This is a genomic window from Actinomadura formosensis (genome assembly GCF_050948385.1).
GTDB classification, from domain to species: Bacteria; Actinomycetota; Actinomycetes; order Streptosporangiales; family Streptosporangiaceae; genus Spirillospora; species Spirillospora formosensis.
The window spans coordinates 3774549-3832219 of record NZ_CP192011.1; the positions used below are offsets into that span (position 1 = coordinate 3774549).

Annotated in this window: 50 protein-coding genes (2 of these 50 cut by a window edge); 12 read left to right on the top strand and 38 right to left on the bottom strand. The window is 71.5% G+C overall.

All coding sequences use genetic code 11. The features are described 5' to 3' along the window. Nucleotides 1–523, bottom strand: partial view of a LacI family DNA-binding transcriptional regulator gene (locus ACQP1N_RS17915; protein WP_067802022.1) — the 5' portion only. 500 nt of this gene lie to the left of the window's left edge; only the first 523 of its 1023 coding nucleotides appear in the window; the start codon lies at nucleotides 521–523; its stop codon lies beyond the left edge, outside the window. Between the two features lie 137 nt (nucleotides 524–660). Here ACQP1N_RS17915 and ACQP1N_RS17920 point away from each other — a divergent pair, with 137 nt between their 5' ends. Further along, nucleotides 661–1851 (top strand): ABC transporter ATP-binding protein, encoded by a 1191-nt coding sequence (locus ACQP1N_RS17920; RefSeq protein ID WP_433225355.1) that lies wholly within the window; start codon nucleotides 661–663, stop codon nucleotides 1849–1851. 91 nt (nucleotides 1852–1942) lie between these two features. Here the strand turns inward: ACQP1N_RS17920 and ACQP1N_RS17925 are convergent, their stop codons facing one another. From ACQP1N_RS17925 to ACQP1N_RS17945, 5 genes are all read right to left on the bottom strand, one after another. Beyond that, a complete protein-coding gene (locus ACQP1N_RS17925) occupies nucleotides 1943–2881 on the bottom strand; it encodes a carbohydrate ABC transporter permease (protein WP_433225357.1) in 939 nt (312 codons plus the stop codon). Next, entirely contained in the window at nucleotides 2878–4263 is a 1386-nt protein-coding gene (locus ACQP1N_RS17930; RefSeq protein ID WP_433225359.1) for an ABC transporter permease subunit, read from the bottom strand. Before ACQP1N_RS17930 ends, ACQP1N_RS17925 begins: the two co-directional genes overlap by 4 nt. 24 nt (nucleotides 4264–4287) lie before the next feature. After that, a complete protein-coding gene (locus tag ACQP1N_RS17935) occupies nucleotides 4288–5586 on the bottom strand; it encodes an ABC transporter substrate-binding protein (protein ID WP_067800647.1) in 1299 nt (432 codons plus the stop codon). A 71-nt stretch (nucleotides 5587–5657) separates the two neighbouring features. Next, nucleotides 5658–6887, bottom strand: a complete 1230-nt coding sequence (locus ACQP1N_RS17940; RefSeq protein WP_433225362.1) for an ABC transporter ATP-binding protein — start codon at nucleotides 6885–6887, stop codon at nucleotides 5658–5660. A gap of 305 nt (nucleotides 6888–7192) precedes the next feature. Further along, nucleotides 7193–8302 (bottom strand): M24 family metallopeptidase, encoded by a 1110-nt coding sequence (locus ACQP1N_RS17945; protein ID WP_242608779.1) that lies wholly within the window; start codon nucleotides 8300–8302, stop codon nucleotides 7193–7195. A gap of 97 nt (nucleotides 8303–8399) precedes the next feature. Here ACQP1N_RS17945 and ACQP1N_RS17950 point away from each other — a divergent pair, with 97 nt between their 5' ends. Together ACQP1N_RS17950 and ACQP1N_RS17955 are read left to right on the top strand one after the other, a co-directional pair. Beyond that, nucleotides 8400–9320, top strand: a complete 921-nt coding sequence (locus ACQP1N_RS17950) for a 5'-3' exonuclease (RefSeq protein ID WP_067800636.1) — start codon at nucleotides 8400–8402, stop codon at nucleotides 9318–9320. A gap of 203 nt (nucleotides 9321–9523) precedes the next feature. Continuing rightward, a complete protein-coding gene (locus ACQP1N_RS17955; RefSeq protein WP_433225365.1) occupies nucleotides 9524–10249 on the top strand; it encodes a Crp/Fnr family transcriptional regulator in 726 nt (241 codons plus the stop codon). Nucleotides 10250–10330: 81 nt separating this feature from the next. Here ACQP1N_RS17955 and ACQP1N_RS17960 read toward each other — a convergent pair whose 3' ends face one another. The 4 genes from ACQP1N_RS17960 to nirB all read right to left on the bottom strand — a co-directional run bounded on the left by ACQP1N_RS17960 (nucleotide 10331) and on the right by nirB (nucleotide 15977). Continuing rightward, complete coding sequence (locus ACQP1N_RS17960; RefSeq protein WP_067800625.1) at nucleotides 10331–10516, bottom strand: hypothetical protein; 186 nt, start codon at nucleotides 10514–10516, stop codon at nucleotides 10331–10333. A gap of 129 nt (nucleotides 10517–10645) precedes the next feature. Continuing rightward, complete coding sequence (locus ACQP1N_RS17965) at nucleotides 10646–11824, bottom strand: amidohydrolase family protein (RefSeq protein ID WP_207394022.1); 1179 nt, start codon at nucleotides 11822–11824, stop codon at nucleotides 10646–10648. Nucleotides 11825–12018: 194 nt separating this feature from the next. Next, nucleotides 12019–13473, bottom strand: a complete 1455-nt coding sequence (locus ACQP1N_RS17970; RefSeq protein ID WP_433225367.1) for an FAD-dependent oxidoreductase — start codon at nucleotides 13471–13473, stop codon at nucleotides 12019–12021. Then, on the bottom strand, nucleotides 13470–15977 hold the full coding sequence (gene nirB / locus ACQP1N_RS17975; protein WP_433225369.1) for a nitrite reductase large subunit NirB: 2508 nt from the start codon (nucleotides 15975–15977) through the stop codon (nucleotides 13470–13472). Before nirB ends, ACQP1N_RS17970 begins: the two co-directional genes overlap by 4 nt. A gap of 319 nt (nucleotides 15978–16296) precedes the next feature. On the opposite strand from nirB, the gene ACQP1N_RS17980 reads away from it, so the two are divergent. Further along, nucleotides 16297–17160: an NAD-dependent protein deacetylase gene (locus tag ACQP1N_RS17980; protein ID WP_242608778.1), complete on the top strand. Its 864-nt coding sequence runs from the start codon at nucleotides 16297–16299 to the stop codon at nucleotides 17158–17160. Nucleotides 17161–17236: 76 nt separating this feature from the next. On the opposite strand, the gene ACQP1N_RS17985 is transcribed toward ACQP1N_RS17980, so the two are convergent. Together ACQP1N_RS17985 and ACQP1N_RS17990 are read right to left on the bottom strand one after the other, a co-directional pair. Then, the gene (locus ACQP1N_RS17985; RefSeq protein ID WP_067800615.1) at nucleotides 17237–17716 is read right to left on the bottom strand and encodes a MarR family winged helix-turn-helix transcriptional regulator; all 480 of its coding nucleotides are present in this window, start codon (nucleotides 17714–17716) and stop codon (nucleotides 17237–17239) included. 134 nt (nucleotides 17717–17850) lie between these two features. Further along, entirely contained in the window at nucleotides 17851–19620 is a 1770-nt protein-coding gene (locus tag ACQP1N_RS17990) for a glycoside hydrolase family 15 protein (protein WP_433225372.1), read from the bottom strand. Between the two features lie 122 nt (nucleotides 19621–19742). Between ACQP1N_RS17990 and ACQP1N_RS17995 the strand changes: the two genes are divergently transcribed. Both ACQP1N_RS17995 and ACQP1N_RS18000 read left to right on the top strand, forming a co-directional pair. Then, nucleotides 19743–20408: an ArsR/SmtB family transcription factor gene (locus ACQP1N_RS17995; protein ID WP_067800612.1), complete on the top strand. Its 666-nt coding sequence runs from the start codon at nucleotides 19743–19745 to the stop codon at nucleotides 20406–20408. Between the two features lie 17 nt (nucleotides 20409–20425). Then, nucleotides 20426–21163, top strand: a complete 738-nt coding sequence (locus ACQP1N_RS18000) for an SRPBCC family protein (protein WP_433225375.1) — start codon at nucleotides 20426–20428, stop codon at nucleotides 21161–21163. Nucleotides 21164–21171: 8 nt separating this feature from the next. Here ACQP1N_RS18000 and ACQP1N_RS18005 read toward each other — a convergent pair whose 3' ends face one another. From ACQP1N_RS18005 to ACQP1N_RS18045, 9 genes are all read right to left on the bottom strand, one after another. Continuing rightward, nucleotides 21172–22005, bottom strand: coding sequence for an ABC transporter permease (locus ACQP1N_RS18005; RefSeq protein WP_067800608.1), 834 nt, complete (start codon nucleotides 22003–22005; stop codon nucleotides 21172–21174). Beyond that, complete coding sequence (locus ACQP1N_RS18010) at nucleotides 22002–22982, bottom strand: ABC transporter ATP-binding protein (protein ID WP_067800605.1); 981 nt, start codon at nucleotides 22980–22982, stop codon at nucleotides 22002–22004. The genes ACQP1N_RS18005 and ACQP1N_RS18010 overlap by 4 nt, the downstream gene beginning before the upstream one ends. Before the next feature lie 182 nt (nucleotides 22983–23164). After that, on the bottom strand, nucleotides 23165–23524 hold the full coding sequence (locus ACQP1N_RS18015; RefSeq protein WP_433225378.1) for a hypothetical protein: 360 nt from the start codon (nucleotides 23522–23524) through the stop codon (nucleotides 23165–23167). A gap of 154 nt (nucleotides 23525–23678) precedes the next feature. After that, nucleotides 23679–26420: a DEAD/DEAH box helicase gene (locus tag ACQP1N_RS18020; protein WP_433225380.1), complete on the bottom strand. Its 2742-nt coding sequence runs from the start codon at nucleotides 26418–26420 to the stop codon at nucleotides 23679–23681. 69 nt (nucleotides 26421–26489) lie between these two features. Further along, nucleotides 26490–27314, bottom strand: a complete 825-nt coding sequence (gene tatC, locus ACQP1N_RS18025; RefSeq protein WP_242608777.1) for a twin-arginine translocase subunit TatC — start codon at nucleotides 27312–27314, stop codon at nucleotides 26490–26492. A 94-nt stretch (nucleotides 27315–27408) separates the two neighbouring features. Further along, complete coding sequence (gene tatA / locus ACQP1N_RS18030; RefSeq protein ID WP_067800595.1) at nucleotides 27409–27771, bottom strand: Sec-independent protein translocase subunit TatA; 363 nt, start codon at nucleotides 27769–27771, stop codon at nucleotides 27409–27411. A 25-nt stretch (nucleotides 27772–27796) separates the two neighbouring features. After that, entirely contained in the window at nucleotides 27797–28015 is a 219-nt protein-coding gene (locus ACQP1N_RS18035; protein WP_433232747.1) for a hypothetical protein, read from the bottom strand. Between the two features lie 25 nt (nucleotides 28016–28040). Next, nucleotides 28041–29033: a helix-turn-helix transcriptional regulator gene (locus ACQP1N_RS18040; protein ID WP_067800583.1), complete on the bottom strand. Its 993-nt coding sequence runs from the start codon at nucleotides 29031–29033 to the stop codon at nucleotides 28041–28043. After that, nucleotides 29030–30028, bottom strand: coding sequence for a helix-turn-helix transcriptional regulator (locus tag ACQP1N_RS18045; RefSeq protein WP_433225383.1), 999 nt, complete (start codon nucleotides 30026–30028; stop codon nucleotides 29030–29032). Before ACQP1N_RS18045 ends, ACQP1N_RS18040 begins: the two co-directional genes overlap by 4 nt. A gap of 90 nt (nucleotides 30029–30118) precedes the next feature. Between ACQP1N_RS18045 and ACQP1N_RS18050 the strand changes: the two genes are divergently transcribed. Further along, nucleotides 30119–31198 (top strand): DUF3866 family protein, encoded by a 1080-nt coding sequence (locus tag ACQP1N_RS18050; RefSeq protein WP_084263089.1) that lies wholly within the window; start codon nucleotides 30119–30121, stop codon nucleotides 31196–31198. Between the two features lie 271 nt (nucleotides 31199–31469). Here ACQP1N_RS18050 and ACQP1N_RS18055 read toward each other — a convergent pair whose 3' ends face one another. From ACQP1N_RS18055 to ACQP1N_RS18100, 10 genes are all read right to left on the bottom strand, one after another. After that, nucleotides 31470–32405 carry an FKBP-type peptidyl-prolyl cis-trans isomerase gene (locus ACQP1N_RS18055; protein WP_067800574.1) on the bottom strand — a complete coding sequence of 312 codons (936 nt, stop codon included), beginning with the start codon at nucleotides 32403–32405 and terminating at the stop codon, nucleotides 31470–31472. 99 nt (nucleotides 32406–32504) lie between these two features. After that, nucleotides 32505–33863, bottom strand: coding sequence for a Pup--protein ligase (pafA, locus tag ACQP1N_RS18060; protein WP_067800572.1), 1359 nt, complete (start codon nucleotides 33861–33863; stop codon nucleotides 32505–32507). A 165-nt stretch (nucleotides 33864–34028) separates the two neighbouring features. Then, nucleotides 34029–34784 carry a proteasome subunit alpha gene (gene prcA / locus ACQP1N_RS18065; protein ID WP_433232749.1) on the bottom strand — a complete coding sequence of 252 codons (756 nt, stop codon included), beginning with the start codon at nucleotides 34782–34784 and terminating at the stop codon, nucleotides 34029–34031. A 21-nt stretch (nucleotides 34785–34805) separates the two neighbouring features. After that, a complete protein-coding gene (gene prcB / locus ACQP1N_RS18070) occupies nucleotides 34806–35651 on the bottom strand; it encodes a proteasome subunit beta (RefSeq protein WP_067800565.1) in 846 nt (281 codons plus the stop codon). Between the two features lie 154 nt (nucleotides 35652–35805). Next, the gene (locus tag ACQP1N_RS18075) at nucleotides 35806–36951 is read right to left on the bottom strand and encodes an endonuclease VII domain-containing protein (RefSeq protein WP_433225387.1); all 1146 of its coding nucleotides are present in this window, start codon (nucleotides 36949–36951) and stop codon (nucleotides 35806–35808) included. Between the two features lie 107 nt (nucleotides 36952–37058). Beyond that, nucleotides 37059–37268 carry a ubiquitin-like protein Pup gene (locus ACQP1N_RS18080; RefSeq protein ID WP_067800560.1) on the bottom strand — a complete coding sequence of 70 codons (210 nt, stop codon included), beginning with the start codon at nucleotides 37266–37268 and terminating at the stop codon, nucleotides 37059–37061. 280 nt (nucleotides 37269–37548) lie between these two features. Then, nucleotides 37549–39066: a depupylase/deamidase Dop gene (gene dop, locus ACQP1N_RS18085; protein ID WP_084263088.1), complete on the bottom strand. Its 1518-nt coding sequence runs from the start codon at nucleotides 39064–39066 to the stop codon at nucleotides 37549–37551. A gap of 147 nt (nucleotides 39067–39213) precedes the next feature. Then, entirely contained in the window at nucleotides 39214–40977 is a 1764-nt protein-coding gene (arc, locus tag ACQP1N_RS18090; RefSeq protein WP_067800556.1) for a proteasome ATPase, read from the bottom strand. A gap of 319 nt (nucleotides 40978–41296) precedes the next feature. Next, nucleotides 41297–42238, bottom strand: a complete 942-nt coding sequence (locus ACQP1N_RS18095) for a tRNA (adenine-N1)-methyltransferase (RefSeq protein ID WP_067804997.1) — start codon at nucleotides 42236–42238, stop codon at nucleotides 41297–41299. Nucleotides 42239–42303: 65 nt separating this feature from the next. Continuing rightward, entirely contained in the window at nucleotides 42304–43482 is a 1179-nt protein-coding gene (locus tag ACQP1N_RS18100) for a site-2 protease family protein (RefSeq protein WP_067805000.1), read from the bottom strand. A gap of 107 nt (nucleotides 43483–43589) precedes the next feature. Between ACQP1N_RS18100 and ACQP1N_RS18105 the strand changes: the two genes are divergently transcribed. From ACQP1N_RS18105 to ACQP1N_RS18125, 5 genes are all read left to right on the top strand, one after another. Next, on the top strand, nucleotides 43590–44567 hold the full coding sequence (locus tag ACQP1N_RS18105; RefSeq protein ID WP_433225391.1) for a RecB family exonuclease: 978 nt from the start codon (nucleotides 43590–43592) through the stop codon (nucleotides 44565–44567). 114 nt (nucleotides 44568–44681) lie between these two features. Continuing rightward, the gene (locus ACQP1N_RS18110; protein ID WP_067805039.1) at nucleotides 44682–45905 is read left to right on the top strand and encodes a sensor histidine kinase; all 1224 of its coding nucleotides are present in this window, start codon (nucleotides 44682–44684) and stop codon (nucleotides 45903–45905) included. A 99-nt stretch (nucleotides 45906–46004) separates the two neighbouring features. Then, entirely contained in the window at nucleotides 46005–46685 is a 681-nt protein-coding gene (locus ACQP1N_RS18115; RefSeq protein ID WP_067805042.1) for a response regulator, read from the top strand. Nucleotides 46686–46926: 241 nt separating this feature from the next. Then, a complete protein-coding gene (locus ACQP1N_RS18120; RefSeq protein WP_433225393.1) occupies nucleotides 46927–47745 on the top strand; it encodes an ABC transporter ATP-binding protein in 819 nt (272 codons plus the stop codon). After that, complete coding sequence (locus ACQP1N_RS18125) at nucleotides 47742–50246, top strand: ABC transporter permease (protein WP_242608776.1); 2505 nt, start codon at nucleotides 47742–47744, stop codon at nucleotides 50244–50246. The genes ACQP1N_RS18120 and ACQP1N_RS18125 overlap by 4 nt, the downstream gene beginning before the upstream one ends. A 142-nt stretch (nucleotides 50247–50388) precedes the next feature. Here the strand turns inward: ACQP1N_RS18125 and ACQP1N_RS18130 are convergent, their stop codons facing one another. The 7 genes from ACQP1N_RS18130 to ACQP1N_RS18160 form a co-directional block, all read right to left on the bottom strand. After that, nucleotides 50389–51534, bottom strand: a complete 1146-nt coding sequence (locus ACQP1N_RS18130; protein ID WP_067805012.1) for an ABC transporter ATP-binding protein — start codon at nucleotides 51532–51534, stop codon at nucleotides 50389–50391. A 23-nt stretch (nucleotides 51535–51557) separates the two neighbouring features. Further along, nucleotides 51558–52625, bottom strand: a complete 1068-nt coding sequence (locus ACQP1N_RS18135; protein WP_067805015.1) for an ABC transporter ATP-binding protein — start codon at nucleotides 52623–52625, stop codon at nucleotides 51558–51560. Then, entirely contained in the window at nucleotides 52625–53638 is a 1014-nt protein-coding gene (locus ACQP1N_RS18140; RefSeq protein WP_131732583.1) for an ABC transporter permease, read from the bottom strand. The genes ACQP1N_RS18135 and ACQP1N_RS18140 overlap by 1 nt, the downstream gene beginning before the upstream one ends. A gap of 104 nt (nucleotides 53639–53742) precedes the next feature. Further along, entirely contained in the window at nucleotides 53743–55506 is a 1764-nt protein-coding gene (locus ACQP1N_RS18145; protein ID WP_207394021.1) for an ABC transporter substrate-binding protein, read from the bottom strand. A gap of 44 nt (nucleotides 55507–55550) precedes the next feature. After that, the gene (locus ACQP1N_RS18150; protein ID WP_067805018.1) at nucleotides 55551–56543 is read right to left on the bottom strand and encodes an ABC transporter permease; all 993 of its coding nucleotides are present in this window, start codon (nucleotides 56541–56543) and stop codon (nucleotides 55551–55553) included. Nucleotides 56544–56997: 454 nt separating this feature from the next. Further along, nucleotides 56998–57420 carry a hypothetical protein gene (locus tag ACQP1N_RS18155; RefSeq protein ID WP_067805051.1) on the bottom strand — a complete coding sequence of 141 codons (423 nt, stop codon included), beginning with the start codon at nucleotides 57418–57420 and terminating at the stop codon, nucleotides 56998–57000. A 170-nt stretch (nucleotides 57421–57590) separates the two neighbouring features. Further along, nucleotides 57591–57671, bottom strand: partial view of an HAD family hydrolase gene (locus tag ACQP1N_RS18160; protein WP_433225398.1) — the end only. Its footprint extends 624 nt past the window's final position; the window shows 81 of its 705 coding nt (coding positions 625–705); its start codon lies beyond the right edge, outside the window; the stop codon is at nucleotides 57591–57593.

The window sequence follows — 57671 nt, forward strand, 5'->3', positions numbered from 1 at the left end:
ACTCGGTGAGGGACCGGACGCCGCCGGTGTCGTCGGCGAGGACGGCCGGGATCTCCGGCAGCCCCGGCAGCACCCGGTCGGCGAAAACGACGCTGGAGCACACCCGGGCGGCGGCCCGCCAGTCGGCCCGGTCACCGGCCGGCACCGCGATGATCCCGTCCACCCGCTGCTCGACCAGCCGCTCGACGATCTCGGCCTCGCGGGCGGGGTCGCCGTGCGCGGCGTCGACGATGACGTGCTCGCCGAGGCTGCGGGCGCAGGCGAGCACGCCCGCGACCAGTTCGGCGCGGAACGGGTCGGTGACGTCCGGGACGACCAGCCCGATGCCGCCGCTGCGGCGCAGCTTCAGCCCGCGGCCGAGGGCGCTCGGCCGGTAGTCCAGCTCGCGGGCCGCGGCCAGCACCCGCTCGCGGGTGGCGGCGCCGACCGACCCGGTTCCGGAGAACACCCGGGACACGGTGGCGATGCCGACGCCCGCCGACGCGGCCACATCCTTGATCGTCGCCGGCCGTCCGCGCGTCATCCCGCCCCCCCGGGGTTTTCGATCACCTTATCCGCGTCCGGCCTCCCATGGAAACGATTCCATGATGTTTACTCCCCTCAATACCGTAAAGCCCCTGCTCGGCAGGGGGCAGTGAAAACGTTTCCATAGGGGGGCCGATGGCCAAGATCGTGCTGGACCGGGTCGACAAGGTGTACGGCGGCGGCGTCAAAGCCGTGGACGGGCTCGACCTGGAGATCCGGGACGGCGAGTTCATGGTGCTGGTCGGCCCGTCCGGCTGCGGCAAGTCCACCGCGCTGCGGATGATCGCCGGGCTGGAGGAGATCAGCGGCGGGAAGATCCTCATCGGCGACCAGGTCGTCAACGACCTCGCGCCCAAGGACCGCGACATCGCGATGGTCTTCCAGAACTACGCCCTCTACCCGCACATGACCGTCGAGCAGAACCTCGCGTTCGGCCTCAAGCTGCGCGGCACCCCGAAGTCGGAGATCAGGGCGAAGGTCCACGAGGCCGCCAAGATGCTCGGCCTCGAGCAGTTCCTGTCCCGCAAGCCCGCCGCGCTGTCGGGCGGGCAGCGCCAGCGCGTCGCGATGGGCCGCGCGATCGTCCGCGAGCCGCAGGCGTTCCTGATGGACGAGCCGCTGTCCAACCTCGACGCCAAGCTCCGCGTGTCCATGCGCGCCTCGCTCAGCCAGCTGCACGAGCGGCTCGGCGTCACCACCGTGTACGTGACGCACGACCAGGTCGAGGCCATGACGCTCGGGTCGCGGGTGTGCGTGCTGCGCGAGGGCGTCCTGCAGCAGGTCGACACCCCGCAGCGGCTGTTCGACAACCCCGTCAACCTGTTCGTCGCCGGGTTCATCGGATCGCCCGCGATGAACTTCGTCCTCGCCGACCTCGCCTCCGGCGACGACGGCGCGCAGGTCCGCTTCGCCGGGTACACGCTGCCGGTGCCGGCCGCGACCCTCCACGACAAGCCGGGCCTGCGGGACCACATCGGCCGCAAGGTCATCCTCGGCATCCGCCCCTCGGACTTCGAGGACGCCGCGCACGCCGGCCCCGGCTGGGCGCCGATGGAGGTGCGCAGCAGCGTCACCGAGGAGCTGGGCAGCGAGATCAACGTCATCTTCACCATCGACGCCCCGCCGGTCGAGCACAAGGACACCGCCGACCTCGCCGAGGACGCCGAGGACGGCGGCGACATGGCACTCCCGCTCGCCGACAACAAGGCGCTGTGGACGGCCCGTGTCAACTCCCGCTCGCACGTGCGGCCGGGGCAGGACGTCCAGCTCGCCGTGGACACCCGCCGGCTGCACTTCTTCGACCCCTCCAGCGGCCTCGCCGTGTGACCCCAGGGGCGCGCCCCCCGGAACCGCTCGGGCCGGGCGGCCGCAGACCGCCCGGCCCGTGACCCGGTGGCCGAGATTCGAACCGGGAGGGTTACTTCACCGAACCCGCCAGCACGCCCTGGACGAAGTAGCGCTGGAAGGCGAAGAACACGACCAGCGGGACGATCAGCGACAGGAACGCGCCGGGCGCGAGGATGTCGATGTTGCCGGTGAACTGCCGCATCTGGGACTGCAGCCACTTGGTCATCGGCTGCGACCCGGTGTCGGCGAACACCAGCGCGACCAGCAGGTCGTTCCACACCCACAGGAACTGGAAGATGCCGAGTGAGGCGATCGCCGGGCCGCCCAGCGGGAAGATCACCCGGCGGAAGATCGTCCACTCCGAGCCGCCGTCCATCCGCGCCGCCTCCAGCAGGTCCCGCGGGATCGCCGCGAAGAAGTTGCGGAGCAGGAAGACGGCGAACGGCAGGCCGAACGCGACGTGGAACAGCACCACGCCGGTGACCGACCCGAACATGTGGAACCCGCCGAACTCGATGTGGCCGTACAGCTTGGCGACCGGGATCAGCGCGACCTGGACCGGCACCACCAGCAGCGCCACGACGAGCAGGAACAGCCAGTCGCGCCCGGGGAACTCCATCCACGCGAACGCGTAGGCGGCCAGCGAGGCGATCACCACCACCAGCAGGGTCGCCGGGACGGTGATCAGCACGGTGTTCCAGAACGAGTCGACGAAGTCGCCCTTGTCCAGCAGCGAGCCATAGGACTCCAGGGTCAGCTGCGCCGGCTTGGTGAACACCTCCCACCAGCCGCCGGCGTTGTTGTCCTCGTTGGAGCGCAGCGACGCGACCAGCAGCCCGAGCGTCGGCACGAGCCAGAACAGCGCGATCAGCACCAGCAGCGCCTGCGCGGCGCCGCCACCGGCCCGGCCGACGATCCGGGCGGCCAGGCCGCGGCGCGGCGCGCCCGCCGCGCCGCCCGCGCCCTCGGCACCGGAGGGAGCCGGGGCGGTCTTCTCCGCGATGCTCATTTGCGCTCCTGCCGGATTCGCCGGATGTTGAACAGCATGGCGGGCAGCACGAGCACGAACAGCAGCACGGCGATGGCGCTGCCCGCGCCCTGGTCGTTGCCGCCGCCGAACGACACCGTCCACATCTGCAGCGCCAGCACGTTGGCGTTCGGGTCACCGCCGCCGATGATGTAGACGAGGTCGAAGACCTTCAGGACGTTGATGACCAGCGTCACCAGCACCACCATGAGGACGGGCGCGAGCAGCGGGATCGTCACCCGGCGGAACACCTGCCACTCGGTGGCGCCGTCCACCCGGGCCGCCTCCAGCGCGTCGCGCGGGATGGCGGCGAGGCCGGCGGCGATCAGCACCATCGCGAACCCGGACCACACCCACAGGTACGACCCGATGATCGCGGGCGTGATCAGCGTGCCGCCGAGCCACTCCGCGCCCCGGTAGGCGGCGGTGAAGTTGTCCTCGGGCAGCCGGATCGTGTACGTCCCGTCCGGGACCTTCCTCATCGTGAACGTGCCGTCGGCCCCGGTGGTGGCCTTGGCGACCACCTTGCCGTCCTTCACCGCCTCGACCCTGACGCCGGGCAGCCCGGTCTCTCCCGCGTTCGGGACGTTCCGCTGCCCGCCGCCGCCCCTGGTGAAGTCGAACCAGACCGTCCCGGCCAGTTGCCCCGGCTCGGCGGCCGGCGGCTGCGCGGCCGGCGCGGCGTCCTTCGGCAGGTACTGCTGCTGGATCTTCAGCAGCGGGACGAACGCGCTCTGCCCGGCCCGGAAGGACCCGGAGGTGACCACGGCGCCGCCGTCCGCGCGCACGAGCGCGTCCCCGCCGGTGCGGGGCCCGGCGCCCGGGTAGGTCGTGTCCTGCGCGAACGTGTCGTGCAGCGCGACCAGCGCCGCGTTCGCGACGCCCTTGTCGGGGTCCTGCTGGTACACCAGCCGGAAGATCACGCCGGAGGCGAGGAACGAGATCGCCATCGGCATGAACACCACGAGCTTGAACACCGTCGCCCACCGGATCCGCTCGGTCAGGACGGCGAACACCAGCCCGATGATGGTGACCACGGTCGGGGCCACCACCACCCAGATCGCGGTGTTGCGCACCGCGACGAGGTTGTCGTGCCCCTTGAAGACCCCCGTGTAGTTGTCGACGCCGACGAACGAGCCGCCCGAGGCGTCGAAGAAGCTGCGGATCACCGAGTACACGATCGGATAGACCACGAGGAAGCCGAGCAGCAGCAGCGCCGGCAGCAGAAACGTCATGGCGAGCCACGACGGCGGGGCCGGCCGCTCGCGCCCGCGGCGGGCGCCGGAGCGGGCGGCCGGTACGTCGACGGCGGCGGCGCCGCCGGCCGTCGCGGCCGGCGGCACCTCCTCTTGCGGAGCCTTCATCCAGGGATCCCCTACTCGTACGCCCTACTTGTAGGCAGCGGCGGCCTCGGCCTCAAGCTTGGCCTGCGTGCCCTTGACGTCGGTCGGGTGCATCACGAACTGGCGCAGCGCCTCCCACTCGCCCTTGCCGGGCGTCGCACCGAACGCGGCGGGCGTCAGGTCCGACAGGTCGTAGCGGGCCGCGTCACCGGACTGCTGCAGCTGGCCGATCAGCTGCTTGGCGATCGGGTCGGAGTAGGCGTCCGGCGGGACGCTCTTGTTCGGTGTCAGGTAGCCGCCGAGCCCGGCCCAGACCTTGCCGGCCTCCGGGGAGGCGAGGAACTTCATCAGCTCCTGGGTGCCCTTGCCGTCCTTCAGGGCGACCGCGATGTCGCCGCCGAGGATCGCCGGGGCGGTGTCGCCGGCCTTCGGGAACGCGAACACCTTGGCGTCGGTGCCGACCTTGGCCTTGGTGGTGGCGATGTTCGCGGCGGCGAAGTCTCCGCCGTACACCATGGCGGCCTTCTGCTGGCCGAACGCCTGGGTGACCGACTCGTCGAACTTGGTCTTGGTCGCGGTCGCGACGCCGCCGTTCAGGAAGTCGCCCTTGCCCCAGATCTGGGCGAGGGTCTCCAGCGCCTTGCCGACCGTCGGGTCGGTCCACTTGATCTCGTGCTTGGCGAGCTTGTCGTAGCTCTCCGGGCCCGCCTGCGACAGGTAGACGTTCTCGAACCAGTCGGTCAGCGTCCAGGAGTCCTGCGGGCCGGCGGCGAGGGTGAGCGGGGTGGTGCCCGCGTCCTGCAGCGTGCCCGACGCCTTCACCAGGTCGGCCCACGTCGCGGGCGGCTGCACGCCCGCCTCGTCGAACGCCTGCGGCCGGTACCACAGGATCGACTTGTAGGCGGCCTTGACGATCACGCCGTAGGTCTTGCCGCCGGAGGAGCCGAGCTCCTTCCAGTACGGCGAGAAGTTCTGGCCGACCTGCGCGACGACGTCGTCACCGAGCGGCTTCAGCGAGCCCTTCTTCGCGTACTGCTCCATCAGGCCCGGCTGCGGCAGGATCGCCACGTCCGGCGGGTTGCCCGCCTCGATGCGCGGGCCGAGGTAGGCGTCGGTGTTCTCACCGGTGGAGGCGTAGTTGACCTTCGCCCCGGTCTTCTTCTCGAACGCCTGCAGCACCTTGCGGAAGTTGGTCTCCTCCGGGCCGGTCCACTTGGCCGCGACCTCGATCGTGGTGCCCTTCAGCGCTCCCCCGCCGGCGGACGCCGAGTCGTCGCCGTCATCGCCGCCGCCGCACGCGGCGGCCGAGGACAGAAGCAGTCCCGCCGCGACGGCGGCTCCCATCGCGCGTCTGCCATGGCCGGCGGAGCCGGGCGGGGGGGTGTGGGGGGTCCCCCCACGGGCAAAGCTGATCCTCATCCTTCATCCTCCCTGAGCGGGCCGGCGGCGTCCGAGCCCCAGATCGCCGCGCCGGACTCGATATCGAAGAAGTGCAGGCGGCCGGTGTCGACGCGGATCGTCACCGGGTCGCCCACCTTCACGCGGGTGCGCGGGCTGAACCGCGCGACCATGTCCGTGCGGGGGCTCTCCAGGCTCCCCAGCACGTCGGTCCCCGCGTCGCGTGCGAGTTCCCTGGTGTCCTCGGTGACGACCTGGGAGGCCTCGATCGCGAAGTGGACCAGCACGTCCGAGCCCATCGCCTCCACGAGGTCGGCGGTGGAGGTCAGCCCGGATCCCTCGGGCGTCTCCACGAGCTCGGAGTCCTCCATGTCCTCGGGGCGGATGCCGACGACGACGTCGCTTCCAAGGCGGGACGCCAGGGCCGGGCGCTCGGTCAGCACCTCGGCCGGCAGCGCCAGGGTCTGGCCGCCGATCTCCAGCCGCGGGTTCTCCGCGTCCCCGGACAGCGTGCCGTGGATCAGGTTCATGGCCGGCGAGCCGATGAAGCCGGCGACGAACAGGTTCGCCGGCCGGTCGTAGAGTTCCTGCGGCGGAGCGACCTGCTGCAGTTCGCCCTTCTTCATCACCGCGACCCGGTCGCCGAGCGTCATCGCCTCGGTCTGGTCGTGGGTGACGTAGATCGTGGTGACGCCGAGGTCGCGCTGGATGCGGGCGATCTCGGCGCGCATCTGGACGCGGAGCTTGGCGTCGAGGTTGGACAGCGGCTCGTCCATCAGGAACGCCTGCGGCTCGCGGACGATCGCGCGGCCCATCGCGACACGCTGGCGCTGCCCGCCCGACAGGTTGCGGGGCTTGCGGGACAGGTGGTCGGTGAGGCCGAGGATCTCCGCGGCCCGGTCGACCTTCTTGCGGATCTCGGCCTTCGGCATCTTGCGCAGCGACAGCCCGAAACCGATGTTGTCGCGCACCGACAGGTGCGGGTAGAGGGCGTAGCTCTGGAACACCATCGCGACGTCGCGGTCACGGGCGGGGACGCGGTTGACGACCCGGCCGCCGATCGTGACCTCGCCCTCGGAGATGTCCTCCAGCCCGGCGACCATGCGCAGCGCGGTCGTCTTGCCGCAGCCCGAGGGGCCGACCAGGACGAGGAACTCCCCGTCGGCGATGTGGAGGGTCAGGTCGGTCACGGCCCGTGTGCCGTCGGGATAGACCTTCCCGACGCTGGTCAGGTCGACCTCTGCCACGGCATCTCCTCTTCTTCACGGCACGTCTCCGCCGGGGTACGGGCTCCCTCCGGGCATGGTCGGACCCTCCGTCATGCGGAAGAAACCGGCCTACCCCCGCGTAACTATGCATCTAGGTGGTACATGGCCGTCCGCACGCTTGCAATACGCACCGTGCGCGCTGACACATTTAGTGCAGAGATCGTTACAGAGCCGTTTCTCCCCTAATTTGTGCTGTCCGAAATGACGTGAGGGCGTGGACGGAAATCCGTCCACGCCCTGCGCGCCGCCATTCCCGGCGGCCGATCCATATAGTCGGTCCGGGGTTACTCCACGATCACCAGGCCGCGCTCGGTGACGTTCATCGGCTCGTAGCCGTCCTCGGTGCACACGACGATGTCCTCGATGCGGGCGCCGTGCGGACCGGGATAGATGCCCGGCTCGATGGAGAAGGCCATCCCCGGCTCCAGCGGCTCGAGGTTGCCCTCGACGATGTAGGGCTCCTCGTGGGACTCCAGCCCGATGCCGTGGCCGGTGCGGTGGAAGAAGTGCTCACCGTACCCGGCGGCGGCGATGACGCCGCGTCCGGCCGCGTCCACCGCCTCGGGCGTCACTCCCGGCCGGATGGCTTCGCAGGACGCCCGGTGCGCCTCCTCCAGCACCGTGTAGTAGGCGCGGTACTCGGCGGGCGGCTCGCCCACGCAGTAGTTGCGGGTCGAGTCCGAGCAGTAGCCGCTCTGCATCGTCCCGCCGATGTCGACCACCACCGGCTCCCCGGGCCTGATCACGCGGTCGGACAGCTCGGCGTGCGGGTTCGCGCCGTTCGGGCCGGACCCGACGATGACGAAGTCGACCCGGACGTGGCCCTCGGCGAGGATCGCCTCGGCGATGTCGCGGCCGACCTCCCGCTCGGTGCGTCCCGCCTTGAGGAAGTCCGGGACGCGGCGGTGCACCCGGTCGATCGCCGCGCCGGCCTCGCGCAGCGCGGCGACCTCGGCGGCGGACTTGCGCATCCGCAGCTCGCGCAGCACCGCCCCGGCCGCGACCTGCTCGGCGCCCGGCAGCGCGGCACGGAACCGCAGCGCCATCACCGCCCACATCTGGTCCGCGACGCCCACCTTCGCGATGCCGCCCGGCAGCCGGGCGGCGGTCAGCGCGAACGGGTCGTCGGTCTCGTCCCACGGCACCAGCTCCACGCCGAGCGACCCGGCCGGCGACTCCTGCGCGGCGGGCAGCTCCAGCCGCGGGACGACCAGGAACGGCTCCCCGTCCGCCGGCACCGCCAGGCAGGTGAGCCGCTCCAGCTGCTTCGCGTCGTAGCCGGTGACGTAGCGCAGGTCCGGGCCCGGCGTCAGCAGCACCGCCCCGAGCCCCGCCTTGGCCGCCGCCTCCCGAACACGTCCGACGCGCTCCCGCGGATACAACTCCGTTGTCACACCCGTCTCCATTCTTCGGTCCTGTCTGATGACCGCTACCAGCATCGCAGGAGCGGCACGGCCCCGCGACGTCGGACCCGCGTGGGAGCATGTGCGCATGAGCGGGTTGATGCTGCTGGACACGCCGTCGCTGTACTTCCGCGCCTTCTACGGGGTGCCCGAGTCGGTGACCGCCCCCGGCGGGACGCCGGTGAACGCCGTGCGCGGGCTCATCGACATGATCGCCCGGCTCGTCCAGGACCGGGCGCCGGAGCGGCTGGTCTGCTGTATGGACGCCGACTGGCGGCCCGCGTTCCGGGTGGCGGCGCTGCCGTCCTACAAGGCGCACCGGGTGGCCGAGGACGGCGGCGACCAGACCCCGGACGCGCTGGAGGCGCAGCTCCCGGTCATCGACGCGGTGCTGGACGCGTTCGGACTGGCACGGGCGGGCGTCCCCGGCTACGAGGCCGACGACGTGATCGGGACGCTCGCGGTGCGGGGCGGGGCGCAGGGGCCGGTCGACATCGTGACCGGCGACCGGGACCTGTTCCAGCTCGTCGACGACCGCGGCCCCGTCGCCGTCCTCTACACGGCGCGGGGCGTGCGGAACCTGCAGGTGATGGGCGAGAAGGAGGTCGCGGCCAAGTACGGCATCCCCGGCCGCGGTTACGCCGACTACGCGACGCTGCGCGGCGACCCGAGCGACGGGCTGCCCGGCGTGCCCGGCGTCGGCGACAAGACGGCCGCCGCGCTGGTCACCCGGTTCGGGTCGGTCGACGGCATCCTCGCGGCGCTGGACGCCGGCACCGGCGAGGGGTTCCCGGCGGGCGCACGCCGCCGGCTGGAGGCCGCGCGCGGCTACCTGGCCGCCGCCGAGACGGTGGTGCGGGTGGTCACCGACATCGGCGCGCCGGAGCTGGCGACGCTGGACGACCGGCTGCCCGCCGGGCCGCGCGACGGCGAGGCGCTGGCCGAATTGGCCGATCGCTGGAATCTCGGCGGCCCGGTGAACCGTCTGCTGAACGCTCTTTCTCGCTGACGCGGCTTTTTCGCTGCAATTTTCGCCAAAAGTGTCATAAGACGCAGACAGCGCGTCCCTCCGCGGGCAGCATCCGAATCGGTGACGGGTTCTCATGGGCGCATGCAGGCGACCGGTACCCGCGGCACTGGGCCTCACTGCCCCACTCCCCCCATCTGCCGCGGGTGCCGGTTCACCCGATCGCGCACCGGAACGGACGTGCCGTGAGCGAGCGGAGCACATCGCGCGGCGGCCTCGCCGCCCGCCCCGGCCGCGGATTCTGGGACGCGCTGGACGACCGGGAGCGCGCGGCGCTCCGGCAGGCCGGCCGGTCGCGGACCTACCGGCCGGGAACGCCCCTGTGCTACCAGGGCGACGACTCCGACCACATCATCGTCATCGAGTCGGGCTGGGCCAAGGTCGTGTCGTCCAGCGCGTACGGGCACCGGGTGGTGCTCGCCGTGCGCGGTCCCGGCGACCTGGTCTGCGAGAGCGCGGTGCTCGGGCGGCGGGAGCGGTCGGCGACCGTGCAGGCGCTCGACCAGGTCCGGGCGCTGGTCGTGCCGGCGGCACGGTTCACCGCGTTCCTGGACGCCCATCCCGGCGTGTGGATGCTGGTCAGCGGCACGTTCGTGCGGCGGCTCGACGACGCGGGCCGCCGGCTGCAGGCGCACGCGTCGGCGCAGGGCCCGCAGCGGCTGGCGCTCCTGCTGGCGGAACTCGCCGAACTGTCGGCCCGGCACGTCCCGCCGGGGCCGGACGGCGAGATCCCGATCGGGCCCCCGCTGTCGCAGGAGGAGCTCGGCAGTTGGATGGACGCCTCGCGGGAGACGGTCGCGCGAGCCCTCGCCGTGCTGCGCGACGAGGGCCTGGTCCGCACCGGCCGGCGGAAGATCACCGTGGTGGACCCGTCCGGGCTGCGGGCGTTCGCGCAGGACGGCGGCGGCTGAACCGGCCAGCGCCTTTACATTGTAGATTCCAATCGGCCCGGGTGCTCCGTTTCGCGCGCCCGGTGGTGCCCGGCGCGTTCCTCAGCGGCGGCGGCCGGAGCGGCGGGGCCGCCAGGCCGTGGACGCACCGACGCCGGCGAAGTGCAGCGCGATGAGCAGCAGGCCGAGGACGGTCAGCGTCCCGTTGTTGATCGCGTCCGAGGACACGTCGGCCAGGTCGAACAGCAGGGCAAGGGCGAAGACGATCGCGGCGGCGATCGCGAGCATGGCGGCCTCCGGAGGGGGTGGGGCCCAGGGCGGGCCTCGGCTGCCTACCGGATGTCCGCGTGCCCGCCAGGCAAACCGGATCCGGTTTTCGGTCGGACCGAATCCCGGCCAGGCTACGGTCACCCGCGGTCACCCGCCCAGGGCGGCGCGGGCCTCCTCGGCCATCCGGACGACCTCGCGGCGCACCTGGGGGCGTTCGGTGAGCCGCTCGGTGAACGGGATCCGGACGGGGTGCTCGACACCGCCGTCGCTGACGGCGAACTCGATGCCGCCGGCGTCCAGGCCGGTCATCCGCGCCGCGGTCGCGCCGGGCCGGCCGCCCAGCGCGCGGCAGATGGTGAGGCAGTCGGCGGCGTGGTCGTCGTTCATGTGCCGCGTGATCTGCCGCACGACGTCCTCGGTGAACGGGCCGGGGCCGGTCATGGAGCGATCCTTTCCGCCGGGTGAGAGCTGCAAGGACAGGCCCTTGTAGACGCGGAGGGCGTTGCCGCCGAGGACGAGACCGAGGGTCTCCTCGTCCAGGCCGAGGGCGGCGATGGCGCGGGCGTTGCGGGCGATGCCGGGGACACCGGGCCAGTCGGTGCCGAAGATGAACGTGCGGGCGAGGCGGCGCAGGTCGTGCCGGGCGTAGTACTCGGGGAGCCGGTGCGGCGGCAGGCCGGACAGCTCGATCCACACCTCCTCGCGGGAGAGCGCGAGGAACGCGGCGGCGTCGTACCACCAGCCGCGGCCGCCGTGCGCGAGGACGAACGTCAGGCCCGGGAACAGCCGCAGGACGTCGTCGATGGGCGTGGGGTCGGCGTACCGGTTGGCCGAGCCGGGGAACGAGCTCGTCCCGCAGTGCACGACGACGGGGACGCCGGCGTCACGGCACACCTGGTAGGCCGGATACAGGTCGGGGTCGGCGACGCTGAACCCGCCGTGCACGGGGTGCAGTTTCAGGGCGGCGGCGCCGAACTCCAGCTGCCGGGCGACCTCGGCGTCGATCGGGTAGTGCAGGTGCGGGTTGACGTTGGCGATCGGCTTGAAGCGGCGGGGGTTGTGCTTGAGGAGCGGCTGGAGGTCCTCGATGGGCTGCGTGCCGGTCGTCTTCGGGCTGTACTCGCAGAGCAGCAGGGCGATGTCGACGCCCTCGTCCTCGAAGTAGGCGTCGACCTTCTCGGGGACGAGGGCACCGTCGGCGTCGTAGAGGTCCTGCCAGGGGTGGGACGAGCCGAACTCCTCGGCCCACCGCCGCCATGCGGGGGGCAGGGTCGGCAGCCGGGCGGTGTGCACGTGCGCGTCGATGAGCGGACGTCCGTCGATCATGAGCGCCTCCCGCGTCGAGGCCGGGTTCCGCGTGAGTCCGGCGGCGTGCCGCCGGCACGGCCATGCGGCGGAGCCTACCCGCCGTTCCCCGCGGTCCCGGCGGCCGGGGCGCTCACGGTCGTGGCGGCCAGGACGCCGGCGATGGGGCCGGGGAGCCGGATCGCGCACGACCCGAACAGCCCCGTCCGGGTGTTTCAGGCGACGCCGGCGGCGTCCTGGCCGGCCAGCCAGGCCACGATGCCCTCGACGGTCTCGCGGCAGCCGCCGCAGCCGGTACCCGCGCGGGTCTCGCGCGCGACGTCGCCGGCGGCGCGGGCCCCGGCCCGCCAGCAGGCCAGGATCCGCCCCTTGCTGACGTTGTTGCAGTGGCAGACGGTGGCGGCGTCCGGCATCCGCACCGGTGACCCGGCCTCGGCGGCGCCGCCCGCGCCGGGGAACAGCAGGCCGAGTCGTTCGGCGGGCAGCGGCGCGGCACGGTCGTAGAGCCGGGTGAGCGTCCCGGCCGCCGAGGTCTCGCCGAGCAGGATCGCGCCGATCAGCCGCCCCTCCCGGATCACCGCCTTCTTGTAGGTGCCGCGCGCGGCGTCGGTGAACCGGACGACCTCCACGTCGTCGTCATCATCGCCGAAGTGCGTCTCCCCCATCGAGGCCAGCTCGATCCCGGCGGCCTTGAGGCGGGTGATCCGCCGGGCGCCGGTGAAGCGCGCCGCGGGTTCGGTGCCGGAGAGCAGCCCGGCGAGCACCTCCGCCTGCTCCCAGGCGGGAGCGACCAGCCCGTACACCTCGTCGCGGTGCTCGGAGCACTCGCCGATGGCGCGGACGGACGGGTCGGTGACCGACCGCAGCTCGTCGTCCACGATCACGGCGCGGCCGATCGCCAGGCCCGCGTCCCTGGCGAGCCTCACCTCGGGCCGCACACCGCAGGACAGGATGACCAGGTCGGCGCCGACGACCTCCGTGCCGCCCCCCGGCAGGGCCAGCTCGACCCCGGTGACGGCACCGCCGGCGGTGCGCAGGCCGGCGACGTCCGCCTGGAGCCGCGTCGCGATGCCGAGCGCCGCGAGCGTGCGGGCGAGGACCCTCCCGGCGGCGGGGTCGAGCTGGCGTTCCATGAGGTGGCCGGCCAGGTGCAGGACGGTCACGTCCAGGCCGCGGCCCTGCAGCCCGCGTGCGGCCTCGATGCCGAGCAGGCCGCCGCCGACGACGGCCGCGCGGCGCGCCGGCCCGGCCAGCTCGGTGATGCGGCGGCAGTCGTCCAGGGTGCGGAACACCAGCGCGCCCTCGGGCGTCCCGCCGCGCAGGCCCGGCAGCGGCGGGATGAACGCGGTGCTGCCCGTCGCCAGGACGAGCGTCCCGTACGGGGTGACGGTCCCGTCAGAGGCGTGGACGCTCCTCGCGGCGCGGTCGATGCGAGTGACCTCGACGCCGAGGCGGGCGTCCACGCGGTGCGAGGCGTACCAGGCGGCGTCGACCAGGCCGATGCGGTCGGGCCGCGTCACCCCGGCGAGGACGTCCGGCAGCAGCACCCGGTTGTAGGGGCGCTCGGCCTCCGCGCCGAACACCGTCACGGGGGTCGCGGCGTCGCGGGCGCGCAGCTCGCCGACGAACCGCGAGCCCGCCATGCCGTTCCCGACGACCACCACGGTCATCGTCCCACCTCCGCGGGAAGGGGCCGGATCTGCTCCCGCTCGACCTCGAAGGCGATGCTCGGATCCGGGGCGCGCGGCGCGTTGACGAAGGAGACGAACCGGCGGAGCCGCTCGGGATCGTCGAGGGTGTCGCGCCATTCGTCGGAGTAGGACGCGACGTGCCGTGCCATGGCGGCGTCGAGGTCGGCGCAGATGCCGAGCCGGTCGTCCACGATGACCTCGCGGAGGTGGTCCAGGCCGCCGTCGAGGGACTCCAGCCAGCTCGCGGTGCGCTGCAGCCGGTCGGCGGTGCGGATGTAGAACATCAGGAACCGGTCGATGCAGGTGATCAGCTGATCGTCGGTGAGGCCGGTGGCGAACAGATCGGCGTGCCGGGGCCGCATCCCGCCGTTGCCCGCGAGGTAGAGGTTCCAGCCGTTCTCGGTGGCGATGACGCCGAAGTCCTTGCTCTGCGCCTCGGCGCACTCGCGGGCGCAGCCGGACACCGCCGACTTCAGCTTGTGCGGGGCGCGCAGCCCCCGGTAGCGCAGCTCCAGGCGGATCGCCATGGCGGTCGAGTCCCGGACGCCGTAGCGGCACCAGGTGGACCCGACGCACGACTTCACCGTCCGCAGCGCCTTGCCGTAGGCGTGGCCGGACTCGAATCCGGCGTCCACGAGCCGCCGCCAGATGTCGGGGAGCTGCTCGACGCGGGCGCCGAGCAGGTCGATGCGCTGCCCGCCGGTGATCTTGGTGTAGAGGCCGAAGTCGCGGGCGACCTCGCCGATCACGATGAGTCCGCCGGGGGTGATCTCGCCGCCGGGGACGCGCGGGACGACCGAGTAGGTGCCGTTCTTCTGCAGGTTGGCGAGGAAGTGGTCGTTGGTGTCCTGCAGCGCGGCCTGCTCGCCCTCCAGGATGTGGCCGTTGCCGAGGCTCGCCAGGATGGAGGCGACGGCGGGTCTGCAGATGTCGCAGCCCCGGCCCGTCCCGTGCTCTTCGATGAGCCGGGTGAAGCCGGTGATCTCCCCGGTCCGGACGATGTCGAACAGCTCGGCGCGGCTGTAGGCGAAGTGCTCGCAGAGGGCCGTGCCGACCTCGATGCCGGAGGCGGCCAGCTCCGCGTCCAGGATCCGTTTCACCAGGGGGACGCAGCTGCCGCAGCTCGTCCCGGCCCCGGTGCGGTCCTTCACGGCGGGGACGTCGGTGAGAGAGTGCTCGGCGATGGCGCGGCGGACGCCTTCGGCGGTGACGTTGTTGCAGGAGCAGATGACCGCCGCGCCGGGCAGGTCGCCGTCCGCCGTCTCGGTTCCGCCGAACAGCAGCCGCTCGGGCGCGGCGGGCAGGGCGGCTCCGACGCGGGCGCGGAGCGTGCCGTAGGACTCGGCGTCGCCGACGAGGACACCGCCGAGGAGGGTCCGGGCGTCGTCGCTGACGACGAGCTTTTTGTAGACGCCGGCGACGGGATCGGTGTAGGTGACGCCGAGCGCGCCCCGGCCGGCGTCGGCGAACGGGTCGCCGAAGCTGGCGACGTCCACGCCCATGAGCTTGAGCCTGGCCGACATGTCGGCGCCTTCGAACACGGCCGTGCCGGACAGGAGCCGGTCGGCGACGACCTCGGCCATCGAAAAGCACGGCCCGGCCAGCCCGTGGACCGTGCCGCCGGCCAGGGCGCACTCGCCGATCGCCCAGATGGCGGGGTCCTCGGTGCGGCACGTCCCGTCCACGACGATGCCGCCGCGTTCGCCCACGGGCAGGCCGCAGCCGCGGGCCAGTTCGTCGCGCGGCCAGATGCCGGCGGAGAACACCACGACCTCGGCGTCGATCACCGTGCCGTCGTCGAGCGCGATCCGCCGGACGGCTCCGTCGCCGCCGGCCTCCAGGGCGCGCACCGGGACGCCGGCGTGAACGGCCAGGCCGAGACCTTCGATGTGGCGGCGCAGCATCGCGCCGCCCCCTTCGTCCAGCTGGCGCGGCATCAGCCACGGCGCGACCTCCACGACCCCGCCGCGCAGGCCGAGGCCCTGCAGGGCGCGGGCCGCCTCCAGGCCGAGCAGGCCGCCGCCGATGACCGCCCCGCTCGCCCGGCCCCGCGCGTACGCGCGGATCGCGTCGAGGTCGTCGATGGTGCGGTAGACGAACACACCCGGCAGGTCCGCGCCCTCGACGGGCGGCACGAACGGGGACGACCCGGTGGCGAGGACGAGCGCGTCGTAGCCGACGGCGCGTCCGGCCGAGGTGGTGACCGTGCGGGCCGCGCGGTCGATCCCGGTGACGCGCTCGCCGGTGCGGACGGTGACCTCGCCGCCGTGCGCCGGGTAGGCGAGGTCGGCGCCCTCCAGGTGCGTCGTCAGCGCCACCCGGTCGTAGGCGGTCCGGGATTCCTCCCCGATGACGGTGATCGTCCAGGCCCCGGCGGCGTCGCGCTCGCGCAGGGCCTCCACGAGGCGGTGCGCGGCCGGTCCGTGCCCGGCCACGACCAGCCGCCTGTCCGGTCTGCTGCCGGGTCTGCTGTCGGCTCCCATGAGCCCCGATGCTCGGACGCCCGTGTTTCCCGGGGGCGTCCCGGATGTCACCCGCGCGTTAACTGGACCTCACGCGGGCCCGGCGCCCGGGGCGGGGCGCGGACTTTGTGGCGTCGTGCGCGGATTCGTTTCCTTCCGGACGGCGGTGAGGGACACCCGGGGGAAGATGAAACATCAAGCGTCTTGGCGGTTCCGGCCGCGGGCCGGGAGGCGGCCTGGTCCTCGCCCTCGCGGGGCTGCTCCTCACCGCGCGCGGCCGCCCCGGGGGGGGCATCGGGGGCTGCGTTCTTCACGCGTTCCGGTCGTGCACCATGGAGGGGTGACGCGGGTTGCGGAGAACACGGCGGGGACGGGGATCGGGGCGGCGGAGCTGCGGGCTCTGGCCGGGCTGGTCGCGGACGGCGACGTGGTGGTGCTGAGCGGCGCGGGCCTGTCCACCGAGTCGGGCATCCCGGATTACCGCGGCGAGACCGGACGCCGGCGGCGGGCGGAGCCGATGACCTACCAGACGTTCACCGGCAGTGAGGCGGCGCGGCGCCGGTACTGGGCGCGCGGCCATCTGGGGTGGCGGCACATCGCGCGCGCCCGCCCGAACGCCGGGCACCGGGCCGTGGCGGAGCTGCAGCGGCGCGGCCTGCTCGCGGGGATCATCACGCAGAACGTCGACGGGCTGCAGCAGGCGGCCGGCGCGGACGGCGTGATCGAGCTGCATGGCGCGCTCGACCGGGTGGTGTGCCTGGCGTGCGGCGACCGGACGCCGCGCGGGCGGCTGGAGGCGCGGCTGCGCGCCGCGAACCCCGGCTGGGAGGCCCGCGCCGACACGATCAACCCGGACGGCGACGCCGTGCTGCCCGGCGAGGTGATCGAGGCGTTCCGGATCGTGGGCTGCGAGCGGTGCGGCGGCCCGCTCAAGCCCGATGTGATCTTCTTCGGCGAGAACGTGCCGCCGGCCCGTGTCCGGGACTGCTACGCCCTCACCGAGGACGCGGGCGCGCTGCTGGTGCTCGGGTCGTCGCTGACGGTGCTGTCGGGGTACCGGTTCGTCCGGCACGCGGCCCGGCACGGCGTGCCGGTGGCGATCGTCAACCGGGGCGCGACGCGCGGCGACGAGCACGCCCTGGTCACGCTGGACGCGCCGCTCGGCGCGACGCTCACCGCCCTGCTCGACGAGCTCGGCCGGTAGGGGCTCGACGAGCCGGGCGGGCGGGCAGGGTGCGTCGCCGGGCCGCGGGCCCGGGCGGCCTCGGTCCGCGGTGGGGTCAGGTCCAGCCGAGCTGGGCGACGGTGGTGACCGGGGGTTCGCCGCCGGCCTCGGTGAAGGCGTGCAGCGCGGCGACGAGGGCGTGCCGCTGGCCTGCCGGCATCCGGGAGACGACCTCGGCGATCTCGGCGCGGCGGCGGGCGGTGACGCCGTCGACGACGCGGCGCCCCGCGGCGGTGACCTGGATGCGGACCTCGCGGCCGCTGTCCGGGCTGGCCCCGCGGCGCACGAGCCCGGCGGCGGCCAGCCGGTCCACCATCCGCAGCGCGGTGGAGGGGTTGACCTCCAGCAGCCCGGCGAGCGTGACGAGCTTGGACGGCCCCTGCGAGGACAGCACGACGAGCAGCCGGAACTGCGGCAGCGTGACGGCGCCCTCGACCGCGGCGAGCGACCGCGCCGAGATCGCCACCAGCAGCCGGGACGCGGTCAGCAGCGCCGAGGTGACCTCGTCGACGCCGGCGTCCTCGTCCTCGCTCATGGCAACTTTCTACAATGCCGGGCTTGGCGTGTGCCAATACGGCCCGGAGCGTTCCGGTCGGTCATCGGTCCCGGTCTTCGGGAGCAGTTCGGCGAGGTGACGGGGGCGGGCGCCGCCGGGGCCCGGCACCGCGTTCAGCCGGCGAGGCGGCTGGCGGTCTCCAGCAGGAGGGCGTGGACGAACGCCTGCGGGATGTTGCCGCGCAGTTGGCGCTGCTTGACGTCGTACTCCTCGGCGAACAGGCCGCTGGTCGCGGCCCCCGACCGGGTCCGCTCGAAGGTGCCGAGGGCGCGGGCGGTCTCGCCCTGCCGGTGCTCGGCGAGGGCGAGGAAGAAGCCGCACAGGGTGAAGGCGCCCTCGGCGACGCCGAGCGGCTCGCCGCCGACCCGGTACCGGTAGACGAAGCCCTCCTCGACCAGGTCGGCGCGGACGGCCCGCAGCGTCGCGGCGGTGCGGGGATCGCCGGCGGGCAGCGCGCCGCGCAGCGGCGGAATGAGCAGGGCGGCGTCGACGCGGTCGTCGTCAGTGGCGCGTTTCCAGCGGCCGCCGGGGCCGAGCGCGGTGCAGCCGGTCTCGGCGAGGACGGCGTCGGCGAGGGAGTTCCAGGCGGCGGTCTCGGCGGGACCGGCGAGGACGCGGGCGGCCCGCCGCAGCCCCGCGACGCACATCAGCCGCGAGTGCGTCCAGAGCCGGTCCTCGGTCTCCCAGATGCCGGCGCCCGGCTCGCTCCAGCGCCGGCCGATGACGTCGGCGGCGACGCGGGCGGCCTTGCGGATGTCGGGGTCGGCGCGGTCGTGTTCGGCGGCGACGGCGAGCAGCAGCAGCGACTCGCCTAGAGCGTCGAGCTGCCACTGCCCCCTCGCCCGGTTGCCGGTGACGGCGGTGCCGCCGGGGTAGCCGGGCAGGCCGCTGTCCCGCTGCCGCGGCACCGGCCCGCCGGTGACGGTGTAGGCGGGGCGGAGCCGGTCGCCGTCCGCGAGGATGCGGGCGGCGGCGAACCCGGCGGCGGTGCGCAGCAGGTGCGGGGGGCCGCCGTGCGCGGCGACGGCGTGGCCGGCGAATGCCTGGTCGCGGAGCCAGGCGTAGCGGTAGTCGAAGTTGCGGCCCCGGTCGGAGCGCTCGGGCAGCGCGGTGGTGGCCGCGGCGGCCATGCCGCCGGCCTGGCTGGTCAGGCCGGTCAGCACCGAGTAGGCGAGGCGGGCGTCGCGCGGGGCGATGGTGTCGCCGCAGGACGGCACGGCCCGGCGCCAGTCGCGTTCGGTGGCGTCCCAGAGCGCGTCCGGGTCCAGGTCCGCCGGGGGCTGCGCGGGGGCGCCGCCGTCGAGTTCCAGAACGAGGTCGCGGGACTCCCCCTCGGCGAGGTCGAAGGTGACGGCGAGGGCGGCGCCGCCGCCCGGTCCTTCGCGGACGAGCGCCTCGTCGGCGCCGCGCCAGCGGATCCGGGTGCCGCCGCTGCGGGCCGTCCAGTCCGGGTCGTGGTGGTGCAGGTTCCGCATCCGCGGGCCGCCGGCGCGGACGTCCAGCAGGACGCGCACGCGAGCGCCGCCGCGCACCGCCCGGCACCGGCGCAGGATCACCGCGCGGTCGCGGCGGGCGGGGCGGGCGAGCGCCTCGCGGCATTCGACGATGGAGCCCGCGCCGGTCACCCACCGGCTGCGCCAGATGAGGCCGCGGTCCTCGTAGTAGCCGCCCCAGACGAACCGCTCGCAGTCGGGCTGGAGGAGGTAGCCGCCGGGCCCGCCGAGCAGGCTCGCGAACGCCGGCGCGGAGTCCCAGTGCGGGAAGCACATCCACGCGTACTCGCCGTGCGGGCCGACGAGGACGCCGCGTTCACCGTCGGCGATGAGGGCGTAGTCGCGCAGGGCCTTCGGGAGGCAGGCGTGGGTTCCGGGGTCGTTCACCATGCCCGTCCACTACCCGGGAGGCGGCCGATGACCCGGGCCGATCCGCCGGCCGCCGGCCCACCGGTCCACCGACCAAAAAACCTGTCTTGACAATTTGATTTGTCGGTGGCCATGATGGGCGCATGCTGGACGTGACGGTGATCGAGGACCCGGAGGCCGCGGCCGCCTCCCTTGACCCCATGCGGGCGCGGCTGCTGGCCGAGCTGGGCGAGCCGATGTCGGCGGCCGCGCTGGCGGCGCGGGTCGGGCTGCCCCGGCAGAAGGTCAACTACCACCTGCGGACACTGGAGCGGCACGGCCTGGTCGAGCTGGTCGGCGAGCGCCGCAAGGGCAACATGACCGAGCGGCTGATGCGGGCCACGGCGGCGTCCTACGTCATCTCCCCGCTGGCGCTGGCGACGCTGCAGCCCGACCCGGAGCGGCACCGCGACGCGCTGTCGGCGCGGTGGCTGCTGGCGATCGCGGCGCGGCTGGTCCGCGACGTGGGCGCCCTGATCAACGGGGCGGCGCGGGCGGGCCGGCCGCTGGCGACCTACGCGCTGGACGGGGAGGTCCGGTTCGCCTCGGCGGCGGACCGGGCGGCGTTCATCGAGGAGCTGACCGCCGGGGTCGGCGCGCTCGTCCGCAAATACCACGACGGATCGGCGGCGGGCGGCCGCGCGCACCGCGTCGTCATCGCCGTCCATCCCGCGCTGAAGACCGGATCACCGGACAGCGCATCACCGGGCGGCGGGCCCGGGGCACCGGCGGGGGAACGGCCAGGCGCCGCCGGGCGGATCGAAGCCTGAAAGGCGAGGAGGGCATCATGGGCAGGGAATTTGAGATCGTCCGCGAGTACGAGGTCGACGCGTCCCCGCAGCAGGTGTGGGAGGCGATCACCACGGGCACGGCCGGGTGGCTGTGGCCGCTGGAGTACGAGCCGCGCGAGGGCGGCTCGGCCGGAGCCGGCGGGGCCGTCACCACCTGGGATCCGCCGCACCGGCTGACCAGCCGTGAGGAGGACCCGGACGGCATCCACGGGCTCCCGCAGACACTCAACCGGCTCGACACGCTGATCGAGCCGCGCGAGGGCGGGCGGGCCTGGGTCCGCTACGTGCACAGCGGCATCTTCACCGGCGACTGGGACGACCAGTACGACGGCGCGAGCAAGCACACCGACTTCTACCTGCACACGCTGCGGCAGTACCTGCTGTACTTCCCCGGGCGGCGGGCGGCGCACTCCGACGTCCAGGGCCCGGAGGCGTCGATGCGGAAGGGCTCGTTCGCGGCGGCCACCCGGGCGCTCGCCCTCGGCGGCGCCGCCGAGGGCGACACGGTGCGGGTGGACCTGCCGGGCACGGGCCCGGTGGACGCGGTGCTCGACTACCGCACCGAGCACTTCGTCGGGCTGCGCACCGGCGACGCGATGTACCGGTTCTTCGGCCGGGACGCGTGGGGCGGCCCGGTCGGGATCGCGCTGCACCGGTTCGCGCCGGACGCCGCCGCCTCGCGCGAGCAGGCGCAGAAGGCGTGGCAGGACTGGCTGAACGCCCTCTACACCTGACCGGGTGCTCAGGCGTCCCTGCGGTTGAGCAGGAACGCGGCGAGGGCGAGCAGCGCGAACGTCCAGAGCGCGAAGACGCCGTACCCCTGCCAGGGGGTGAGCAGGTCGTCCTGGCCCTGGTGGGCCTTGGCGATCAGGGTGCCCGCCTCGGACGGCAGGTAGGCGTGGACGTGTTCGCCGATGCTGCCGGGCAGCAGCGCGGCGAGCGGCGCCAGCACGAGGACGAACCCGATCACGCCGGTGATGCCGCCGGCGGTGTGCCGGACGATCGCGCCGATGGCGAGCGCGAACAGGCCGAGCATCGCCAGGTAGAGGCCGCCGCCGATGACGGCGCGCAGCACGCCCTCGTCGCCGAGCGAGACCTCCATCCTGTCCCCGATGATCGCCGCGCCGACGAAGAACGACACGAACGACACCGCGACGCCGAGGACCAGGACGACCAGCGCGAACACCAGGGCCTTGGCCCACAGCATCGGCAGCCGCCGCGGCACCGCGAGCAGGCTGGCCCGGATCATCCCGGTGGAGTACTCCGAGGCGATCACCAGCACGCCGAGGACGCAGATGGTGAGCTGGCCGAGGAAGAACCCGCTGCCGAGGATGAAGCTGACCGGGTCGGCGGCGATCCGGGCGCGGTCGCCGGGGTCGGTCTTGTCCCACTGCGCCATGGTGAGGCCGACGAACAGCGCGGTGAAGCCGATGTCGAGGACGATGAGCAGGATCAGCGACCACAGCGTGGACCGGACCGTGCGGATCTTCGTCCATTCGGCGAGCATCACCCGCCCGAAGCCGGGCCGGTCGTAGCCGGCCGGGCCCGTGGCGGGCTTGGCGGTGGCCGTGGTCATCGGGGCTCCCCCTCCTCACTCGGGACAATCCCGGGCACCGCGCCGGGAGCAGGGCCGGGAGCGGGGACGGCTCCGGCGGCGGCGCCGTACTCGACGCTCTCACGGGTCAGTTCCATGAACGCCGTCTCCAGGGAGCCGCGGGTCGGGGTGAGCTCGTGCAGGACGATCCCCTCGGCGGCGGCGAGCTCCCCGACGCGGGGCGCCTCCATGTTGGTCACGGTGAGCAGCCCGTCGTCGCCCGGGGCGGCCTTGCCGCCCTCGGCGGCGACGATGTCGGCGAGCCGCGCGGCGTCCGGGCTGCGCACCGTCACGGTCTTCTCGGTGCTGCGCTCGATGAACTCCTCGGTGGAGCAGTCGGCGATCAGCCGGCCGCGGCCGATGACGATGAGGTGCTCGGCGGTGACGGCCATCTCGTTCATCAGATGGCTGGAGACGAACACGGTCCGCCCCTCGGCGGCGAGCCGCTGCATGAGGGTGCGGACCCACACGATGCCCTCGGGGTCCAGCCCGTTGACGGGCTCGTCCAGGACCAGCACGGACGGGTCGCCGAGCAGCGCGGCGGCGATGCCGAGCCGCTGCCCCATGCCGAGGGAGAACCCGCCGGCGCGTTTGCGGGCGGCGCCGGCGAGCCCGACGAGCTCGACGACCTCCTCGACGCGTTTCCGGCCGATGCCCTGCGTCTGCGCCAGGCACAGCAGATGGTTGTAGGCGCTGCGGCCGGTGTGCACGGCCCGCGCCTCCAGCAGCGCCCCGACGACGCGCAGCGGCGCGTTCAGGTCGCGGTAGTGGCGGCCGTGGATGCGGGCGTCGCCGCGGTCGGGCCGGTCGAGGCCGAGCAGCAGCCGCATGGTGGTCGACTTCCCCGCGCCGTTCGGGCCGAGGAACCCGGTCACCCGGCCGGGCACGACCGTGAACGACAGGTCGTCCACGGCGGTCTTGTCGCCGTAGCGCTTGGTGAGGTTCTCCGCCTCGATCATTCGCACTTCCCGGGCTGGTTCGGCGGCAGGTCCGTGATCGTGATCACACTAGCGCGCCCGGTGCCCCGCCCGGATCCTCCTGGACGCCGATCCGCCTACGACCAAAGTAGGGCGGCGGCGCCCGGTCCGGACACGCCGGGGCGCCCTCCCCGGCGGGAGGGCGCCCCTCGGCACGGTGCGGGTCAGGCGGCGGCGACGCCGTCGGCGGCGTTGATGTCCGTGTGGAACCGCTTGTGGACGTAGAGCCCCTCGCCGAGGGTCTCGCAGTACCACCACAGGCCGCTGGGCGACCCGATGCGGGTACTGCGGGGCAGTTCGCGCAGCACCTCGGTGACCGGGGTCATGCGCAGCCGCCCGGACCGGCACACGAGGATGCGGCGGTCGGTGACCACGATGACGCGGTAGACGTTGGCGAAAAGGGTGAGCCAGAAGAACAGGGCGAGGTACGGGTCGGTCGGCTGGGCGCTGAACACCGCCTGGATGTTCTCGCCCGGCTGCAGGACATGGGCCGCGTTGGCGCGCATCTTGTCACGGATGGCCACGGTCGGGGCCTTTCTCGTGTTCCACGGATGGACCCGGCTTCCCCCGGCGGGTCATCGGACGTCCAGATTGTGACATCGGACACGCCGACTCGGGATGGTTTCTTCTGGTTTGGCCTGATCAGGTCTGCGCCGTGTACCACCCGCGTGACGGCGGCTAGGCCACCGACGAGTACGCGACGACACCGCGGCGCATGGCGTCCATCGCGCGGCGCGCGGTCTTGCGGACGTGGCTGTTGTCCGGGGAGGCGTCGGCGACCTGCCCGAGCAGGTCGAGGAGCTGCTTGACGGCGCGGACGAAGTCACCGGCGGTCAGGTCGCTCTCCAGCAGCACCTCGTCGAGGTCGTCGCCCTTCGCCCACCGGTAGGCGGTCCACGCGAACCCCAGGTCGGGTTCACGCAGGAACGAGACGCGGTTGTCGCGCTCGACGGCGTCCAGTTCGCCCCACAGCCGCACCATGGCGGCGAGGGCGTCCTGCGCGGGCCCGGCCGGGGTACGGGGCGGGGCGGCATCGTCGGGCTGCCGCGACTCGTACACCAGCGCCGACACGCACGCGGCCAGCTCGGCGTGGCCGAGCTTCTCCCACAGCCCGGCGCGCAGGCTCTCGGCGGTGAGCAGATCCAGCTCGTTGTAGATGCGGCCGAGGCGGCGGCCCTCGGCGGTGACGGAGTCGCCGTCGAGGTAACCGAGCTGCTGCAGCACCGCGCACACCCGGTCGAAGGTGCGGGCGATCACCTGGGAGCGGCCCTCGACACGGCGGCGCAGCTGCTCGGTCTCCCGCTCCAGCCGGTGGTACCGCTCGGCCCAGCGGGCGTGGTCCTCGCGCTGGTCGCAGCCGTGCACGGGGTGGCGGCGCAGCTCGGCGCGCAGCCGGGTGATCTCCGCGTCGTCGGTGGCGGCGGAGTCGCCGCGCGCGCGGCGCCGCTCGCGGACGTCGTCCGGCACACGGCCCCGCAGGGTGGCGGCGAGGTCGCGGCGGTCCTGCGGGTTGCGGGGGCTGAACGACTTGGGGATGCGGATGCGGTCCTGGATCGACAGCCGCTGCACCGACCGGTTCACGGTCAGCACGAGCGGCGCCGGCCCGTCCGAGCGGCGCCCCACGCCCGGGTCGAGGACGACCGCGAGACCCGACCGCCGCCCCGACGGCACGATGATCACATCGCCGGGCCGCAGATGCTCCAGCGACCTCGCCGCCTCGGCACGCCGCGCCGAGGACCGTTCCCGCGACAGCTCCGCCTCCCGGTCCGACAGCCGCCGCCGCATCGCCGCGTACTCCATGAAGTCGCCGAGATGGCATTCGGCGGCCTTGGCGTACCCCTCCAGGGCCTCCTCGTTGCGGTGGACCTGCCGGGCCAGGCCGACCACGGCCCGGTCGGCCTGGAACTGCGCGAACGACTCCTCCAGCAGCGTGCGCGCCCGCTCGTTCCCGACGGCGCCCACCAGGTTGACGGCCATGTTGTACGACGGCCGGAAGCTGGAGTTCAGCGGGTAGGTGCGGGTGCCGGCAAGCCCGGCGACCGACGCCGGATCCACGTTCGGGCCCCACACCACGACGGCGTGGCCCTCCACATCGATGCCGCGCCGCCCGGCCCGCCCGGTCAGCTGCGTGTACTCACCGGGCGTCAGGTCGACGTGGGCCTCGCCGTTCCACTTGTCGAGCTTCTCGATCACCACGGTGCGGGCGGGCATGTTGATGCCGAGCGCGAGCGTCTCCGTCGCGAACACCGCCTTGATCAGCCCGCGGGTGAACAGCTCCTCGACGACCTCCTTGAACGTCGGCAGCATCCCCGCGTGGTGGGCGGCGACGCCGCGTTCCAGCGCGGCGAGGAAATCGCCGTAGCCGAGGACGCGCAGGTCATCCTCGGCGATGTCGGCGGTGCGCAGCTCGGCGTGCGCACGGATCTCCTCGGCCTCCTCCTTGGAGGTCAGCCGGATCCCGGCGTGCAGGCACTGCAGGACGGCGGTGTCGCAGCCGGCGCGGGAGAAGATGAACGTGATCGCCGGGAGCAGCCCGGCACGTTCCAGCCGCTCGATCACCTCCGGCCGCGGCGGGGGCCGGAACCGCTGCGGGCGCGGCGCCCGCCGCCGCCCGGTGCGCCGCCCCTGGTTGACCTTGGCGCGCCGGACCTCCTCCACCGCCATCCGGGTGAGCTGCGGGTTCAGCCGGGCCTGCCGGTCCTTGCCCTTGCCGGTGTCGACGAACAGGTCGTACAGGCGGGTGCCGACGAGCATGTGCTGGAACAGCGGGACGGGACGGTGCTCGTCCACGATCACGGCGGTGTCGCCGCGGACGGCCTGCAGCCACTCGCCGAACTCCTCGGCGTTGCTGACGGTCGCCGACAGCGCCACGATCCGCACCGAGTCGGGGACGTGGATGATCACCTCTTCCCATACGGCTCCGCGGAACCGGTCGGCGAGGTAATGCACCTCGTCCATCACCACGAACGCGAGCCCCGCGAGGGTCTGCGACCCCGCGTACAGCATGTTCCGCAGCACCTCGGTCGTCATCACGACGATCGGCGCCTCACCGTTGACGCTGTTGTCGCCGGTGAGCAGCCCCACCTTCTGCGGCCCGTACCGGCGGACGAGGTCGGCGTACTTCTGGTTCGACAGCGCCTTGATCGGCGTGGTGTAGAAGCACTTGCCGCCGCCGAGGAGCGCGAGGTGGACGGCGAACTCCCCCACCACCGTCTTCCCGGATCCGGTGGGCGCGGCGACCAGGACGCCGCTGCCGCCCTCCAGCGCCTGGCACGCCGCAAGCTGGAACGGGTCCAGCTCGAAGTCGTACAGGGTGCGGAAGTCCAGCAGGGCCGGGCCGTGCCCCGCGGTGCGCCTGCGATAGGCGGCGTACCGCTGCGCCGGGGTCTGCTCGGCCGACGTGGTGTCGGGGGAGGTCATACCACCGAGCCTACGGTTTCCGCCGCCCGATACCCAACCGGCCCGGCGGCGGCCCGGCCGGGCGCCGGATCAGCGGGCCCGGTCGCCCTCCTCCAGCTCGGCGTCGATCGCCTCCAGGTCGAGGGGGGACGCCTCGTCGTCGGACAGGCCCGCGTAGGGGTCGGGGCGGCGGGCCCGGCGGCGGTCGTTGAGGAACGCCAGCAGCGCCGCGATCTCGAACAGCAGGACGGTGGGCAGCGCCAGCGCGAGCATCGTGAACGGGTCGGCGCTCGGGGTGGCGACGGCCGCGAACACGAAGATGCCGAACAGCATCATCCGCTGGGTGCGGCGGATCCGGGCCGAGCTCAGCACCCCGGCCAGGTTCAAGACCACCACGAACAGCGGCAGCTCGAACGTCAACCCGAACACCAGCAGCATCGTCAGCACATAGCCGAGATAGCTGTCGACGGTGATCAGCGGCTTGACGTCGTCGGCGACGAACCCCAGGAAGATCGCCAGGCCCTTGTCGACGGTCACGTACGCCAAGGCGGTGCCGACGAAGAACAGCGGGACCGCCGCGCCCAGGAACACATACGTCCAGCGCCGCTCACGCCGGTACAGGCCCGGCGCGACGAACGCCCAGATCTGGTAGAGCCAGAGCGGCGCGGAGATCACCGCGCCGATGATGCAGGAGATCTTCAGCTTCAGGAAGAACGAGGAGAAGATCCCGTTGACGAACAGGGAGCACTCGGTCTTGTCCACCACACGGGACTGCGGCAGCGAACAGTACGGCTGCTTGAGGAAGTCCCACACCGGGTCGAACAGCAGCCAGCCGATGATCGCACCGACCACGAAGGCCAGAATCGCCTTGATCAACCGGTTGCGCAGCTCACGGAGATGGTCCATGAGGGGCATGCGACCATCGGGGGCGGCGTCACGCCTGCTCAGCTTCATCGTCGGCATTCAGGCTCGGGGGTCGGCGGTGGAATCGCTGCGGCGGTCCGGGCCGTCAGCCCTTGCGGACCTGACCGGGGTCCGACACCGGCACCCCCTGGATCGGCTCACCCGAGCCGAGCGCGCCGCGGGGACGCTGCCCGGCCTCACCGGCCGCCGCCTCCCGCTCCAGCCGCGCCGCCTCCTCGCGCAGCCGCGCCGCCTTCTCCCGCGCGTCCTCACCCTGCGCCGCCGCCGGCTGCGCGGGCCGGTCCGCGGGCGCATCGTCATCGTCCTCGCGCAGCCCCTTGGTCTCGGCCTTCAAGATCCGCGCCGACTTGCCCAGCGACCGGGCGAGCTGCGGCAGCTTCGCCGACCCGAAGATCAGCACGACGACCAGCAGGATGATGAGCAGTTCGGGAGCCCCAAGGTTCGGCATGGCAATCCTCTTCAGCAGGTGGCACTCACGCCGATCGTACGCCCTCACCGGGCGGCCGTGGCGATCGCGCGTCGTCCAGACGGGAGAGTTCATCGCGCAGCGCCGACTGCTTCGGCTCCAGCCGCCGCCTGGTGCGTTCCAGTTCACGGCCGAAACGCCGCACCCCCAGCCACACCCTGAAGGCGCACCAGGCGAGCACGGCCAAGCCCGCGAACCCCAGCGACACCGACACCGCGACCCACATCACACCCGCCACGGTATCCGATCCGTCACGCCATGCCGTACCGCGCCAGCGCCCGCGACGCGTCGGCGCGCACACCCGCGGCGACATGCTCGGGCGCCACCACCCGCCCCTGGTCGCCGAGCCGCAGCGCCAGCCCCCGCACCCACCGCGGATCGGGGGTGCGCAGCACGACCCGCAGCCGCCCCTCCCCCAGCTCCCGCACGCTCTCGCACGGGTAGTAGTCGGCCACCCACCGGCCGCGCGGCGTCAGCTCCAGCGTCACCGCCTCGTCCTGCGGCGACGGGCGGAACAGGCCCGCGTCCACATCGATCGGCTCGGCATCGTCCGGCACCTGAGCGGGCACGTCCAGCACCGACAGGTCCGCGATCCGGTCCAGCTTGAACAGCCGCACCGCCTCCGCCCGCCGGCACCACCCCTCCAGGTAGGTGGTGCCCTCCACCACCAGCAGCCGCATCGGGTCGACGTCACGCTCGGTGTTCTCGTCCCGCGCCGGCACGTAGTACGTCAGGTGGACGCGGCGGCCCGCCGCGATCGCATCCCGCAGCAGCCCCACCGCGCTGCGGGCCGGGTCCGCCGTCCCGCCGCGGGCGTCCACCTCCACCGCCACCTGGCTGGACACCGCCGCCGCCGCGCCCGCCGCGCCCTCCAGCTTGGCGATCACCCGGCTCAGCGCGTCCCGGTCGTCCAGACCGGGGATGCCGGCCAGCATCCGCAGCGCCACCAGCAGCGCCGACGCCTCGTCCACCTTCAGCCGCAGCGGACGCGCGATCGACTCCGCCTCCGCCACCGTGATCTCCCCGCCCTCGTAGGACAGGTCGATCGGGCAGTACGGGTCGGGGGCGCGCAGCTCCACGCACCACAGCAGGTTCAGATCGTCGATCAGCTGCTTCTCGGTCACCCCGAACGCGGCCGCCGCCTCACCGAGCGCCACCGAGTCACGGTTCACCACATACGGCACGAGCGCCAGCAGCCGCCCCAGCCGGTCCGTCGACGTCGTCGCCGCCGTCTTCGCACTCACCTGACCTCCCCCTCCTCCGGGTGCCCCGCGGTGCCCGCCAGCACCGACTTCAGATGCTGGATCACCGCCTCCCGCAGATCCGGCGGGTCGAGCACCACCACATCGTCGGCGAACCGCGCCAGATACGGCGCGAACCGCTCCACGTCCCGGAACGTCAGCGTCGCCTCGTCCCACCCGGGGTCGTCACCGGCCGGGCGCACATCACGCGCCCACCGCCGCGGCCCCTGCGCCGCGCCCCGCCGCAGCCGCACCACCGCCGGACGCGGCTCGCTCACCGGATCGTCCCGGTCGAACGCGATCCGCCGCACGTCCACCCCGTCCGGGACCGTCACCGACCCCGCCGGGCCGTCCGCCGCCACCTCCCCCACGATGCGGCTCAGCCGGAACACCCGCTGCTCCTCCCGGTCGCGGTCGAACCCCACCACGTACCAGCGGCCCCGCCGGCTCACCACGCCCCACGGCTCCAGATGCCGCCGCGCCACCGACGTCCGCCCGATCCCCTGGTAGCCGAACGCCACCGGGCGGCCGTCGCGCACCGCCTCCCACAGCGCCGGGAACGCCGGATCATGGGTGTTCACCCGCGGCTCGATCCCCACCGCCGCCGACACGTCCGTCTCCACCCCGGCCGCCCGCAGCTTCAGCAGCGCCCCCGACGCCGCCTCCGCCATGCTCGCCCGCTGCCACACCCGCGCCGCCAGCCCCAGCACCGCCGCCTCGTCCGGCGTCAGATGGATGTCGGGCAGCTCGTAGGCCTGCGGCGGAATCCGGTACCCGATCTCCTCACCGCCGCCGCCCTGCAGGTCACTGCCCACCTCCAGCGGGACACCGAGCTCACGCAGCTCCTCCTTGTCCCGCTCGAACATCCGCTTGAACGCCTCGTCGGAGTCCGGGTAGCCGGGCACCGCCCGGCGGATCTGCTCCGCCGTCAGATAACGCCGGGTGGCAAGCAGGCAGACCACCAGATTCAGCAGGCGCTCGGTCTTGCGCCGCGACACTTCGCCACCTCGTTCCCTCCGTGAACCCGCCCCACCGGACGGGCCGATCATCCCCACGAGCCGTTGTGCAGGACGCTACCGTTTCCCGGTGTGATCCGATGGCGCAAAGGCACAGTCCAGGACATCCGCCGCGAATGGCCGGGGGCGGTCGAACTCAACGTCTCGATCGAGGGCGACGGCACCCACCGCGCCCTGGCCTATCCCGCCCTGGTAGGACGGCCCGAACCCGGCGACACCGTCCTGCTCAACACTACGGCCTTGGCGATGGGCCTCGGCACCGGCGGCTACGCCATGGTCGTCGCCGTCCCCGACCGGCTCCCCCCCGACCCCACCGGCCCCGGCCACCTCGTCAAAGCCCGCTACACGCCCCTCCAGACCACCGTCCTCGGCGCCGACGAACAAGGCTCCCCCCACCACGACCTGCTCCGCGACGCCGACTCCCTGGACGGCATGCCCGTCATCGTCGCCGACCTGCACTCGGCGCTCCCGCCCATCCTGGCGGCGCTGCACGCCGCACGGCCCTCGGCGCGGGCCGTGTACGTCATGCCGGACGGCGGGGCGCTGCCGTCCTGGTTCTCCATGTCCATCGCCCGGCTGAAGGACGCCGGCGCCCTCACCGCCACCGTCACCGCCGGGCAGGCGTTCGGCGGCGACCTCGAAGCCGTCACCGTCCACACCGGCCTCCTCGCCGCGCGGCTCGTCCTGAACGCCGACGTGGCCGTCCTCGCCCAGGGCCCCGGGAACCTGGGGACCGGCACCCGCTGGGGGTTCTCCGGCGTCTCGGCGGGCGAGGCCGTCAACGCCGCCTCCGTCCTCGGCGGCCGCCCCGTCGGCTCCCTGCGCGTCAGCGAAGGCGACCGCCGCGAACGCCACATCGGCGTCTCCCACCACTCCCTCACCGCCTACGGCCGCGTCGCCCTCGCCCGCGCCGACATCCCCGTCCCCGAACTCGGCGGCCCCTTCGGCGCCCGCGTCACCGCCGAGGCCGCCGCCCTCGGCGACCGGCACCGCCTCGTCCCCGTCCCCGTCGACGGCCTCCACGACACCCTGCGCGCCGCCGAGAAGGACTGGGGCGTCCGCCTGTCCACCATGGGCCGCCGCCTCGACGAGGACCTCCCCTACTTCCTCACCGCCGCCGCCGCCGGCCGGCACACCGCGGGCCTGCTCTGAACGCTCACGGGGCCGCGGGCTCCGCGGCCCGCGGCCTCCCCTGCCCTTTCGGCCTCTCCGGACGCGTAGGCCGAGTTGAAGGTGAACGCGGCCGGAGACGGGCCCCGCACGCAAAGCACCGCAAGGCGCTCCAGCGCCTCCGCCGACTCCCACACCGAGAAGTCGACGATCACGTCCTCGCCGGCGGGCCGCATGCCCGTCGCGTCAGGCTCCCCCTCCTCCACCCCGCCACCCTAAGAACACCGAGGACCCGCTCAGAGACCACCAAACGTCAGTGCGCACCCAGCAGATCCACCACGAACACCAGCGTGTCGCTCCCCCTGATCCCGAACTGCGCCAACCCCTTCGCCCCATACCCCAGCGACGGCGGCACCACCAGCAGCACCCGGCTCCCCACCCGCTGCCCCACCAGCCCCTGATCCCAGCCCCTCATCACCTGACCCGTCCCCACCACCGCCGCCGACGGATGCCCCGCCGACCACGACGAATCGAACACCTTCCCGTCCCGCCAGAAATACCCCCCGTACTGCAACACCACCAGCTGCCCCGCACGCACCGCCGGACCATCCCCCCGCACCAACGTCCGCACCTGCAACCTCCCCGGCGGCGCCGACCGCGGCATCGTCACCACCGGCGCCTGCCCCGCAGGCGCATCCGCCACCCTCGGCAACCCCGGATCACTCAGCGGCGCCTGCCTCTCACCACGCGGCCCCGCCGACCTCGGATACACCGCCCGCACGTCCAGGACGTACACCAGCGTGTCATCCGCCCCCACCTGATGCTTCGGATCCCCCTTGCCACCGAAACCGGCCTCCGGCGGAATCCGCGCCACCACACGCGCCCCCGGCCGCGCCCCCTCGAACGCCTTCACCAGACCCGGCACCAGCCGGCCCGTCGGAAACGCCCCCGGCTGCCCCTTCGCATAACTGCTCGCCAGCAGCTTCCGCCCACCCTCACTCCACCGGTAACCCACATAATCGGCCACCACCAGATCACCCTTACGGGCAGCCGTCCCCTTCCCCTCCCTCAACGTCTCCACCGCAAGAGAGTCACCCGGCCCGCCCTTCGGGAACCGCACCTCCGGCAGCTTCCCGAAATCACCCCGCACCGACACATCCACACCGCCGCCACCCCGACACCCCGCCGACAGCACCAACGGCGCGGCGACCGCGACGACCACGGACAACAACCGGAAACGACGGCGCATACGGGGGTCCTTCAAGGGGTGACGGGCGCTCCTGCGCGCACACCCTACCGCCCAGGTGACCTGCCGGTAGCCTCCGGCGCGCGTGTCGCGCCCGACCCCCTACATCCCCGCGATCAGCTTGTCGACCCGCTCATCCACCGACCTGAACGGGTCCTTGCACAGCACCGTCCGCTGCGCCTGATCGTTCAGCTTCAGATGCACCCAGTCCACCGTGAAATCACGCCGCTTCTCCTGCGCCTTCCGGATGAACTCGCCCCGCAGCCGCGCCCGCGTCGTCTGCGGCGGAACCGACTTCGCCTCGAAAATGTCCAGATCCCGCGTCACCCGATCCACCGACCCCCGCTTCTCCAGCAGGTAGTACAGCCCCCGGTCACGATGCACATCGTGATACGTCAGATCCAGCTGCGCCACCCGCGGCGACGACAACGGCAGATCATACTTCCGCCGATACCGCTCGATCAGCTTGTACTTCGTCACCCAGTCGATCTCCCGCGCCACCAGATCCAGATCACCGGTCTCCACCGCACGCAGCGTCCGCTCCCACAGCTCCAGCACCCGCTTCGCCGTCGCGTCCCCGCCCCGCGCGTCCACGAAATCCCGCGCCTTGCCGAAGTACTCCTTCTGGATCTCCAGCGAACTCGCCTCCCGGCCGTTCGCCAGCCGCACCTTCCGCCGCCCCGTCATGTCATGGCTGACCTCACGGATCGCCCGGATCGGATTCTCCAGCGTCAGATCGCGCATCACGACCCCCGCCTCGATCATCCGCAGCACCAGATCCGTCGCCCCCACCTTCAGCAGCATCGTCGTCTCACTCATGTTCGAGTCACCGACGATCACATGCAGCCGCCGGAACCGCTCCGCATCCGCATGCGGCTCATCCCGCGTATTGATGATCGGACGCGACCGCGTCGTCGCCGACGACACACCCTCCCAGATGTGCTCCGCCCGCTGCGACACGCAGTACACCGCACCCCGCGGCGTCTGCAGCACCTTCCCCGCCCCGCAGATGATCTGCCGCGTCACCAGGTACGGAATCAGCACATCGGCGAGACGACCGAACTCCCCATGCCGCCCCACCAGGTAATTCTCGTGACAGCCGTACGAGTTCCCCGCCGAATCCGTGTTGTTCTTGAACAGGTAGATGTCACCCGCGATGCCCTCCTCCCGCAGCCGCCGCTCGGCATCCACCAGCAGACCCTCCAGGATCCGCTCCCCCGCCTTGTCATGCGTCACCAGATCCACGACCGAATCACACTCCGGCGTCGCGTACTCCGGGTGACTCCCCACATCCAGGTACAGCCGCGCCCCATTACGCAGGAACACATTGCTGCTACGACCCCACGACACCACCCTCCGGAACAGATAGCGCGCCACCTCATCCGGTGACAACCGCCGCTGCCCGCGGAACGTACAGGTGACGCCGTACTCGTTCTCAAGCCCGAAGATGCGCCTGTCCACACCAAGACCCTATGCGGCCCGGCCCCCACTTGGCAGTCTCTCGACCCCACCGTTTCCCACGAACACCCCACCGCCCGCAACACCACGGGCCCGCCGAGGCAAGGCGGCGACCACCACCCCGCCCCGACGGGCCCGTCCACGACCGGCCACACGCCGGCCCGCGACTCACTCCTCGCCCGCTCCCGACACCGGCCCCGCGTCCCCGCCGCCCGGCGAACCACCCGGCCCACCGGACTCGCCCGCCGCCGCCAGCAGATCCGCGATCCGCGCCGCCGACAACCGCCTGAACAGCCGATGCTCACGATTACGGTCCAGCACCGCGACCTCCAGCGACGTCGCCTCCAGATGCCGCTCCGAATCCTGCGCCTCCAGAGCCCGCACCGCCGTCCGCAGCGCCTCCTCCAGCGACGACCCCTCGCGATAGCCGTCCTTCAACGACTGCGCCACCGCGTCGGCCTGCCCGCCCATCGCCACATAACCGTGCTCGTCCGCCACCGAACCATCGAACGTCAGCCGGTAGATCTGGTCCGTCTCCGCGTCCTCCCCCACCTCCGCGACGACCAACTCCACCTCATACGGCTTGTTCGTCTCCGTGAAGATCGTCCCCAGCGACTGCGCGTACACGTTCGCCAGCCCCCGCGCCGTCACATCCCGCCGGTCGTACTGGTACCCGTTGATGTCCGCGTACCGGACCCCGCCCAGCCGCAGATTCTCGAACTCGTTGTACTTCCCCACCGCCGCGAACGCGATCCGGTCGTAGATCTCACTGATCTTGTGCAGCGCCCGCGACGGATTGTCCGCCACGAACAAGATGCCGTCGTCATACTGCAGCACCACGACACTGCGGCCACGCGCGATACCCTTCCGCGCGTAATCCGCCTTGTCCTTCATCTGCTGTTCGGGCGACACATAGAACGGCATGGACACCGGTCAGGATCCCTTCTATCGCAGCGGGGCGGTCGGACCGCCCGGCGAGTCGTAACGTCCGTCGACAACGGCCTGCGCCAGCGCGCCCACCTCGTCCTCGCCCAGCCGGCGATACCCCTCCGACGTCACCGCCGCCACCACCGGGAAGATCCGGCGCGCCAGATCTGGCCCGCCCGTCGCCGAGTCGTCATCGGCCGCGTCGTACAGCGCCTGCACGCACACCAGCGCCGCGTCCTCCGCCGACAGGTCCGCCCGGTACAGCTTCTTCAGCGCACCCCGCGCGAACACCGACCCCGAGCCGATCGAGTGGAAGTCCCGCTCCTCATACCGGCCACCCGCCGGGTCATAGGAGAAGATCCTGCCCCCGTCCCGCTCCTCGTCATAGCCCGCGAACAGCGGCACCACCGCCAGGCCCTGCATCGCCATCGCCAGGTTCTGCCGCACCATCGTCGCCAGCCGGTTCGCCTTGCCCTCCACCGACAGCGTCCGGCCCTCGCGCTTCTCGTAGTGCTCCAGCTCCACCTGGAACAGCCGCACCATCTCGATCCCGATCCCGGCCGTCCCGGCGATCGCGATCGCCGAGAACTCATCCGCCCGGAACACCTTCTCGATGTCGCGCTGCGCGATGACGTTGCCCGCCGTCGCCCGCCGGTCCCCCGCCATCACCACCCCGCCGGGGAAGCTCACCGCGACGATCGTCGTCCCGTGCGGGATCTCATCCCCCACTCGCGACACCGGCGGCGTCCGCCCGCCGGGCAGCAACTGCGGGGAGTACGCCCCCAGGAACTCGGTGAACGACGACGTATCCGGGCTCGCGAACAGCCCGGGCAGACGCCCGGTGTGCGAATCGTGGGACGCCACGCGACTCCCTTCCCTCCACCATGGCACCGGCGCTCGACAACCCCACCGGCACGGACGCCTACGACCCTACTGTTCAAGGTCGCCCCAGCGCATGCCACCCGATCCCCGGCCCCGTCAGCCCACGGCGAACCCCGCACCACAACGGCGCTCCGGCTCAGCCGCCCCTCGGGGCACCCTCCGGGTCCGGGCCGCCCCACGCCGGCATGTCAAGCTCCTCATCGAACGGCAACGTTTCCTTGCGATACACGCCGTCCTTCTCCCAGAACGCCTTCCAACCGCCCCTTGGAACCGTCGCCGGATCCACGTCCGGGACCGTCAACGACAACCGCGTCCCGCCGCCCTCAGCGCTCACCCGCTGCACGAGCCGGCCCGTCACGTAATCCGCCGCACGGCGGAGGGCGATCGGGTCGTCCCTCAGTTGCCCCATCCCTGTGTTGCACCCGGCACACGCCAATCCGCGCACCGCACCCGTCACATGGTCGTGGTCCACGTGCTCAGCGGGGAAGTCGAAGCACACTGCGCAGTGGCCGACCTGCAGCTTGAGAAGCCACTTCGCGTCCTCGTCGTTGATCCCGTACTTCTGGCGCAGGTGGTAGTGCCGCGCCGACTTCAGCGTGTTCCCTCTCGTCCGCCAGTACGGATCCCAGCGAACGCGGCCAGGCCCCCCGAAGACCGGAGCACCGATCTCGATGCGCATGCGTCTCGCATGGGAGCCTCGCAACTCCAGGTAGTCCGCCGCGAGGCGGAGACGGTCGGGGTCGTCGTCGAACTGCCCGAGCCCTCCGTTGCACTTGAAGCAGAGGATGCGGCGGACGAGCCCCGTCATGTGGTCGTGGTCCACGTGCTTCGGCTCCGCCCGGAGGCAGATGACGCAGACGCCGCCCTGCTCGGCGAGCATCTGCTCCACCTGCTCCTCGGTGACGCCGTAGCGCAACTTGAGGAGGTAGTTGCGACTGCTCCCGTGGTTGCGCTTTCTGATCTCCGTGATGGCCTCGCTATGACAGGGACGGCAGTAATCGGTCAGCCCCGAACGCGCGGCACGATTCCGTCCGAATTCGTCAACCGATTTGACCTCTTTGCACCGCGCGCAGTACTTCATCCCTTCCGGAACGTCGGAATGTCTTCGATAGGCTCTGGTCTTCTTGCCGAGCTTCGCCCGCTTCTTCCGATACGAGCGACTGTTCCGCAGACCGAAGCAGACCTTGCAGTAATAGGCCAACCCATCGCGAGAAGCCTTCAGCTTCCAGAACTCCGAAGCGGGCTTGATCTCGCCGCAGTCAGGACACCCCTTAGACGACATGGGCGGAACTTTACTTGTCCCGCCCATGCTTTGCGTCTCTCTTTACTTATTAGACAACGACCGAAAGGGCCACTTCCTGCCGTTTATCTATATGTCCGTTTTGTGGGTCATTGTCCGCCTTTTTGCACGTACGCACGGACGAAGTCTTCTGCGTTCTCTTCCAATACTTCGTCTATTTCGTCCAGAATTGAGTCCACGTCGTCCGTGAGCTTCTCCTGGCGCTCTTGCGCGTCCTCGGTGGTCGTGGCCTCGGTCTCCTCGACCTCTTCCGTGCGCCGGGTGGTCTGCTTCTGACCGCCGGTGTCCTTCGTGGCCATTCCGTACCTCCGCTCTGCCGGTGCCTCCGACCCTATCCGGGATCTTGGACGGTGAGCGGATCTTGAACGTCCGTTTCACCGCCTCCACCCGGGGAGCCGGGGGCATGCTCGGGTTATCGCCAGTCCGCCGACCAGCGAAACAGGCAAAGCGGTCACGAAACGGAGACCTCACTCATCCGTGCAGGTCAGCGAGGTGACAATGCTCGATAGTCAAACTATCCAATGGAGATCGGAAAGAGCCGGGCACGCTCGCGCGTCGCCCGGCTCGACCGGTCGCGGGTCAGCCCTCGCCGGTCAGGGTGGCCACCAGGTCGGCAGCGGTGCGGCAGCGGTCCAGGAGGGCGCCCACGTGCTGTCTGGTGCCGCGCAGGGGCTCCAGGGTCGGGACGCGCTGGAGGGACTCCCGGCCGGGGACGTCGAAGATGACGGAGTCCCAGGAGGCGGCGGCGACGGACTCGGCGTACTGGCGCAGGCAGCGGCCGCGGAAGTAGGCCCGGGTGTCCTCTGGCGGGTCCTCCACGGCGGCCTGGACTTCGGCCTCGGTGATGACGCGGTCGATGCGGCCGCGGTCGACGAGGCGGTTGTAGAGGCCCTTGTCGGGCCGGATGTCGGTGTACTGCAGGTCGACGAGTTGCAGGCGCGGGTGGGACCAGTCGAGGCCGTCGCGGCTGCGGTAGCCCTCCAGGAGGGCGAGCTTGGCGACCCAGTCGAGTTCGCGGGACAGCTGCATGGGGTCGTCGCCGAGGCGGTGGAGGACGGATTCCCAGCGGTCGAGGACGTCCTTGGTCATCTCGTCGACGTCGGAGCCGAAGCGGTCCTCGACGTACTTGCGGGACTGTTCGAGGTACTCCATCTGGAGCTGGACGGCGGTCATCTTGCGGCCGTCGCGGAGGGTGAGCAGGTGCTTGCAGGACGGGTCGTGGGAGACGGCGCGGAGTGCGGCGACGGGCATGTCGACGGACAGGTCGACGGTGAGGAAGCCGTCTTCGATCATGGCGAGGACGAGGGAGGTGGTGCCGAGCTTGAGGTAGGTGGACAGCTCGGCCATGTTGGCGTCGCCGATGATGACGTGGAGCCGCCGGTACTTTTCGGGGTCGGCGTGGGGTTCGTCGCGGGTGTTGATGATGGGGCGTTTGAGGGTGGTCTCCAGGCCGACTTCGACTTCGAAGAAGTCGGCGCGCTGGCTGATCTGGAAGCCGTCGCCGCGGCCGTCGACGCCGATGCCGACGCGGCCGGCGCCGCAGACGACTTGGCGGGAGACGAAGAAGGGGGTGAGGTGCCGGACGATGTCGGCGAAGGGGGTTTCGCGGCGCATGAGGTAGTTCTCATGGCAGCCGTAGGAGGCGCCCTTGTTGTCGGTGTTGTTCTTGTAGAGCTGGATGGGGTGGGTGCCGGGGACGAGGGCGGCGCGCTGGGCGGCGTCGGCCATGACGCGTTCGCCGGCCTTGTCCCAGATGACGGCGTCGCGGGGGTTGGTGCATTCGGGTGCGGAGTATTCGGGGTGGGCGTGGTCGACGTAGAGGCGGGCGCCGTTGGTGAGGATGACGTTGGCGAGGCCGAGGTCTTCGTCGGTGAGCTGGGTGGGGTCGGCGACCTCGCGGGCGAGGTCGAAGCCGCGGGCGTCGCGGAGGGGGTTCTCTTCTTCGAAGTCCCAGCGGGCCCGGCGGGCCCGTGCGGCCGAGGCCGCGAGGTAGGCGTTGACGACCTGGGAGGAGGTCACCATCGCGTTGGCTCCTGGTTGCCCGGGTACGGAGATGCCGTACTCGGTCTCGATGCCCATCACCCGCCGAACACTCATATGGTCGAGCCTATCGGGGCGGCGGGGGTGGAGCCACGGGACGGGGGTCCGGTGGAGGGGTGTGGCGTGGCGGTTCCGCCCGGGTATGCGGGCGCGGCGGCCTTCCCGGTGGGAGGCCGCCGCGCGGTTGTCGTCATGTGCGGGGCGTTACAGGTACTGGCCGGTGTTGGCGACGGTGTCGATGGACCGGCCGGCTTCGGCGCCCTTGGTTCCGGAGACGAGGGTGCGGATGTAGACGATCCGTTCGCCCTTCTTGCCGGAGATGCGGGCCCAGTCGTCGGGGTTGGTGGTGTTGGGCAGGTCCTCGTTCTCGCTGAACTCGTCGACGCAGGCGGCGAGGAGGTGGCTGACGCGGAGGCCTTTTTGGCCGGTGTCGAGGAACTGCTTGATGGCCATTTTCTTGGCTCGGTCGACGATGTTCTGGATCATCGCGCCGGAGTTGAAGTCCTTGAAGTAGAGGACTTCCTTGTCGCCGTTGGCGTAGGTGACCTCCAGGAAGCGGTTCTCTTCGCTTTCGGTGTACATGCGTTCGACGGTGCGCTGGATCATGGCCTCGACGGTGGCCTCCGGGGAGCTGCCGTGCTCCTTGAGGTCGTCGGGGTGGAGCGGGAGTCCGTCGAGGATGTACTTGGAGAAGATGTCCTTGGCCGCTTCGGCGTCGGGTCGTTCGATCTTGATTTTGACGTCGAGGCGGCCGGGGCGCAGGATCGCGGGGTCGATCATGTCCTCGCGGTTGGATGCGCCGATGACGATGACGTTCTCCAGGCCCTCGACGCCGTCGATCTCGCTGAGCAGCTGCGGGACGATGGTGTTCTCGACGTCGGAGGAGACTCCGGAGCCGCGGGTGCGGAAGATGGAGTCCATCTCGTCGAAGAAGACGATGACGGGGGTTCCGGCGGATGCCTTTTCGCGGGCGCGCTGGAAGACGAGGCGGATGTGCCGCTCGGTTTCGCCGACGTACTTGTTGAGTAGTTCGGGGCCCTTGATGTTGAGGAAGAAGCTCTTGCCTTCCTGGCCGGTCTTCTCCGCGACCTGTTTGGCGAGGGAGTTGGCGACGGCCTTGGCGATGAGGGTTTTTCCGCATCCGGGGGGTCCGTAGAGGAGGACGCCCTTGGGGGGCCGGAGCTGGTGCTCGCGGAAGAGGTCGGCGTGCAGGTAGGGAAGTTCCACGGCGTCGCGGATCATTTCGATCTGGGAGCCGAGGCCGCCGATCTCGTTGTAGGAGATGTCGGGGACCTCTTCGAGGACGAGTTCTTCGACCTCGGCCTTGTGGATCTTCTCGTAGGCGTAGCCGGACCGGGGTTCGAGCATGAGGGAGTCGCCGGCGCGGAGGGGGACTCCGCGGAGTGGTTCGGCGAGTTTGACGACGCGTTCCTCGTCGGCGTGCGCGATGACGAGGGCGCGTTCTCCGTCGTCGAAGAGTTCCTTGAGCATGACGACTTCGCCCTGCTCTTCGAAGTCGAGTGCTTCGACGACGTTGAGGGCCTCGTTCAGCATGACCTCTTGGCCGCGCTGGAGTTCGTCGATGTCGACGGCGGGGCTGACGTTCACGCGGAGTTTGCGTCCGCCGGTGAAGATGTCGACCGTTCCATCGTCTCGGGTTTCCAGGAAGACACCGAATCCGGATGGTGGTTGTGCGAGCCTGTCGACCTCCTCCTTGAGCGCCACGATCTGCTCGCGAGCCTCTTTGAGGGTCGCTACGAGTCGCTCGTTCTGGCCGGTTACGGCGGCCAGGTTGGCTTGCGCCTCATGGAGGCGTTCTTCCAGCACACGTACTTGGCGCGGGGATTCCGCGAGCTTGCGGCGCAGCACGGAGATCTCCTCCTCCAGGAAGGAGATCTGCGTTTGGAGGTCCCTGACCTCCTTTTCGTGCTGCGCCCTGCGCGCCCCAGCATCGTCACGAGCGGCCACGCCCCGTCACCTCCTCACGAAGAGCCGACGACCTACTGAGACCCTACCTATCTGGAGGGCTTCCGTAACCTGCCCATTCGGTGTTCGTGTCGTGCGGGGGTGTTCGGGGAGGGTTGGGAGGGGGGTCGCGGGGGTGGTGCGGGGTGGGGGGTTACGGGGCGCCGACCTGGGGTTTCGGGGGCCGGGGTGGGTCGTGGCGGGGGGTTTTCCGAGTTCGGTCGGTGTGGGGGTGTGTCGTGGGGTCGGGTGGCCTGGTCGGGTGTGGGTGGCGGTGTGCGCCGGGTGGGGTGCCGGGATGTGATCGCCGCGGGAGTGTGATCTATGACTCGGCGGGATGGCCGGGCGTGGCGTCGGCGCCGGGGGCGGGGTGGTCGCCGGGGGCGGGGTGGGCGGCTTTGGCGGGGCGGCGGCGCCGGGTGGGCGGGGTGACGCCGTCGGCGAGGCGGCGGGCGGTGACGAGGAAGCCGGTGTGGCCGACCATGCGGTGGTCGGGGCGGACGGCGAGGCCGTCGACGTGCCAGGAGCGGAGCATGGTCTCGAAGGCGTAGGGCTCGGCGAAGTTTCCGTGGGCGCGGAGGTCTTCGACGATGCGGGACATCTGGGTGGTGGTGGCGATGTAGGCGCAGACGAGGCCGCCGGGGATGAGGGCTTTGGCGACGGCGTCGAGGGTTTCCCAGGGGGCGAGCATGTCGAGGACGACGCGGTCGATGTCGGTTTCGGTGAGGGCGTCTTCGAGGGAGCCGACGGTGATGCGCCAGGCGGGGTGGGGGCCGCCGAAGAATTTCTCGACGTTGCCGCGGGCGATGTCGGCGAAGTCGGGGCGGCGTTCGTAGGAGGAGACGAGGCCGTGTTCGCCGACGGCGCGCAGGAGGAAGCAGGTGAGGGCGCCGGAGCCGGCGCCGGCCTCGATGACGCGGGCGCCGGGGAAGATGTCGGCCATGGCGATGATCTGGGCGGCGTCCTTGGGGTAGACGACGGCGGCGCCGCGGGGCATGCGGAGGGTGAAGTCGGCGAGGAGGGGGCGGAAGGCGAGGTATTCGGTGCCGCCGGTGGAGCGGAAGACGGTGCCTTCGGGGCTGCCGATGATGTCGTCGTGGGGGACGGAGCCTTTGTGGGAGTGGTAGAGCTTGCCGGGCTGGAGGGTGATGGTGTTGATGCGGCCTTTGGGGTCGGTGAGCTGAACCTGGTCGCCGGGGCGGAAGGGGCCGTGGGGGATGCGGCCTGGGGCGTGGACGGGCGGGTTCGGCTGGGGTTCGCTCATGGGTGTCAAGGCTATCGGCGGGCGTGGGCGGGTCGGTCCGCCGCGGCTCGCCGGCGGGGGCGGGTTCAGATGCCGGTGAAGGTGCCGTCGACGTCGGCGGTGGCGAGGACGCCGTAGACGTGGCCGTCGGGTTCGACGAGGAGGTATTCGGAGGCGGGGGCGCGGCGGAGGGCGTCGAGGAGGTCTTCGCCGGTGAGGTCGGCGGGGAGGGTGAGGTCGTCGTGGATGCCGCGGGACAGTTCGCCGGCGGTGATCCAGGGGCGGCGGTGTTCGGGGGTGGCGGTGACGGCTTTTTCGTTGACGAGGCCGAGGGGGCGGCCGTCGTGGTCGGCGATGACGATGGCGCCGGCGTGGTCGTGGTGGGCGCGGCGGATGGCTTCGGCGAGGGGGGTGCCGGGGGTGACGAGGGTGGCGCGGCGGGCGAGGCGGCGGGCGGACAGCAGGGGGATGCGGTCGCGGACGCGTTCGGCGCGGATGGCTTGGGTGGCGCCGACCCAGATGAAGGAGGCGATGAGGGCGGACCAGAGGAGGGCGAGCCAGCCGATGCCGCCGCCGGTGGCGGTGTAGGTGGCGAGGTAGGCGCCGGCGACGAGGCAGGCGATGGCGACGCCGCGGCCGACCCAGCCGGCGATGATGGCGCCGCTGCGGCTGTGTCCGGTGGCTTTCCATACGGCGGCGCGGACGAGGCGGCCGCCGTCGAGGGGGAGGCCGGGCAGGAGGTTGAAGAGGCCGACGAGGAGGTTGGCGAAGGTGAGGGCTTCGATGAGGAGGACGGCGACGTCGGGGAGGGGAAGGGTGGCGTGGGCGAGGAGGCCGAGGCCGGCGAGGACGAGGTTGGTGAGGGGGCCGGCGAAGGCGATGAGGAATTCGCGGCCGGGGGTGGGGGCTTCGCGTTCGATGGCGGTTTCGCCGCCGAGGACGTGGAGGGTGACGGAGCGGACGGGGAGGCCGAAGATGCGCGCGGTGACGGCGTGGCTGAGTTCGTGGACGAAGACGGAGCCGTAGAGGAGGACGGCGTAGGTGAAGGCGACGAGGTAGCTGAGGGGGCGGTTGACGACGTCGTGGACTTGGCCTTCGAACATGACGGTGACGAGGACGGCGACCAGGAACCAGCTGGGTGAGACGTAGACGGGGACGCCGAGGATGCGGCCTATGCGGAGGCCGGGTCGGGGGGTGCGGCCGTCGTCGGGGCCGGGGCCTGCGGCCGGTGTCCTGCCCTGGGTCGGGGGCGCGCTGTGTGTCACGTCATCGATGCTACGGCCCCGGCGGGGCGGTTGCGCTGCGGGTGGCGGCCCGGGCGGCGGGGCGGGGGCGGGATTTTCGTCGGGGCTGTCGCCTAGTCTGCTGTGTCATGACGACGACCGAGGCGGGTAGTGGGGTGTCCGTTCCGTCCGCGGGGGGCGGTGGGGAGGAGCCGGTGGTGGTCGGGTCGTTGTCGCCGTCGCGGGCGGGCGATTTCATGACGTGTCCGCTGCTGTATCGGTTCCGGGTGATCGATCGGATTCCGGAGCGGCCGAGCGCGGCGGCGGTGCGGGGGACGCTGGTGCACGCGGTGCTGGAGCGGTTGTTCGATCTGCCGGCGGGTGCGCGGACGCCGGCGGCGGCGCTGGAGATGCTGGGGCCGGAGTGGGAGCGGCTGCTGGAGGCGGAGCCGGGGCTGGCGGAGCTGTTCGAGGAGGGGGACGCCGGGGAGGCGGAGCGGGCGGAGTGGCTGGCGCAGGCGCGGCGGATGGTGGAGCGGTATTTCACGCTGGAGGACCCGCGGCGGCTGGAGCCGGCGGAGCGTGAGCTGTTCGTGGAGGCGGTGCTGGAGTCGGGGTTGAAGCTGCGCGGGTACATCGACCGGGTGGACGTGGCGCCGAGCGGTGACGTCCGGATCGTGGACTACAAGACGGGGACGGCGCCGCGGGCCGATTTCGAGGCGCGGGCGCTGTTCCAGATGAAGTTCTATGCGCTGGTGCTGTGGCGGCTGCGGGGGCGGGTGCCGCGGCTGTTGCAGCTGATGTATCTGGGTAACGGCGAGATCTTGCGGTATGAGCCGGACGAGGCGGATCTGCGGGCGACGCAGCGGAAGGTGGAGGCGCTGTGGCAGGCGATCCGGCGCGCGATGGACACCGGTGAGTGGCGGGCGCGGGCGGGGCGGCTGTGCGACTGGTGCGATCACAAGGAGCGGTGCCCGGAGTTCGGGGGCACTCCCCCGCCGCTGCCGGTGGTGCCGGTGCATCGTCCGTCGCCGGCGGATCTGGAGGGTTCGGCGGATCCGGCCGGCGCGGGCCCGGGGCGCGGGGCGGGTCTGGGCGGCGGTGCGCGGGAGCACGACGATCTGTAGCACGGCGATCTGGGGCTCGGCGATCTGTAGCAGGGCGGGGTCATCCTTGGGGAGGACGGCGGATCGGCGTCCAGGAGGGGTCGGGACCTGCCGCGACCTCCTAGGGTGAGTGTCGTGTCACCCCGCATCCGTGGTCTTCACGCCGCCCGTGCCTGGCTGCAGGCGCGGCCGCGGGCGGCCGACGCGCTGCTCGCGGTCGGGCTGCTGCTGGTGGGGTTGCCGCAGCTGTTCCTGCAGGAGTTCCCCAAGGGCGGCGGGTACGAAGAGTTCCGGACGCCGGACGCCTGGAACGCGCTGCTGGTGGTGGCGGTGACGCTGGCGCTGGCGTGGCGGCGACGTCACCCGCTGCCGGTGCTGCTGTTCATCATCGGCGGTGAGATGGTGATGGCGGCGGCGCAGTATCCGCCGGCGGTGCCGGACGTGGTGGCGTTCCTGCTCGCGGTCTACAGCGTGGCGGCGCATCGGGGGCTGGCGCAGAGCGCGCTCGGCGGGCTGGTCGGGTTCGTGTACTTCCTGGTGTATCTGCTGATGCTGCCGGTCTCGTCGGACCCGGTGGTGGTGATCACCGATTCGGCGCTGGTGATCGGGGTGTGGATGCTGGGCCGGAACCTGCGGCTGCGGCGTGCGTACTTCGCCGAGCTGGAGGATCGGGCGGCGCGGCTGGAGCGGGCGCGGGGGACCGACGCGCGGGCGGCGCGGATCGAGGAGCGGTCGCGGATCGCGCGGGAGCTGCACGATGTGGTGGCGCACCATGTGAGCGTGATGACGGTGCAGGCGGGGGCGGCGCGGCGGATCATCGACCGGGATCCGGGCAGCGCGCGGGAGGCGATGTCGACGATCGAGGAGGTCGGGCGGACGGCGCTGAGCGAGATGCGGCGGATCGTGGGGGTGCTGCGGACGGACCGGGACGCCGAGCAGGCGGGTGGGGAGCTGGCGCCGCAGCCGGGTCTGGGTGATCTCGGGGGGCTGCTCGATCATGTGCGGGAGACGGGGCTGTCGGTGCAGCTGTGGATCGAGGGTGAGGCGCGGTCGCCGTCGCCGGGGGTGGATGTGGCGGCGTTCCGGCTGATCCAGGAGGCGCTGACGAACACGTTGAAGCATGCGGGGCCGCAGGCGCGGGCGTGGGTGCGGCTGTACTACGGCGATGACGACCTGACGGTGGAGATCGAGGACGATGGGCACGGTACGGCGACGTTCGTGGCCGAGGACGGGGATAAGCCGGGGCATGGGCTGGTCGGCATGTACGAGCGGGTGGCGCTGTACGGTGGCGAGTTGAAGATCGGGCCGCGGGTCGGCGGCGGGTTCGGTGTGCGGGCTCGTTTCCCGCTGGAGGCGTGAGTCCCGGGCTTGGGCCGGGGCCGTGGCAGGCAGGAGCGTCGTGAGGCGAGGAGCGGGGACGATGGGGCGATCGGTACGGCAGTGGGCCGGGGTGGCGCGATGACGGCGGTTCGGGTGCTGCTGGTGGACGATCAGCCGCTGCTGCGGACGGGGTTCCGGCTGATTCTGGAGGCGGAGGCCGACATCGCGGTGGTCGGCGAGGCCGGGGACGGCGCGGCGGCGGTGGAGATGACGCGGTCGCTGCTGCCGGACGTGGTGCTGATGGACATCCGGATGCCGGGGGTGGACGGGATCGAGGCGACCCGGCGGATCATCCGGGAGGGGGCGGCCTCGCACGATCCGAAGGTGCTGATCCTGACGACGTTCGATCTGGACGAGTACGTCATCGAGGCGGTGCGGGCGGGGGCGAGCGGGTTCCTGCTGAAGGACTCGCCGCCGGAGGATCTGGTGCAGGCGATCCGGATCGTGGCGGAGGGCGACGCGATCGTGGCGCCGTCGGTGACGCGGCGGCTGCTGGACAAGTTCGCGACGCGGCTGCCGGCGGTGCGGGACCAGGCGCCGCCGCCGGGGCTGGACACGCTGACCGCGCGGGAGCGCGAGGTGCTGGCGCATGTGGCGCGGGGGCAGTCGAACGCGGAGATCGCGGCGGAGCTGGTGGTGAGCGAGACCACGGTGAAGACGCATGTGGGGAACGTGCTGGCGAAGCTGGGGCTGCGGGACCGGGTGCAGGCGGTCGTGTACGCCTACGAGACGGGTTTGAGCAGGCCGGGGCAGGGCTGAGGGTCCGGGGGCCCGGCTGGTTTCAGGGTCGGCCCCTGAGCCGCCCCTGGCATTGGGGGGTGGGGGGACTACTCCCTTAGGACGACGGGCGGGGTGGGTCTCCTGCCGTGGGTGGACCTGCGATTCCGTTCGCGGGGTCCATGAAACGGCTTGCGGTGGCTTCTAGTGTTCTGGGTGCCGGATCGCCGGGGGGAATCGCGCGGTCCGGGCACATCCGATCACTCACACACGGGAGTTTCACGTGACGAACACCGCCCCATCGACCGCCGGCGCGCCGAACGCGCCCGGGGCGGGCGACTTCGCCGCACGGACCCAGCAGATCGCGAAGGTGTACGGGCGCGGCGACGCCCAGGTCGTCGCGCTCGACGGGGTCACCGTCGGTATTCCCCGCGGCCGGTTCACCGCGATCATGGGCCCGTCGGGGTCCGGGAAGTCCACGCTGATGCACTGCATGGCGGGCCTGGACTCGGTGGACTCCGGGCAGGTCTTCATCGGCGACACCGAGCTGACGGCGCTGAAGGACAAGCAGCTGACGCGGCTGCGCCGCGACAAGATCGGGTTCATCTTCCAGGCGTTCAACCTGGTGCCGACGCTGACGGCGCTGGAGAACATCACGCTGCCGATGGACATCGCGGGCCGCAGGCCCGACCGGGAGTGGCTGGACCAGGTCATCGACACGGTCGGGCTGCGGCCGCGGCTGAAGCACCGTCCGGCGGAGCTGTCGGGCGGGCAGCAGCAGCGGGTGGCGTGCGCCCGCGCGCTGGCGTCCCGTCCGGAGATCATCTTCGCGGACGAGCCGACGGGGAACCTGGACTCGCGGTCGGGTGCGGAGGTGCTGGGGTTCCTGCGGGACTCGGTGCGGCGGATGGGCCAGACGATCGTGATGGTGACGCATGACCCGTCGGCGGCGGCGTACGCCGACCAGGTGCTGTTCCTGTCGGACGGGCAGATCGTCGACACGATGACCGAGCCGACGGCCGAGCGGGTGCTGGAGCGCATGAAGGGCTTCGACGGCCCCGGCGCCCGGCCCGCCGCGGACGCGGAGGTCTCGGCGCGATGATGGCCAAGGTCACGCTCCGCAATCTCGCGGCGCACAAGATCAGGCTGGTGCTGACGGCCGTCGCGGTGATCCTCGGCGTGGCGTTCGTGGCGGGCACGCTGATCTTCACCGACAGCATGAACAAGCAGTTCGACGAGCTGTTCAGCCGGGTCGGCACGAACGTGGCCGTGGACGTGCGGGCCAAGAAGGTCGTGGACGGCGGCCACGACGACGGCATGGCGGCGCAGCCGGTGCCGGCGTCGGTGCTGGAGACCCTGCGGGGCGTCGAGGGCGTGAAGGACCCGAAGGGCAATGTGAACGGGTACGCGGCGGTCGTCGGCAAGGACGGCAAGGTCGTCGGGACGCCGCAGAACGGGCCGCCGCAGATCGGGGTGAACTGGGCGTCGGGCGGAACGTACGACCTGGCGTCGGGCCGGGCGCCGCAGGGGCCGGGTGAGATCGTCATCGACGCGACGACCGCGGAGAAGGGCGGCCTGTCGGTCGGTGACGTGACACAGGTCCTCACCGCGGGCCCGCCCGCGCGCATGAAGGTCGTCGGGCTGGTGGACACCGGCAACCTGATGGGCGCGACCCTCACCGGGTTCGACACGCCGACGGCGCAGAAGCTGATGCTGAAGCCCGGCTACTTCACCGACGTCGAGATGGGCTCCGCGGGTCCGTCGCAGGCGGAGCTGCGGGACCGGGTCGCGAAGGTGCTCCCCCAGAACCTGGAGGCCGTCACCGGGGAGAAGCTGCGGGAGGAGTCCAAGAGCGACATCGCGCAGATGATGAACTTCTTCCGGACGTTCCTGCTGGTCTTCGCGCTGATCTCGATCTTCGTCGGGGCGTTCATCATCTTCAACACGTTCTCGATGCTGGTCGCGCAGCGGACCCGTGAGCTGGCGCTGCTGCGCGCGATCGGCGCGGCCCGCGGGCAGGTGACGCGGGCGGTGATCGGCGAGGCCGTCGCGGTCGGCGTGGTCGGGTCCACGCTCGGGCTGCTGGCCGGGGTGGGGCTGGCGTCGCTGCTGCAGACGCAGATGGGCGACGCCGGGCAGGGCGGCCTGACGTTCACCGCGACACCGGTGATCTGGTCGTACACGGTGGGGATCGTGGTGACGGTGGTGTCGGCGTACTTCCCGGCGCGGCGCGCCGCGAAGGTCCCGCCGGTGGCGGCGATGCGCGACGATGTGGCGCTGCCGCAGCGGTCGCTGCGGATCCGGGTCGCGCTCGGGTCGCTGCTCACCCTCGTCGGCGCGGGCCTGATCGCGGCCGGGCTGGCCGGCTCCGGCGGCAACCCGGCGGTCCCCGTCGGCGCGGGCGCGTTCGCGGTGTTCATCGGTGTCACGATGCTCGCCCCGGTGATCAGCGTCCCGGTCGTGAGGGTGCTCGGCGCGCCGTTCGCGCGGCTGCTGGGCACGCCCGGGCGGCTGGCGCGGCAGAACGCGCTGCGCAACCCGCGCCGCACCGCCGCGACGGCCGCCGCGCTGATGATCGGCCTGGCGCTGATCACTACGGTGAACGTGCTGGGCGCGACGATGCGGGCGTCGGTGGACGCGCAGGTGGACACCCAGTTCGGCGCGGACTATCTCGTCCTGCCGACGGGTGCCGGGTCGATCGGGCAGGAGGTCCCCGGCAGGATCAAGGCGGTGCCGGGGGTGCAGAACGCGTCGCCGACCTACCGCGCCGAGGCGAACGTCGCCGGGAAGCGGGCGTCGCTGATGTCGGGCGACATCGCCGAGATCGTCAAGGCGGCCCGGCTGAAGATGGTCGCGGGCGGCACCGGCCTCGGCGCCACCGGGATCATGGTGGACGAGAAGGCCGCGAAGGACCACGGCTGGGCGGTCGGGGCGCCGGTGCCGGTGCAGTTCACCGACGGCCGCACCGAGCAGTTGCGGCTCACCGGGATCTACGCCAAGAGCGACCTGATCGGCGGGCACGTCATCGCACCCGAGGTGTACCGGGCGCACACGGTGAAGCCGTTCATCGACGGCGTCATCGTCGACACCGCGGCCACCGGCGCGAAGACCAGGACGGCGATCGAGGGCGCGTTGCGGGACTACCCGGCGCTGAAGGTGTCCGACCAGTCGGCGCTGAAGGACGAGATCGGCAAGCAGGTCGACGGGTTCGTGAGGTTCCTGACGATCCTGCTGGCGATGTCGGTCATCATCGCCGCGGTCGGGGTCGTGAACACGCTCGCGCTGTCGGTGATCGAACGGACCCGTGAGATCGGGCTGCTGCGGGCGATCGGGATCAGCCGCCGGCAGCTGCGCCGCATGATCCGCGTCGAGTCCATCGTGATCGCGGTGTTCGGCGCGGTGCTCGGCATGGGCATCGGGGTCGCGTTCGGCGCGGCGATGCAGAACGCGCTGGCGGACAAGGGCCTCGGGGTCCTCGCCGTCCCGTACGGGACGCTGGTGGTCTACCTGGTGGTGGCGGCGGTGATCGGTGTGCTGGCGGCGCTGTGGCCGGCGTGGCGGGCGGGACGCATGGACGTCCTCAAGGCCATCTCCACCGAGTAGCGGCACCGGCGCGGCGACGAGAACGGCAGGGAATGAGAAAGACCCGGTCCCCTCACGGTGAGGGGACCGGGTCTTTCTCGTGCGGGAGGCCGCGCCGGGGGGAAGACCGGCGGCTGCGCGCTCCGCAGGGACCGCGGTGCGGCTACCCGGCGGACCCGGGGATCTCCCCCGGGCCCGCGTCGCCGGTGGCCGCGCCGGGCGCCACCGCGGCCTTGGCGACCGCGTCGGTGGCGCTGACCGTGGTGTTCTCCGGGAAGTGGCAGGCGGCCTGGTGGCCGGGGCTGAGCTCCACCAGCGGCGGCTCGACCTGCTTGCAGATGTCCTGCGCCTTCCAGCACCGGGTGTGGAACCGGCACGCGGGCGGCGGGTCGAGCGGGCTCGGCACGTCGCCCTGCAGCCGGATCCGGTTGCGCTGGTCGCGCTCGCTCGGGTCCGGGATCGGCACCGCCGACAGCAGCGCGTTGGTGTAGGGGTGCATGGGCCGCTGGTACAGGTCCGCGCGGTCCGCGATCTCGACGATCTTGCCGAGGTACATGACGGCGACGCGGTCGGAGATGTGCCGGACGACCGACAGGTCGTGCGCGATCACCACGTAGGTGAGGTCGAGCTCGTCCTGCAGGTCCTCCAGCAGGTTGACGACCTGCGCCTGCACCGACACGTCCAGCGCCGACACCGGCTCGTCCGCGACGATCAGTTTCGGCTTGAGGGCGAGGGTGCGGGCGATCCCGATGCGCTGCCGCTGCCCGCCGGAGAACTCGTGCGGGTAGCGGTTGTAGTGCTCGGGGTTGAGGCCGACCAGTTCCAGGAGCTCCTGGACGGCCTTCTTGACGCCCTGCTTGGCCTCGATGTTCTGCAGCCGGAACGGGGCCCCGACGATCGCGCCGACCGTCTTGCGCGGGTTCAGCGACGAGTACGGGTCCTGGAAGATCATCTGGAGGTCGCGGCGGAGCGGCCGGAGCCGGCCCTGCGACATCCCGGTGATGTCCTGCCCCTCGAAGGTGATCTTCCCGAAGCTGGGGTCCAGCAGCCGCATGATCATGCGGCCGGTGGTGGACTTGCCGCAGCCCGACTCGCCCACCAGCCCGAGGGTCTCGCCCTTGCGGACCGAGAACGACACGCCGTCGACGGCCTTGACCGCCGCGACCTGCCGGCGCAGCAGCCCCGCGGTGACGGGGAAGTGCTTGCCGAGGTTCTCCACCTCCAGCAGCGGCTCACCGTCCGCGGGCCGGGTCCGCTCCGCGGGCGCCTGGCTGGCGGCCTTGCCGGCCGGGGTCTTCGATGTGCTCACAGTCTCGTTCCCACCCGTGCTCGTCACAGCTTCGGCCGGATCTCGTCGGTCCAGATCTTCCGCTTCTTGTCCTGCGGAAGATGGCACGCCGCCTTGTGGCCGGGCTCGGCCTCGACCAGCTCGGGCCGCTCGGTCCAGCACTTCTCGCCGTTGAGGTCCTTGTAGGGGCAGCGCGGATGGAACGCGCACCCGGACGGGACGTTGATCAGGCTCGGCGGCGACCCCTTGATCGGCATCAACCGCTCGCTGCGCTCGCGGTCCAGCCGCGGCATCGACCCGAGCAGCCCCCACGTGTAGGGGTGCAGCGGCTGGTGGAAGGCGTCGCCGACCGAGGCGTACTCGACGCAGCGGCCCGCGTACATCACCAGGATGTCGTCCGACAGCTCCGCGACCACCCCGAGGTCGTGGGTGATCATGATGACGGCGGAGTTGAACTCCTGCTGCAGGTCGCGGATCAGGTCCAGGATCTGCGCCTGGACGGTCACGTCCAGCGCCGTCGTCGGCTCGTCGGCGATCAGCAGCTCGGGGTCGCACGACAGCGCCATCGCGATCATCGCGCGCTGCCGCATGCCGCCGGAGAACTGGTGCGGGTAGTCGTCGACCCGCTTGTCCGGCTTGGGGATGCCGACGCGGCCGAGCATGTCGATGGCGTGCTTGCGCGCCACCTGCTTCGACACGTCGTTGTGGACCCGGTACGCCTCGATGATCTGGGCGCCGACCGTGTAGAAGGGATGCATCGCCGACAGCGGATCCTGGAAGATCATCGCCATGTCGCGGCCGCGGAGCCGGCGCACCTCGGTCTGCGAGGCGTTCACCAGTTCCTTGCCGTTCAGCCAGATCTCGCCGGACACGTTGGCGTTGCGCTTGTTGTGCAGGCCCAGGATGCCGAGGCTGGTCACGCTCTTGCCCGAGCCGGACTCACCGACGATGCCGAGAGTGCGGCCGCGCTCCAGCTGGAACGACAGGCCGTCCACCGACTTCACCAGGCCGTCGTCGGTCGGGAAGTGGATCTTCAGGTCGCGGACTTCGAGGAACGAGGTGGGAGCCTCGCCGGTGCCCGCGGTGTCCGCGGCGGGCGCGGTGCCGGTCATCAGCCCAGCCTCACTCTCGGGTCGACGATGGCGTACAGCAGGTCCACGATCAGGTTGATGCCCACGATCGAGACCGACGTGATCAGCGTGACGCCGAGCACCATGGGCAGGTCGCCGCTGTTGATCGAGCTGATCGCGAGCTGCCCCAGCCCGGGAATGCCGAAGGTGCTCTCCGTCAGCACCGCGCCGCCCAGCAGCAACCCGAGGTCGAGACCGAAGATCGTGAGGATCGGCGTGAGCGACGCCCGCAGCGCGTGCTTGGTGACGACGGTCGTCTCCGACAGCCCCTTGGCTCGGGCCGTGCGGATGTAGTCCTCGTTCATCGTCTCCAGCATGCCCGCTCTGGTGAGCCGCGCGTACATCGCGGCATAAAGGAACGCGAGCGTCACCCAGGGCAGCACCAGCGACTGGAACCACATCACCGGATCTTCGGTGATGGGCTTGTAGCTGCCGCCGCCGGGGAAGATCTTCAAGGTGTAGGAGAACAGCGCCAGGGAGACCAGGCCGGTGAAGTAGATCGGCAGGGACACTCCGCTCAACGCGATGATCATGGCGGCCCTGTCCCACAGCGAGCCTCTGCGCAGCGCCGACACGACACCGGTGACGATGCCGCCGATGAGCCAGAAGACCGCGGCGCCGAGGGCCAGCGACGCCGTCGCGGGGGCCCGGTCGAGCAGCGTCTCCAGCACCGGCTGGCTGCTGCGGAACGAGTACCCCAGGCATGGCGCGGGGCAGTGGTCGGTGACCGGGCCGGCCTTGTAGTCCTTGCCGACGACGATCGCCTTCAGGTAGCTGCCGTACTGGACCACGACCGGCTTGTCGAGGCCGAGCCGTTCCTTGGTGTCCTGGATCGCCTCGGCGGTGGGCGCCTTGCCGACGTAGGAGGCCGCGATCTGGTCGGTGGTCTGCCCAGCCAGCTTCGGCAGCCAGAAGAAGATGCCGAAGGTCACCAGGCTGACCAGCAGCAACATGAGGACGGCGCCGATGAGGCGCCGGATGATGTATGCGAACACATTCCTCGGCCTCACCCGCCGGCCGGAGGGACCTGTGGGCCCCGTCCCGGCCGGCGGGTGTCGCCTTCACCTGCCTTCAGATGGACGCACGGACGAGCGGATTGTTACTCCACGCCCATGTTCAGGTAGTCGTACATACCGCCGTAGGCGTAGGTGATCCCGGCGTTGGTGACACGCTTCGGCCGGTACATCAGCGCCTTGGCGTACACCAGCGGAACCTCCGCGGCGGTCCCCATGACCAGCTTGTCGATCTCGCCGTACGCCTTCGTGCGCGCCGCCTTGTCGGTGTTCGCGATGGCGTCGTTGAGCGCCTTGTTGACCGTGGGGTCGTTCAGCTCGGCCAGGTTGTTGCCACCGGAGGGCTTGATGGCGTCACCGTGGACGATCTGCGCGAGGAAGCCGTAGCCGGTCGGCCAGTCCGCCGCCCACGCCATGATCATCATGCCGATGCCGTGGTCGTGCACGTACTTCGGCACGCCGACGTACTTGTTGAAGTAGTCACCGGCCGGGAACTGGACGATGTTGACCTTGATGCCGACCTTGGCCAGGCTCTGCTGGATCGCCTGGGCCATGGCGACTTCCTTCGGCCGGTCGGAGCGGGCCGAGATCTTGGTGGTGAAGCCGTTCGGCTGGCCGCAGGCCTGCAGTTCCTGCTTGGCCTTGGCGAGCGTGGCCTCGTCGAGGCCGCCGCCCGAGGCCTGCTTCTGCGGGTACAGGTCGAACTTGGTGTAGCCGTCGACCGACGGGGGCAGCACCGTGGTGGCGAGGTCACCACCGGCCAGCGGGCCTCCGTAGGCCGTCTGCGCGGCGACCTTGTCGGTCGCGTACTGCACGGCGATGCGGCAGTGGACGTTGTCGAGCGGCTTGACGTTCACGTTCAGCGACATGAACCGCAGGAAGCCCTGGACGGGGTTGTCCACGTACGGCTTCTGGTCGGCGGCCAGCACCTTCGGCTGGGTGCCCGACTGCACGCCCACACCGGCGGCGTCCATGTCCAGCGTGCCGGCGAGCAGGCGCTGGTCGATGTCGTCGGCGTTCTGCTTGAGCTGGACCTCGATCTTGTCGGGCAGCGCCTTGCGGATCGGGTCGGTGCTCTGGTTCCAGTTCGGGTTCCGCGACAGCGACATGGACTTGCCGCGGGTGTAGTTGTCGACCTTGTACGGGCCGCTGGAGACGATCGCGGACTCGTACTTCGTGCCGGTGTCCTTGGCCTTCGGCACGGGGATGGTCTGCGACATCGCGACCAGGTAGTCGAACTCGGCGAACGGCTCCTTCAGGTGGAACACGATCGTCTGGTCGTCCGGGGTCTCGATGGACTTCAGGCCCTCGTCGTTCTTGTCCTCGTAGGGGCCCTTGTAGGCGGGCTTGTTGTCGACGAGGTACTGCTTGAAGTACTTCGGCCCGAGCTGCATCTCCTTGGTGAAGTTGCTGCGCTCGACCGCGTACTTCACGTCCTTGGACGTGACCGTGCCGCCGTCGTCGTACTTGACGCCGGTACGGAGCTTGTACGTCCAGGTCTTGCCGCCGTCGCTCGACGTGCCGAGGTCGGCCGCGAGGTCGGGGACGACCTCGAGGCTCTCCTTGCCGGCGCCGGGCTTGAACGTCGTCAGGCCGCGGCCGTACAGACGCGAGAAGTTCTGCGAGAACGCGTAGTAGGTGTTGCCCGGGTCCGGCGAGTCCCAGTCGTCGGAGTGGGCGAACTTGAGCGTGCCGCCCTTCTTGTCCGACTTGTTGACGACGGCGTTGACGCCGGCGTTGTAGCCGGGCCCGCTCCCCGAGCTTCCCGAGTCACCGCCGCCGCAGGCGGCGAGCCCCGAGGCCGCGACCACCCCGGCCGCGAAGACCACGATTGGTCTCATCTTGTTCATGTGCAGGCGCACCCCTTCATATAGACGGGTCGGATGAACCCGAGTCACTTGGCCCGAGGATCGAGAGCGTCCCGCAGCCCGTCACCGAACAGGTTGAAGGCGAGGACGGTGATGAAGATCGCCATACCGGGGATGATCATGTACATCGGGTCCGAGGAGTAGATCGGCACGGCGAGTGTGAGCATGCCGCCCCACGAGGGCGTCGGCGGGATGACTCCGACGCCGAGGAACGACAGCGCCGCCTCGAACAGGATGTTGGTCGGGATCAGCAGGGTCGAGTAGACCAGGATCGGCGCGACCAGGTTCGGCAGGACCTCTTTGAACAGCACGTACGAGTTGCGGGCGCCCATGCTGCGCGCCGCGTCGACGAACTCCCGTTCGCGCAGCGACAGCGTCTGGCCGCGGATGATGCGCCCGATGTAGGGCCAGTTGAAGAACCCGATGACCATGACCAGGACCCCGATCCGCAGCCCGTTCCCGCTGAACCCGAACGCGCCGTCGGAGACGACGCCGACCAGCGCGATCGCGAACAGCAGCAGCGGGAAGGCCAGGAAGGCGTCCATCGCGCGGCTGATCGTGTAGTCGACCCAGCCGCCGAAGTAGCCGGCGATGATGCCCATGACCGTCCCGATGACCACCGACACCAGCGTCGCCAGGAACGACACCAGCAGGGAGATCCGGGCGCCGTGGACGATGCGGGCCAGCATGTCGCGGCCGGTGCCGGGCTCGACGCCGAGCCAGTGGTCACCGCTGATGCCCGAGTGCCAGAACCCGGTCTTCGGCCGGTTGTAGGTGGGGTCGATCAGGTTCTGGTGGTAGGTCAGCGGGTTCTGCGTGAAGAACGGACCGAAGATCGCGATGAGGATGAGCACGATGACCACGAGGGCACCGGTCAGGGCGACCTTGTCGCGCTTCAACCTCATCCAGGCGATCTGACCGAGGGAGCGTCCCTGGATCTTCTTGCCGTCGACACCGGCGAGGACCGCTTCCGGCTGCGCCTCTGTGTCGGACCCTGTCACCTCTATGGGTGCGGCCACGCTCCATACCTCCTACCGTCCGGCCACTGGTTCGGCCCATGCCGCCGGCGCGTGACCGGCGGCCGCGGAGATCATCCGCTGCCCCCGCGCCCGTTACGCCGCGTTTGCTGAAGGGAAACGTAGCCCTTCGGGCACGACTGTCCATGCATGAAGCCCGCTTCGCCAGTACCCGTATCTGACTTGTGATCTCGTCGTCATCTGGGGCACACGCACCCGCGCAGCGCTTCGGATAAATCGCCCGAATAGTACGTTTGCCACTACCCAGGCAGGCAACTCATAGGGGGCCGACGCCGCAAGCTTTACCGTACTGAGGCCTTTCTGAGACCGATCCTCCGCAGGTCAGCCCCTAGACCACAGAAACGACGGGCCGGGACGCGCCCGGATCGCAGGGGAACGTCCCCGGCCCGCCGTCTGCCCCGCGCGTGGTCCCCGCGCGGGGCAGGCCGGGCTCGGATCAGGAGATGCCGCGGTCGCGCAGGATCCGCTCGATCTCCGCCATCTCCGGGTCGGCGCCCTGTGCGGGTCCCTCCACGGCGCCCTTCGGCTTCGCTCCGCGCCGGGCCGCGCCGCGTCCGCCGTCCCCGGCCGCCTTGCCCCCGCCCGTGCCGGCGGGCCGGCGGCTCAGCATCGCACCGGAGGCCAGGTAGAGCAGCACGGCGAGCCCCGCCACCGCCACCCCGGCCCACTTCACCGGGCTGAACGCCAGGTCGACGAAGAACTCGGTCACCCCCGTCAGCGCCGCCGCGAGCGGCACCAGGGACAGGGCGGCGCCGCGCAGGCCGGTGCCCGCGCCGCGGCGGCGGTAGGCGCCCCAGCTGATCACCAGCCCGACCAGGGTCACCCCGAGGCTGATCGCGAAAATGACTGCGTCGCTCATGCCGGCCCCCATTTCATGCGGTGGTGCTCCCCCCATCGTCACACGCGGGCCGCCGGTACCGCTCCTCCCGGCGGACGGTTTGTGCGCCGGTGCCCCTCCTCCTTGCGCGTGACCTCTCCCCCGGCGACCACCTCGGGGGTATCGCCCGGGTCCCGCCCCGGGCGTCCCGGTCAACCGGTCAGGGAGCGGAGCAGGTCCAGGGTCACCTCGCGCAGTGAGCCGACGACGGTGCGGCCCGGCGCCGGCGGGAC

Bases quoted from the DNA above. Each gene is read 5' to 3' on its own strand.
- ACQP1N_RS17920 (WP_433225355.1), top strand. From the start codon at position 661: ATGGCCAAGATCGTGCTGGACCGGGTCGACAAGGTGTACGGCGGCGGC.
- ACQP1N_RS17925 (WP_433225357.1), bottom strand. From the start codon at position 2,881: ATGAGCATCGCGGAGAAGACCGCCCCGGCTCCCTCCGGTGCCGAGGGC.
- ACQP1N_RS17930 (WP_433225359.1), bottom strand. From the start codon at position 4,263: ATGAAGGCTCCGCAAGAGGAGGTGCCGCCGGCCGCGACGGCCGGCGGC.
- ACQP1N_RS17935 (WP_067800647.1), bottom strand. From the start codon at position 5,586: ATGGGAGCCGCCGTCGCGGCGGGACTGCTTCTGTCCTCGGCCGCCGCG.
- ACQP1N_RS17950 (WP_067800636.1), top strand. From the start codon at position 8,400: ATGAGCGGGTTGATGCTGCTGGACACGCCGTCGCTGTACTTCCGCGCC.
- ACQP1N_RS17960 (WP_067800625.1), bottom strand. From the start codon at position 10,516: ATGCTCGCGATCGCCGCCGCGATCGTCTTCGCCCTTGCCCTGCTGTTC.
- ACQP1N_RS17965 (WP_207394022.1), bottom strand. From the start codon at position 11,824: ATGATCGACGGACGTCCGCTCATCGACGCGCACGTGCACACCGCCCGG.
- ACQP1N_RS17970 (WP_433225367.1), bottom strand. From the start codon at position 13,473: ATGACCGTGGTGGTCGTCGGGAACGGCATGGCGGGCTCGCGGTTCGTC.
- nirB (WP_433225369.1), bottom strand. From the start codon at position 15,977: ATGGGAGCCGACAGCAGACCCGGCAGCAGACCGGACAGGCGGCTGGTC.
- ACQP1N_RS17985 (WP_067800615.1), bottom strand. From the start codon at position 17,716: ATGAGCGAGGACGAGGACGCCGGCGTCGACGAGGTCACCTCGGCGCTG.
- ACQP1N_RS17990 (WP_433225372.1), bottom strand. From the start codon at position 19,620: ATGGTGAACGACCCCGGAACCCACGCCTGCCTCCCGAAGGCCCTGCGC.
- ACQP1N_RS17995 (WP_067800612.1), top strand. From the start codon at position 19,743: ATGCTGGACGTGACGGTGATCGAGGACCCGGAGGCCGCGGCCGCCTCC.
- ACQP1N_RS18000 (WP_433225375.1), top strand. From the start codon at position 20,426: ATGGGCAGGGAATTTGAGATCGTCCGCGAGTACGAGGTCGACGCGTCC.
- ACQP1N_RS18005 (WP_067800608.1), bottom strand. From the start codon at position 22,005: ATGACCACGGCCACCGCCAAGCCCGCCACGGGCCCGGCCGGCTACGAC.
- ACQP1N_RS18010 (WP_067800605.1), bottom strand. From the start codon at position 22,982: ATGATCGAGGCGGAGAACCTCACCAAGCGCTACGGCGACAAGACCGCC.
- ACQP1N_RS18020 (WP_433225380.1), bottom strand. From the start codon at position 26,420: ATGACCTCCCCCGACACCACGTCGGCCGAGCAGACCCCGGCGCAGCGG.
- tatC (WP_242608777.1), bottom strand. From the start codon at position 27,314: ATGCCCCTCATGGACCATCTCCGTGAGCTGCGCAACCGGTTGATCAAG.
- tatA (WP_067800595.1), bottom strand. From the start codon at position 27,771: ATGCCGAACCTTGGGGCTCCCGAACTGCTCATCATCCTGCTGGTCGTC.
- ACQP1N_RS18035 (WP_433232747.1), bottom strand. From the start codon at position 28,015: ATGTGGGTCGCGGTGTCGGTGTCGCTGGGGTTCGCGGGCTTGGCCGTG.
- ACQP1N_RS18055 (WP_067800574.1), bottom strand. From the start codon at position 32,405: ATGCGCCGTCGTTTCCGGTTGTTGTCCGTGGTCGTCGCGGTCGCCGCG.
- prcA (WP_433232749.1), bottom strand. From the start codon at position 34,784: ATGCCGTTCTATGTGTCGCCCGAACAGCAGATGAAGGACAAGGCGGAT.
- ACQP1N_RS18075 (WP_433225387.1), bottom strand. From the start codon at position 36,951: ATGTCGTCTAAGGGGTGTCCTGACTGCGGCGAGATCAAGCCCGCTTCG.
- ACQP1N_RS18080 (WP_067800560.1), bottom strand. From the start codon at position 37,268: ATGGCCACGAAGGACACCGGCGGTCAGAAGCAGACCACCCGGCGCACG.
- dop (WP_084263088.1), bottom strand. From the start codon at position 39,066: ATGAGTGTTCGGCGGGTGATGGGCATCGAGACCGAGTACGGCATCTCC.
- ACQP1N_RS18095 (WP_067804997.1), bottom strand. From the start codon at position 42,238: ATGAGCGAACCCCAGCCGAACCCGCCCGTCCACGCCCCAGGCCGCATC.
- ACQP1N_RS18105 (WP_433225391.1), top strand. From the start codon at position 43,590: ATGACGACGACCGAGGCGGGTAGTGGGGTGTCCGTTCCGTCCGCGGGG.
- ACQP1N_RS18115 (WP_067805042.1), top strand. From the start codon at position 46,005: ATGACGGCGGTTCGGGTGCTGCTGGTGGACGATCAGCCGCTGCTGCGG.
- ACQP1N_RS18125 (WP_242608776.1), top strand. From the start codon at position 47,742: ATGATGGCCAAGGTCACGCTCCGCAATCTCGCGGCGCACAAGATCAGG.
- ACQP1N_RS18135 (WP_067805015.1), bottom strand. From the start codon at position 52,625: ATGACCGGCACCGCGCCCGCCGCGGACACCGCGGGCACCGGCGAGGCT.
- ACQP1N_RS18145 (WP_207394021.1), bottom strand. From the start codon at position 55,506: ATGAACAAGATGAGACCAATCGTGGTCTTCGCGGCCGGGGTGGTCGCG.
- ACQP1N_RS18155 (WP_067805051.1), bottom strand. From the start codon at position 57,420: ATGAGCGACGCAGTCATTTTCGCGATCAGCCTCGGGGTGACCCTGGTC.